Here is a 57,671-nt window from a genome sequence, read left to right on the forward strand (position 1 = left end):
CGACCCCCTTGCCCCTGTTGTGCCCGTCGTGGGGCGGAGGTTGTTGGCTTCGACTCGATGGGATGAGGGGCTGCTCGAGCTACTGCTCTAGCTACTGCTCTAGCTATTGGGGGATGCACTCGACGGGGCCGAAGGGGGCGGCGATGTTGTTGCAGCTCTCGATTTGGGGGTCGCCGACGACGACGACGACGCCGGACTCGGGGTCGACGGCGAGCAGCTCGCCAGTGTTCGTGCACGCGTAGAGGGTGTCGACGCCGGGGTGGTACTCCATGCCGACGGAGGCGAAGTCCCAGGTCAGGGGGGTCTGGGACAGCTCCATGCCGTCGGCGCTGGAGAACTCGAACAGGGCGTCGTGGGTGCCGCTGATGGCCCACAGGGTCTGTTGGCGGTCGCCGGCCCAGGTCAGGCCCGAGGTGCCCCAGTCGTCGCCGAGGATGCTGAGCAGGGTGGTCATGGCGGTCTCGGGGTCGACGGCGAACAGCCAGTCGGGCTGGCTGGCGATGGCGAACATCTGGCCGAGGCCCGTGGAGGTCAGGGCGCCGACGTAGCTCTCGCCCTGGTTGAACTGGCCGACCTCCTGGGCCGAGCAGTCGCAGGGGTTGATCTCGATGATCGTGTCGCCGGGGACGAGCTTTTCGGCGACGGCGTAGAGGGTGTAGTTGTTGAAGGTCAGCGAGGACACGATGTTGCCGGTCTGCGGCAGGGTGTCCGGGAAGCTGATGTCGTCGCACACGACGGTCTTGGTCCCGATGTCGCCGGGCGCGATGCTGATGCGGTTGAGGCGGTGGACGGAGTTGTCCTCGAGGTTCTCGATGTTGACGAGCCAGGGGGCGAGCTCGGTGCCGGTGTCGCCCGAGCCCTCCTCGGTGTCGGGCTCGGTCTCGGTCGACTCGGTGGTCTCGGTCGACTCGGTGGTCTCGGTCGACTCGGTGGTCTCGGTCTCGCTCGAGCTGTCCGCGTCGGTCGACTCGGAGCTCTCGCTCGTGCCGGCGTCGGCGCTCGAGCTCTCGGAGCTCGACTCGGAGCTGGAGCCCTCGGCCTCGTCGGAGCTCGCGTCGCTGCCGAGCTCACCGGCGGCCTCGCCTCGGCCGCCGTCGTCGGAGCACGCGACGGCAGCGAGGCTCAGGGCGAGGATCCACGGGAGCTTGGACGGGTCAACGCAACGCATGGGCGTTGATAGCACGGTGCCCTGGAGGCCCTGGGTGGGGGGCCCTGGAGGCTCAGAGCTCGTCGAGGCGCGGCGGGCCCGTGCGCTCGGGGGGCTCGACGAGCTCGCGCAGCTCCTCGGCGTCGAGGGGTCCCCGAGTGAACCGGACCCAGGCGAGGGTCGCCAGGCCGCCGAGCAGGCAGGCCGCGACGCCGAGCAGCCCGGCCTCGGGACCAAACTCGCCGCCGGTGATCAGCGCGTCGCCGCCTTGCTCGATCGCCACGACGCGCGGGCCGGCGAAGGTCCCGCTGACGGGGAAGCCAAACACGCTGCCCTGGCAAAAATTCCAGGTCAGGTGCAGGCCGATGGCGAAGCCGAGCTCGCCGGTGAGCGCCGGGCCGACGGCGAGCATGCAGCCAGCCAGGGCGATGTTGAGGCTCGAGATCCAGGTCGCCGAGGGGTTGCCGGCGTGCATCAGGCCGAACACCGTCGACGACATCAGGGTCGCGATCACGAGGGCCGCCCCGGGCCCCACGCCGCGTCGGCCCTCTTTGGCCCCGAGCCCGTGCAGGCCCTCGGCGAGGTTGCGCATGTGGTAGCCGCGGCTGAGCAACTCTTCGTAGATCGCGACGCACACGAACACCAAAAAGGGCGCGACCAGGGCCCGGGCGAAGGGCTGGCCCTCGGCGGCGCCGACGAAGGTGCCCTCGACGGTCAGCCAGCCCATGGCCCACTCGAGGCCGAAGATCCCGGCCATGAGCAGCGCGCCGAGCAGGCCGCCCGCGCCCAGGTCCAGCCACCACTGCAGCTCGAAGTTGAAGCCCAGGTCGTCGAAGCGGCGCTTGTCGAACACGTGGGTGCACAGCCAGGTGCTCAGCCCGATCAGCGCCAGGGCGAACACCCCCTCGCCCACGCCCGGGATGCCCTCGGAGCCCGAGCCGGGCAGGCGCGAGAGCAGCGGCCACAGCACGATGCCCATGACGACGGCGAGGATCGCCATGGTCAGGCCGTGCAAGAGCAGCCGCCACAGCGCGCGGACGCGGCGCTCGTCGTCGTTCCAAAACAGCTTGGACAGCCACGCCATGGCGAGCCGACCTCAGCCCGCGAAGCCGATCACTTCGTCGAGGGTCCGGCGCGAGATCGCGTGGTAGCCCGGGCGCGCCTTCTCGTAGATGGCCTTGGCCTGGGCCTTGCCGTCCTCCGTGGCCGCGAGCGCCCGGTAGATCGGCGTGAGGAACTTGCGCCGGCCGACCTCGATCAGGAAGCTCTCCATGCGCGCGTAAGCCGGCTCGTAGCGGGCGGTCGCCGCGAGCACGAGCCACTGGCCGAGGATCTCGTTGTTGGTCGAGGCGGTCAGCGAGTAGGCCTCGTCGAGGCTGGCGAGCTGCTCGGCCGTGAGGCCCTCGGGCAGGCTGCGCAGGAAGTGCAGCCACAGCCACGGGCTCCAGGTCTTGCTCGACAGGGCCTTGGGCGCCATGTCGCCGGCGGCGAAGGCCTTGGCCTCGGACTCGATGGTCGCGAGGACCTCGGCCACGGGCTCGGGCGCGCCCTCGGGCAAGCCGGGGCCGCTGATCCACGCGTCGAGGTCGACGGCCTTGGCTCCTTCGACGGTCTGATGGGCGCCGACGAGCTTCTCGCCCACGAACTTGCGGAACTCCTCGGTGTTGACCGCGCCGAAGGCGTGGGAGTCGAACCAGTCGCGCAGGAAGGTGTCGAAGACCTCGCGGCCGTAGGCGGTCTCGAGGGCGCGCAGGAACAGGTAGCCCTTTTCGTAGGGGACCCCGGAGAAGTAGTCGTCGGGGTCCTCGCCGATCAGGTCGGCGTCGAGCACCTGGTACTGCGGCTTGGCCCCGAGGCCCTCGGCGTCGGCGAGCTCGGCGACCAGCTCGCGCTTGCCGATGACGGCCTCGATCTCGGCCTGCTCGGCGCCGTAGATGGCCTCGACGATGCGCCGCTCGAAGTAGACCGTGAAGCCCTCGTTGAGCCACAGGTCGCCCCAGGTGCTGTTGGTGACCAGGTTGCCCGACCACGAGTGCGCGAGCTCGTGGGCGATGAGCGAGACCAGGGAGCGGTCGCCGGCCAAGATGGTGGGCGTGGCGAAGGTCAGCCGCGGGTTCTCCATGCCGCCGAAGGGGAAGGCGGGGGGGAGCACGAGGACGTCGTAGCGGCCCCAGGCGTACTCGCCGTAGAGCTGCTCGGCCGAGCCGAGCATCGCCTCCATGTCGGCGAACTCGTCGGCCGCGGCGGCGACGACCTTGGGGTCGGCCCACACGGCCGTGCGCGCCCCGACCTCGCGGCGCTCGAGCGCGCCCACGCCGATCGCTACGAGGTAGGCCGGCACGCGCTGGGGCATGACGAAGCGGAAGGTCTGGGCCTCGTCGGCCTTGGGCGTGGCCTCGGGGTCGTCGCCCTCGGGGACCACGCGGCCGAGCTGCTCGGCGGCCATCACCGCCGTCAGCCCGCCGTCGACGACGACCTCGGCGTCCCAGGTGGTGCGCACCCCGGGGCTGTCCTGGCAGGGGATCCACGAGCGCCCGTGGATGGCCTGGGACTGGCTGTAGAGGAAGGGGTGGGCCTTGCCGGCGGTCTGGGCGGGCTCGAGCCACTGCAGGCCCGTGGCCCCGGGCCGGGTCGCGTAGGTCAGCTTGACCGCGTTGGCCTCGGCGGGGAGCTGCACGACGACCGCCGAGCCGAGGTCCGGGTCGGTCTGGGCGGCCAGGACCTCGAACTTGGTCTCGGCGAAGGCCTCGCTCGCGCGGACGGCCTTGGGCGAGAGCTCGGGGATGCCGTGCTCGCCCTTGGCGACCATCTCGGCGGGGAGGGTGGCCGCGTAGACCCCCTTGATGTCGAGGTCGCGGCTGTCGAGGATCAGCGGCGCCTTCGGGTCGACGCGGTCGAGGAGCAGCACGGCGTCGCCGGTCAGGGTCTCGGCGTCGAAGTCGACGGTCCACGACAGGCCCATGTGCTCGACGCGGACCTGATCGGGGCGCGAGAAGGAGTGGGGGTCGGGGCGCTCGCGGGCGGCCGCGTCGGCCTGGCTGGAGTCTGCGGGGGCGTTCGAGTCGGCGGGCGCGTTCATGTTTGGGATCGCCTCGATGGCGGTGGGCTCCGTGCCCTCCTTGGTCGGGAGCTCGGGCTTGGAGTTGGAGCAGGCCGTGAGACCCAGGCTCAGACCGACGCAAGCGAGGGCCGGGAGCAGCACGCGGACAGGGCGGGGACGCGGAGACTGGGCAGGGCGCGGCACGAGCCGGAAAGCTACCAGGGCCACCGCGTCCGCGAAAGCGAGCCGCTCCGGGGGAGCTGGCTCAGAACTCCGTTTGAATCGCCTCGATCTGGTTCTCGCCCGCGTAGAAGCCGACGATCCGCAGGGTCGAGTCGGCGAACACCAGGATGTAGTCGTCGCCGGCGCGCAGCGCCTCGAAGTCCGCCGGGCTCACGCCGCCGAGCCACAGCAGGTCGGTGCCCGAGTCGTCGCCGTCGATGGTGTCGCTGCCCTCGCCGAGGGCCCAGATGTAGACGTCGTCGTCGGGCCCCCCGGCCAGGGTGTCGTCGCCGGCTTCGCCGAGCAGGATGTCGGCCCCGAAGCCGCCGAGCAGCGAGTCGTCGCCCTCGCCGCCCCACAGGGTGTCGTTGTCCGCTCCGCCGTCGAGGATGTCGAAGTCGTCGTCGCCGAACAGCCGGTCGTCGCCGCCCTCGCCGTAGAGCATGTCGCCCTGACCCTCGCCGATGAGCACGTCGGCGTCGTCGCCCCCCTCGATGGTGTCGCCCCCGGGCCCGCCGTTGAGCAGGTCGGCGCCCCCCTGGCCGCGCAGGGTGTCGATGCCCCCGCCGCCGTCGAGGTTGTCCAGCCCCGCGCCGCCGTCGAGCACGTCGATGCCGTCGCCGCCGAGCATCACGTCGTCCCCGCCGTTGCCGCTCATGGTGTCGTTGCCGGCGAGGCCGCTCATGGTGTCGTTCATCTCGGTACCTGGGAGGTCCTCACTCGCGTCGGTCCCCGTGATGGGGTTGCCACCGGCGGAGGCCCAGGGGGTGAAGTCGACGGCCGAGCTCGGCACGATGCCCGCGCCCGCGCCCGGGGTGATCGGGATGTCGTCGGTCGCGTCCTCGCAGGGCACGGCGCCGCCGCAGGGATCCTCGGCGGTCTCGCTCTCCCCGGCCTCGCCCGTCGTGCCGCCGGTGCTCCCGGTGCCGCCGGTGCTCCCGTCGCCGCCCATGGTGTCGTCGAAGGTCGCCGCGTCGTCCTCGAAGAAGTTGGTGGTGTCTTCGTCGATGCTGCCCGAAGAGCAGGCCCCGAGGAGGGCGAGGAGACAAGCGCTCACGCTCGGGAGAGCGTTCGAGTCAAAGCGAGCCATGAGCAGGAGGTTGGAAAACCCCGGAGCCGTTGTCGACTGCTAATCTGATCCGGTGAACTCCCTTGCCCATCCGCGCGCGCTCGCAGCCCGGGGTCGTTGCCCTGGCTGCGCCGAGCTCCTGAGCGCGGCCTCGCTGTTCCGGGGCGCGCCTTGTCGTCGCTGTGGCACGAACGTTTCAGAGGTCGTGCAAGGTTCGCAATTGACGGACTCCGTGGAGGCTCGCGGACGCCGCCATTTGCTCTTCATCGCCCTCGCCGTCGGCCTCGCGCACCTGTTCCTGGGCTGGTTGCCGCTGGTCGGCGCGCTCGTGCTGATGCTCGCCGCGGCGTGGATCCGCGTGGGAATCCTGCAGCCCACGAGCGCGCTGCTGAGCCCCCGGCGGCGCACACTCACACGCTGGACGGCGCGGCTGGTCATGGGCGCGGCGCTGGCGCTGACGGTGGTCCTGGTCGAGGCGCTGACCCTTTTGCCAATGCTGGGCCTGCCGGCCAAGGCCCTGGTCGGCGCGGCCGAGGTCGCCCTCGCGGCCTGGGCCGTCACCGCTTACGTCCACTGGCAGCTGCGCCGCGAGGCGCAGGGGCGGGACATCGGGACCTGGGAGGTCGCCCTGCTCGCGGCGGCCTTCGCTGCGCTGATCACGGCCTGCCTCGCCGTGATCGCGGCCTTCGCCGCGCTGGCCTCGGCGTTTGACGTCGCGCTGGGGTGGCTGTCGTGATCCCCGAGGCCCTCGCCCGGCTCCTCGCCGCGAGCTCCCTCGCGGGCACGCGCGCGGGCCTGACCCTGTTTGGCCTCGCCCTCGCCGCGCGCCTGGGCGTGATCTCGGGCCTCGGCGGTGGTTCGGAGTGGATGAGCTCCAACGTCGGCCTGGGCATCCTGCTCGCCCTGGTCGTCGTCGAGGAGCTCGCCGAGCAGGACGAGGATCTCCAGGCCCTCGTCGACCTGTTCGCCTACGCCCTGCGCGGCGGCGCGGGGGCCCTCGCGGCCAGCTCGATCCAGGCCGCGACCGTCGAGGGCGTCGCCGGCTTCGAGCAGGTCGCGGCGCTGCCCGATCTGCCCGACTGGGGCGCCGTGGTCCTCGGCGCCGCCCTGGCCGTCGCCACCCACCACCTGCGCGCGCAGCTGCACGAGCAGCTCTCGGGCCTCGGCGACAGCTTGCTCAGCCCGCGGACGTGGCTGGCCTGGCTCGAGCTCGGCGGCGTGCTCGGCCTGCTCGCCGCGGTGATCTTTGCTCCCGCCCTCGCGCTGGCCTTCGTGGTCCTGGCCGCCGTGCTCGGGCTGGTCGCGGTGTTGGTCAAGCGCGGCGCCGAGGATCGCCTCAACCGGCGCGACTGCGCGAGCCCGGACTGCAAGGCGCGGCCGCGGGTCGAGGCGAGCGTGTGCCCGCGCTGTCGGACGCCGCTGAGGGTCGAGCGGGAGCTGAGCTAGCCCTTGCTGTTGCCCTTGTCGTGGGTCGGATCTTCGCGGCCGACCTTCACGAAGTAGACCACCGCCCCGATCCCCACGGCGATCAAGAACAGCTTGATCACCCCCGGGATCATGCGCCACACGATGAAGGCGAGGACGAGGGCGAGCACGACCATCCACGCGCCGCGGCGCAGCCAGCCCATCATCGCGCTCGCTTCAGACTTGGACTCGTCCCGTTGCTCGTCGGCCATGGCCGCATCCTGCCCGAGGATCGGCCCGCCGTCACTGGCTTTGGCTCAGCCGGTCTCGGTCTCGGTGTCCGTGCCGGTGTCCATGCCGGTGTCGGTGTCCGTACCGGTGTCGGTGTCCATGCCGGTGTCGGTGTCCATGCCGGTGTCGGTGTCCATGCCGGTGTCGGTGTCCTCGCCGGTGTCGGTGTCTTCGCCGCCGCTGTCGTCGATCTGGCAGCAGCGGATGCCGTTGGTCGAGGCCCGGGTCAGGGGCTCGCGGAGGTTGTCCGAGGGGCAGGCGAGGCTGGTCGGCGAGCTCGCGTAGGAGCCCCCGCGGCGCCGGCACTTGTAGGGGAAGCCGTTCTCGTCGTCCTCGAGGTCGACGCCGCACTCGTTGGTCCACTCCCAGACGTTGCCGCTCATGTCGAACAGCCCCGGGTAGCCGCCCTCGCAGCCAGACAGGCTGGCCACGGGCAGGACCTCGTTGTCCTCTGGGTTGCCGTTGAAGTCGGCGCCGTTGCAGGCCATGGGCTCGTACTGGTTGCCGTAGGGATAGGCGATGGTGGAGCCGTCGCCGGTGCAGGCCCGGAACCACTCGTTCAGCGCGGGGTCGGCCGCCTGGGCCAGGAGCGCCGGCTCCCCGCCGACGAGGCCGCACAGGTGCTTGCCAGACCACTCGCAGTAGGCCCACGCGTCGCACCAGTCGACCTTGGTCACGGGCCGCTCGGCGATGTTGTCGGAGGCGAGCTGGTCGAGCCAGTCGTCGGGCTGGAAGTTGCCTCGCTTCCCGTCGCAGGCGGGCGAGGGCAGGGAGGTGGGGTGGTTGTCGGGGTCCGCGAGGAAGTCGAAGTAGTCGGGGATCCGGACCTCGTGGGCGTCGATGAGGAAGTCGCCGCTGCCGACCATGGGGACGCCCTCGTCGCCGCCGGTGTCGGTGTCGGACTCGTCCGCGGTCGCGTCGTCCTCCATCGTGGTCTCGCTCGTCGAGCCGGAGGTCGAGCCCGAGGAATCCGTCGAGCCCGAAGAGCCCGAGGAGTCCGAAGAGGCCTCATCCCCCGCGCTCTCCTCTCCGTCGTCATCTTCGGTGACCGGGAGCGGAGGCAGGCAGGCGGCGAGGCCCATGCACGCGCCGAGGAGGAGCGCCAGCTTGGGACCAGTGCGCATGCGGACATGCTAGCCGGTGACGCTCGGTGGCCAAAACGAGGGCCGAGCGCGGTCCGAGCAAGACCGCGAGCCGACCACGAGGTGGGCCGCGGCGATTGGCACCAGGGGGGCGCTCACGCGCCGAGGAGGCGGCGCTCGACCAGGGCGGCGCGCAAGCTGGGGGCGTCCACAAAGCGGACGCTCGGCATCCCGAGGGCCTCGGCGGCCTCGCAGTTGGTCGCGCTGTCGTCGACGAACAAGCAGCCCCCAGGGGGCTGCGTCAGGGCCCGCGCCGCGCCCAGGTAGGCCTCGGCGTCGGGCTTGCGCACGCCGGTCCGGCACGAGACGAAGCGCCAGCTCATGAAGCGCGAGAGCGTCAGCTTGGCCTCGATCATGCGCCACCACTGCGGGTAGTTGCTCAGCGCGTGGATCTCGAGGCCGGCTTGGTGCAGCTCGGCCAGCAGCGACTCCATGCCCGGGAGGAAGCGGTAGGCCTCGGCCATGCAGGCGCGCAGGCCGGTGAGGTCGAGGGGGCGGTCGCCCTTGAAGTAGCGCGCGGCCAGCTCGGCCTCGTCGATCTCGCCGCGCTCGAAGGCCTCCCACACGCCGCGGGCCTTGGCGGCGAACAGCGCCTCGAGGCTGATGCCGAAAAAATCGGGGACCTCGACGAAGAATGGGTTGTGGACGAGGGTGTCCATGACATCGAGGAACAAAATTGGTCTTTCGATCAAGTCGGACTCCGATCTCGGGTCGTGTGCAAGGTCATTAACGCGCATCGCGGCCTTTTCTGCTCCATCATGAAAACAAACATCGAGCTGAAGCGTCTGGGGTGCCGATGCGCGCTGGAAAGCTGGTCCTCCCGCTCTCGCTCCTCGCCCTGGCGGCCACCTCGATCGGACTGGTCAAGGACGTCGACGCCAAGCAGCCCATCCCCGAGCCGCAGCAGTTCGTCGACGTCGACGAGCCCTTCATCGACGACTTCCATCACTTCGAGATGGGCATGGAGGGCGTCGCGCTGCCGGACTTCCGGCTCAGCGACATGGCCCTCGGCGGCGCGAAGGCCCCGACGGTCGTCCCCCACGTCGGCAGCCACGGCAGCACCGTGGTCGTCGACGATTTTGGCGTCTTGAGCCTCGACCGAGACAGCGGCGCGCTCGTCCGCAGCGACGCCCAGGGCCAGGTGCTCGCGCGCATGGACCTCAACTCGGGCGCCGGAGAGATCGTCCGCGACGGGGGGAGCGGCCGGATCTACGTGACGGATCGCCGCGACGATCGCGTGGTCGTGATCGGCGGCGACTCGGCCACGGAGCTGAAGGTCCTCAATGGCGCCAAGCTCCACGAGCCCCACGGCCTGGCGCTGAGCCCCGACGGCAAGATCCTCTACGTCACCCTCGTCGCCGACAGCCAGCTCGTCGCCCTCGACACCGAGACCATGGCCGAGCGCTGGCGCCTCGAGCTGGCCAACGAGCCCCGCGGCGTGGCCGTGTCGGCCGACGGCTCGACGGCCCTGGTCGGCTTCCTGACCACCGGCGCCCTGGCCAGCGTCGAGCTCGGCGGGTCGAGCCCCAACGTCAGCTACGTGGCCCTCGACGCCGGCCAGCGCGGGAGCAGCGACGGCTTCGGCGGGACCGTGCCCGTCGACCCCACGGTTCAGGGCGACGCCGAGATGCAGCTGGCCGCGGGCAAGCTGCCCTCGGTCAGCGAGGTCGAGGACATCGGCCGTCGCTTCGCTCGCAACGCCTTCGCCGTCGGCTTCATCGGCGACGACCTCGGCGTCGCGCCGCACCAGTTCAGCTCGCCCCACGCGGCCAGCACCGGCTTCGAGAGCGAGGGCACCTACGGCGGCGGCGGGGGCTTCCTCGCCCCCATCACCCACCGCCTGGCGATGATCGACGGCGAGGACGCCTTCGCCCCGCGCCTGGCCTTCGCCGACATCGGGGTGCACCAGCCCCGGGCCATGGCCTACGACGGCGCTGCGGACACGCTCTACGTCGCGGGCTACGGCGACGACAAGGTCCTGGCCATCGCCGAGGTCTCCCGTGGCACCATCCACCTCGCGTGGACGAGCTTCGTCAACACCGCGGGCTCCTGCGGCCCCGACGGCCTGGCCGTCGACGGCGGGGACCTGGTGGTGCACTGCGAGCTGAGCCGCAACCTCCTGCGCATCGACACCACCAAGGTCGACAGCGGCTTCCCGACGCCGACCGCTGGCCCGGAGCTCGCCGCCAGCATCCGCACGCCGGCCGAGGCCCGCGGCGCCGACCTGTTCCGCCGCGGCATGGACCACCGCATGTCGGGCGGGGGCTTCCTCGCCTGCGCCAGCTGCCACCCCGAAGGCCGGACCGACGGCCTGTCCTGGCGCATCGAGGGCCACAACCTGCAGACGCCGCTGCTCGCCGGTCGCCTCGTCGGCAACCACCCCTTCAAGTGGGACGGCAAGGACAAGGACCTGACCACGAGCTTGACCCACACCATCAGCCGGCTCGGCGGGGCGGGGCTCCAGCCCGGGGAGCTCGCCGACCTCCAGGCCTACTGCGAGAGCATGCCGCGGCCCGAGGCGCCCAAGGTCGCCGACGCCGACGCGCTGGCCCGCGGGCGGGCGATCTTCGAGAGCGACGAGGCCGCGTGCAGCGCGTGCCACGAGGGCGAGCTCCTCGCCGACGGCACCCAGCACGGCCTCGAGACCAACATCGGCAAGGTCGACACGCCCTCGCTCATCGGCCTGGCCCACAGCGCGCCCTACTACCACGACGGCAGCGCCCGCACGCTCCGCGCCCTGCTCACCAACAAGGCGAGCATCCACGACATGGGCCAGACCTCGCACCTCTCCGAGGGCGAGATCGCCGACCTGATCGTCTACCTCGAGAGCCTGTGAGGCCGCGCCGGGTCCGGCGCGAACGCACGGGCCGACGTACCCTCGTCCGCTCCACGCACCGACCCTTCGCATGACCTCGCCGCGTCCAGTTCGCCCCCGCTCCTTCGTCGTCCTCGCCTGCCTCGGGTTGGTGGGGACCCTCGCGTGCCACCCCAGCGCGGACACGCGGGCGCCCAAGGAAGACGGCGAGCGCTCGAGTCGGCGGGACAACGCGAGCGAGCTCGGCGAGCCTGGCGAGCTCGTCCGCTTCGCGCCGCACGGCGTCCCGCACACCTCGACGATCTCGGGCATCACCCTCGACCCCACGGGCGAGGCGGCGCTGACCCTCGACGCGGCGGGCGGGCTGCGCTTTTGGTCGGCCCTCGACGGGAGCGCCGAGCCCCTGGTGGTGCCGATCCGCGACCCCCGGGGCATGGCCCTGATCCGCGCGGGCGAGGGCTGGACCCTGGCCCTGCTCGACGCCGCGGGCGGGGTCCGGATCGTGAGCGTGGACGCCGACGGCTCCATGCGCCCGCGCTCGAGCCTCGCGCCCACGGACCCGCTGCGCTCGATCGTGCTCGTCCCGGGCTCGGCCGGCGAAGGCGAGAGCTCGACGCCCGCGCGCCTGGTCGCGATCGGGGCCGACCACGTCCTGCGCGTCCACGACCTCGACGGCCGCGAGCTCGGCCGCGTCGAAGAGGAGGGCCTGCGCCTCGACGACCTGCGCGTGACCGTCGACGCCGAGGGCGTGGCCCGAGTCTTCGCCCTGACCACCGGGGTGTTCAACGCCGCCGAGGGCCGCTTCGGCACGCAGATCATCGCCGTCGACGTGAGCGCCAAGGCGCCCCAGCTGGGCAAGCAGCGGCGCGAGGTCTTCGTCGACTCGCCGCCCGTGCGCGACAACCCGAGCCTGTCCCCCGACGGGCGCACGGCGGTGCTCGTCCAGCGCCAGCGCTCGGGCACGGGGGCGTGGAAGGTGCTCGCCACCCAGCTCGACGACGGCCGCACGCTGGCCCTCGACTCGGGCATGCTCAACGGCGCCCAGCCGCGGGTCACCGTGCTGCCCCGGGGCCGCGTGCTGCTCGACGACGGCACCGGCATGGGCCGCCTCGCCGACCTGGCGAATGAGGTCGTCGAGGCCGTGCCCGTGCGCCCCAGCGGCAACGTCAACCACCTGCTCACGACCTCCGCGGGCAGCACCCGGGCAGGCGCCGTGGGCCCCTGGCTCCTCGTCCAGGGCCTGGGCGAGGCGGCCGGTTCCCGGGGCGCGAAGCTGGGCCGGGGCGACGTCGACGCGGGGATCTACCTGGGCTACGAGCCCATCAACGTGATGACCGCGGGCCTCGACGCCGACGCCAGCCACGTGACCTGGCAGCTCGGCGATCGCGTCGTGGTCGAGGCCGTGGGCACCGGCGAGATCCACGAGGTCCCGGGCACCCGCGGGCGCGCGGCCCAGTTCGTCGACTTCGTCGACCCCGACACCCTCGTGCTGACGGAGTGGAACGGCAAGGTCGAGCTGCTGCGCTGGGCCGACGGCGCGTCCGTGGGCGGTGCCGACATCAACAACAACATCCAGCAGGCCGAGTTCGCCGGCGACGGCCGCGGCTCGGGCGTGCTCGTGCTGCGCACCAACCTGTGGCAGAACCCGACCCTGGTCGAGGTCGACGACGCCCGGCTGAGCTCCGTGCTGATGATGCCCGGGGCGACGAGCATGGCCGGCCCCTGGCTGCCGGCGGCGACGCTGGCGGAGCCGGGGGGTTTTCAGGCCGACTGGGGCGTGTGGAGCCTCGACGATCGCTCGCGCTTCAACCTCGCGACCGCGGCAGAGCTGCGCGGCGCCAACGTGGTCGAGGTCGAGTCGGACTCCGAGGTCCCCATCGGCCCCTACGAGCACATCCGCGCCGACGGGGTCGAGCGCGTGTGGTGGGTGCGGACCACGGGCAACCGCCCGACGCTGCATTGGGCCGAGGCCGACGCGCTGATGAAGCTCGAGGACGCGAGCAAGCTCGAGGACCTGGTGACCAAGCACGAGCTCGGCGTGGGCTTTGTCGTCCAGCTCCGGCCCAGCCCCGACGGTGGGCTGCTCGCGGTGGTCCAGCAGCGCGACCCCGGGGCCGTGATCACGGTCCTCGACGTCGCCGACATGCGCACGCTGTGGGCCCTGCCCATCCCCTCTGCCCTGAATCTCGATTGGGCCGACAACGGCGGGAGTGTGGTCATTGCCAGCGGAGCGGCGGGGGGTGCCGTGTTTGACAGTCGCACGGGCGAAATTCAGAGCGCTCGCTGTGGCATGGCCTTTCAAGCCCTGGAGACTCCTCCAGTCATGATGGGGAGCTCGGGACCCTTCAACGTGTGTGGGCTGTGAGCCTCGCCATTGAGTCTCGAGAGCCTTCCCCCCGAGCCCTGCTGCGTGCACCAATGACCCCGACCAGCGGTGGGGCTGAGGCGCGGCTTCTCCGGCATGGTGAATTGACAATTTAGGTCACAGAACGTAGATCTCGATGAGTTGTAGATGAGTTAGAGAACAGGCAGATATGCCTGGTAGTACCCGACCCATAGGTTGGCCCACCGCGAGGCTGGGATGACGCGGGCGGATTTGAGTGGCACACCAGAGACTGCGGCAAGCAGACGCGCACGCGCCGGCCGGAGTGAGGTTTACGGCAAGATGTGGGTTCGAGCAGCCGCTTTCTCGAGGATGTCCAACGCCCGAAATGCGCCACGGCCGGTTGCCCTGATCGTCGATCATGACGAAGATCAGCGTGAATTGACCATGGAGATCGTCGAGTCTCTCGGTCATGAACTGCAAGTAGTGGATTCACAACGCGAGGCGGAGGCGGCGCTCGCGGATACGCTCTATGACTATGCCCTCGTCGACCTCGAGATCCCCCTGGACCGCGGCCGCGAGCCCCGGGTCGAGCGCGGCCTGAACCTCATCAGCCACGCGGCCAAGCTGCCCGAGGCGCGGCGCCCCGGGGTCATCGCCACGACCCGACTGGGCGTCGACCACGTGCTGTGCCGGCGGGCCTTCCGGGCGGGCGCCGACGACTTCCTCAAGAAGCCCTACGCCCGCGAGTCGGAGTGGCCGGCCCCTCGGGTCCAGCGCTTGCTCCGGACCCTGCGAGGGCGCCGCGAGCGAGACAGCGAGAGCGCCGAGGCGCGGGTCCCCGGCGAGGAGAGCGACGCGGTCGTCGTGCTGCTCGGCCGGGAGCGTCGGCGCCGGAGCTTGCTGGAGATCGACGGCCGGCCCCTGGCCCTGGCGCGCCAGCAGTTTTGGCTGTTCGCGCAGCTGTGCGCCCACGCCCGCCATCACCCCGGCGAGTTCGTGATGCTCCGGCACATCCCGGGCCTCGGCGGCGGCTACCGCCAGGCGCTCAGCCGCATGCACCAGTCCTTCGAGGATCAGCTCCCCGGGGCGTGGTCGCGGCTCATCGAACGAGACGAGCGCGGCGGCGTGCGGCTGTGCGTGGGACCCAACGCGATCCACGTCGCGCCGGGGGACCGCAGCAGCATGGAGCTCGAGCGGTTGCTCGCGACGCCGCGCTAGCAGTCGCCCACCCCGGCCACGCCGGGACCCATGATCCAGGAAAGCGTCGTCCACGGACTCAGCTGGCGTTGAACCCGTGGGCGGCTGCCTTTCTCGGTAGGCTGCTAGCCCAGCAGCGCGAAGGACTGGTCGTTGCGCGCGAGCAGGCTGCCGTCGGCGGCGTAGAGGGCCCGGCGCTCGTTGACGAAGCCGCCCCCGGCGTGCTCGGTGAAGGCCTCGAAGTACAGCGGCTCGGCCGCGGGCAGCGGCGCCGTCGGCAGGGGCGGGAAGTAGCAGCGAAAGTCGACGGTGGCCGAGGGGCGGATGCGCGTGGCGGCGGTCATGTGCGCCGGCCAGTAGGCGTCGATGAGCGCGATGAGCTCGGGCAGGCCCAGGGGCGCGCTCGCGTCGGTGGCGTTGCGAAAGCGGATCCAGCCCGTGGTCTCGAAGCGCTGGGGGGCCTCGGCGGTCGCTCGGCCCGGGGCGCTGCTCGTGACCCGGTACTCCATGTGGCTCGAGAAGGGCACGAACAGGCGCTGCTGGGGGATCGGCGGGACGTCGGGCCAGGCCGGGGCGGTGCGCCGAGGGGGCGGCGCGGCCAGCTGAATGTCGTGGGTCTCCGGGCGGCCGTGGGCGGCGATGCCGGTGGCCTGAGCGACGACCCGACCCTTTTGGGTCAAGGCGACGCCGAGGCTGCTGAGGCTGCGACCGCGGCGGAGCACGGCGGCCTCGAGCTGCGCGGGGCCGACGAGCAGCGGCGCGGGCAGCTGGGCCATGATCGAGCGCAGCGGCCGAGGCTGCTCGTCGTCGTGGACGGCGTCGCGGACCTGCTCCATGGCGCGGACCATCAGGCCGATCGCCAACCCTCCAAAGGCGCCCCGCCCCTGCTGCCAGCCGTCGTGGATGTCCGTGCGCAGGGCGAGGGTCTCAACCCCGTCCTCGGGCTCGGCTGCGGCCTCGAGTCGCGTCATGGCCGCGAAGGCGGGCAGTCCGAGGCGCGCGGGATCGGAGTTGGGATCGTCGGCCATGAGCGCGCGGATGATTGGCGAGGGCGACCTCGCGGTCAAGCTGACCTACCCGAGTGAGCGGCCGAGTGAGCGGCCGAGTGAGCGGCCGAGTGAGCGGCCGAGTGAGCGGTCGGCCCACGGTTGGCCGCGCTGCAGCAGCTCGGTCCACAGCCGCGTCCACGTGTCCCAGTCGTGGCCGCCGGGCACGCGCGCGACCCGGTGCTGGGGGAGCGCGCGGGCGAGCAAGCCGTGCCCCGCCGCGCCGAAGTCGGCCTCGCCGTAGAGCAGGTGCAGGTCGTGGGCGCTGCCCCGTCCGTTGCGGAGCTCGCGGGCGAGCTCGGCCCACAGCGAGACGTCCCAGCGCGCCGTCGCTTCGCTCGCGCGCGGGCGCCACGCGAGCAGCCCGCCGGCCTCGTCGATCTCTCGGATCAGCCGCCGTCGACCCAGGTAGGGCGCCAGCGCGATCACCCCGTGGACCGCCCGGGGTCGGGCCTGGGCGGTCAACAGCGCTCCCAGACCGCCCAGGGAGATGCCCATGAGCCAGACCTGCTCGTAGCGCGGCCCGTACTCGGCGAGCACGTCCTCGAGCATGCGCGGCACGAGGGTGCGGTGGCGGTAGTAGCCAAAGTGGGCGTCGACCTCGAGGACGTCGGGGGCGCCCGAGGGGCCAGCCTGGGCCAGGTCGACGAAGCCGTGCTCGGCGAAGGTGCCGATGCGCTCGCCAGCGCCGGGCAGCATCACGAGCAAGCGCGTGGTCCCGGGCTCGCCGGGGTGCAAGCGCGCGCTCAGTGCCGCCTCGGGGTCGATGGCGCTGGCGCCCAGGCAGTTGGCGACGGTCGAGAGCAGCGCGCGGGTCGGCTCGATGAGGCCCACCCAGGGCTCCTAGCAGCTGGAGGGTCGCCTTCAAGGAAGGGGTCGCCTGGGTCCGGGATCGAGGCGTTTCGTGACCGGGCCGCGGGGGGTCGGGCGAGGCGGCGCTTCGCTCGGCGGCGCTCGGTGGCATCAGCGGTAGATCAGCACCAGGGAGGCGAGCTCGAGGGTCACGATCCACGCGGTCACGACCATCACCGAGCGGACCATGGCCACGGTCACGTCCTGGGCCGAGTGCTTGTCGCGGGCGCCCTTGGCCACGGCGTCGCTGGCGATGCCGAGGGCGTAGGCGAGGCCCAGGCCGAGGGCGCGCACGCGGAACACCGCGCGCTCGGGCGGGGGGTCGACGATGTCGGCGGTCAGCAGCTCCCAGGCGAGCTGCCAGCGCGTGCTCGGGTCGCCAATTTCGGGGACGGCGAAGACCACGTAGAGCACCCCGCCGCCGAGCATGCCGAGGGTGAACAGGGCCGCGAGGGCGAGGTAGGCCCCGACCAGGCCCAGCCACGCGGGCACCCACAGGTAGCGCGACTCGCCGATGCCCAGGGCGCGCAGGGCCGTGGTCTGCCGGGTCAGGGACATGCCGCCGAGCCAGGCCACGATCGCGTTGGCCGAGGTCGCCGCGAACAAGATCCCCGACAGCGGGGGCGCGAGCGCGATGACGTGCATGGAGCCGATCAGCGAGAACACGCGATCGGGTCGCAGGGGCAGCTCGCCCCCGCCCAGGGAGCGGTGGAGGATGTAGAGGAGGGTGAAGCCGATCAGCGTCGAGACGACCGCGAAGAACGCGGCGGGGCGCCACAGCGCCTGGCGCAGGACCGGGCCGAAGACCTCGGCGAAGTCGCGCGGGCGCAGCAGCGCGCGGCCGAGCTGGGCGAGCACCCGGGGGCCGACCTCGAGGCCGCCCAGGATCGCGTCGAGGGCTCCGCTCGCCTTCGAGGCGAGGCTGCCTGCCGCGCGCGCCAGCAACCCCTTGCTGCGTGCGTCGTCGCTTTTCTCGGGGGTGAGCTCTCGACCCAGGCGCTCGGCCATCTGGTCGCCGACGTGGGCGGCGACGCGTCGGCGCAGGCTCCGGGGGCGCGGCTCGGCGCTGCGCAGCGCGTCGAGATCGGCCTCGGGATCGCTTTGGGGCAGCGCCTCGAGCTCGATCAGGCGCTGGCTGTCGCGGTCCATGAACAAGAAGCGATCGGCGAAGCCGGCCGCGAACTCGAGCTCGTGGGTGATGACCAGGGCCGCGGCGCCGCGGCTGCGGATCTCGGCGCGGAGCAGGTCGGCGAGGCCCTCGACGCGGAGCGGATCGAGGCCCACGGAGGGCTCGTCGAGGAACAGGATCCGCCGCCCGCCCGCGAGGGTGCGCGCCACGGCCAGGCGCTGGGCTTCGCCGCCGGACAGGCGCGCGACCCCGCGGCCCCCACCGCTGCCCCACTCGCGCGGGAGGTCGACGCGCTCGAGGGCGTCTTGGATCGCGCCCGCGTGCACGCCCTCGGTCGGCGGCGGCTCGGCGTTGCGCATGGCCAGGGCGAGGTTGCCGGCGACGTCGAGGTGATCGAAGAGGGCGCCGCGCTGGGGCACGATGCCGACGCTGGCATGGAGCTCGAGGCGCTCGGCCTCGACCCCAAAGCCCGCGCGCTCGAGCCCGGGGCGGTCGTGGAGGGCCGAGACCAGGGTCGACTTGCCCGCGCCGCTGCCCCCGAGCAGGGCGACGATCTCTCCGGGCTTCAGCTCGAGCTCGGCGTCGTCGAGGATCAGCCCGCCGTCCGGTCGGCGCAGGCTCAGGCCCTCGGCGCGCAGCAGCGCCTCGCTGTGCTCGGGCGGGCTCATGGCGTGGGTTCGGGCGCGCGTCGGCGCAGGCGGGCGACGAGCTCGACGTGAGGCGTCTGCGGCAGGGTGTCGTAGGCGCGCAGGGTGTCGAGGACGTAGCCGGGGGCGAGCCGGTCGAGGTCCGCGGCGAGGGTGTCGGGGTTGCAGCTCATGATGTGCAGGCGCGGGGCGTCGAGGCTCAGGAGCTGGGCGCACACGGCCTCACCGAGGCCCGCGCGCGGCGGGTTGGCGATTACCAGGGCTGGCGGGGGGCGATTCCCTTCGAGTCGTGTGGCGAGGAACTGCTCCGCCGTCTGGGCAGGGACGCCGAGGGCGGCGGCGGACTCGGGGTGGGACTCGCACGGCCGGACCTCGGCGAAGCGCCGGCGAAGCAGGCCCGTGGTCACGCCCGCGCCGGCGTAGAGGTCGAGGGCCAGACTTTGGTCGGGCTGGTCCGGCTGGTTCGTCTCGCCGCGCACGAGCTCGACGTAGGCCTTGGCGGCGACCTCGGGGTTGGGCTGCAAAAAGCCCAGCGCGCCCACGCGCAGGGGCACGCCGAGGACCTCGAAGGCGAGCTCGTCGAGGCCGCCCAGGGTCTGCGCCGAGGACCCGCGCAGGGCGTTGCTGCGCTCGCCCTGGACGCTCCAGGCCACGCCCGCGACCGCGCCCTGCTCGAGCAGCGCCGGGCCGAGCTCGCGGGCCGCGCGGCTGTCGTCTGTGCCGGTGACGAGAGTCAAGAGCACGCGCTCGCCGTCGGTCTTGGCCCACAGGTGGCGCAGGTCTCCGGAGCCGCCCTCGTCGTCGTCGCGCCAGGCCTCGATGGCGAGGGCGTTGGCGAGCAGCCGGGTCGCCTCGAAGGCGGCGACGATGCGCGGATGATCGACCAGGCACCCGCGCATGTCCGCGAGCCACAGCCCTTTGGAGGGCTTCTTGGGCTTGCGGCGCGCGCTGGGGCCTCCGACCGGGCTGCCGAACACCAGCGCCCCGCTCCGCCCGGCCACGCTGCGCTTGCTCGACCACCGGTAGCCCAGCTCGGCGCCGCCCTCGAAGGCCTCGACGGGCAGGCCCAGCTCGCTGCGCATGCGCGCGAGCTTGGCCGCGCGCTGGGCCGGGACGGCGGCGATCATCAGCGGGCAGCCCGAGCACTCGGCACGGGGCTCGCCCTCGCTCCGAGCCGCGTTGGCGCGGGCGAGGTGGCGGGGGCAGGGCGGCTCGCGGCGATCGGGGCTGGGCTCGAGGCGCTCGAGGGCGCGGCCGTGGGCCCGGGGGTGGAAGCGGGCGAGGGCCTCGACGAGGACCCGCGCGGTGTCGCCGGGGATCAGCCCGGGGACCAGGAGGGTCCGCTCGCCCACGGCCACGCTGCCCTCTCCGCGGGCCGAGAGCCCGGTGATCGTCGCGCGCAGCTGCGCCCCGACCTTCAGCTCACTCGGTGTCGGCGTCTTCGGTGGGCTCGGCTGCTTCGGCTGCTTCGACATCGGGGGTGGGCTCGGGCTCAGGCTCCGGCTCCGGCAGCATACCCACGCTGTCGAGGACCTCGAAGTAGCGCGGGAAGGTCTTGGCCACGCAGCCCGGGTCGGCGATGGTCACGTCCCCGGCCAGGGCGAAGGCCATGGCCATGCGGTGGTCCTCGTAGGTGTCGATGACCACGCCCGCGTCGAGGCGCTCGCGCAGGGCCTCGGGCGTCGGCGGCTCGATGTCGAGGCCGTCCTCGTGCTCCTCGACCTTGGCCCCGAGCTTGCGCAGCTCCGTGGCTCCCGCGGCGATCCGATCGCTCTCGTGGTGGCGCAAGATCCCGACGCCGCGGATCCGCGTGGGGCCCGTGGCGAACGCAGCCACGACCGCCGCGGTCAGGGTCATGTCGGGCATGTCGGTGAGGTCGAGCTCCTGGCCGCGCAGCTGCCCGGGGGTGTCCGGCCCGCGCATCACCGTGCGGCTCTCGTCTTGCTCCCCGCGGCCGCCGAAGGCCTCGAGCACGCGCCAGAATTGGGCGTCGCCCTGGAGGCTCTCGGAGCCGAGATCGGGGACGGTCACCTCGCCGCCGTAGAGCACGGGGAGGGCGAGGAGGTAGCTCGCAGCGGACGCGTCGGGCTCGACGATGTAGCGCGTGCACGGACGCAGGTTGCGGCTCTCGACCCGGATGATCTCCGTGGTCGAGCTCGCGCCCTCGGGCAGCTCGTCAGTGGGGAGCCACGCCGCGCTGCCCCCAAATGCCCCGAGCACGCGCAGGGTCATGTCGACGTAGGGCCGGGCGGGGGTGCCCTGTTCGAGGACAATGTCGAGTCCAGCGGAACATGCGCACCCCGCAATCACGAGCGCGGAAACGAATTGCGATGACACTGGGCGACTCAAGGTGACCGAGCCCCCAAGGGCGCCGTCCGCAGGCGGTCGAACTGTGAACGGTAGGGCCCCCTCGCCCCCATGGCATTCGAACTGCGCTCCGAGCTCACGCAGTGCTTCCAATAGTGTCGCCATCGGACGCTCCCGCATGCGAGCACTCCCGTCGACCTGGACGGATCCCCACGGTGGCTGTCGTGCAGTGGCGAGCGCCGCTGTGAGAAAGCGTGCAACCGTACCCGCCGTGCCCACCTGCAGGGTTGGGAGCTCGGCCCTGTTTCCAAGCCTTTGCCCCACTCCCGTGACGCGTAAGCCATCGGAGAGCGGATCACCGAGTTGGGTGACGGCGAGGCCGAGCTCCCTCAGGCAGCCCAACATGAGACGGGTGTCGTCGGCGTCGAGGCATCCGAGGATCTCGCTCATCCCGTCGGCCATGGCGGCGAACAAGAGGGCGCGGTTGCTAATGCTCTTCGATCCCGGCGGTCGCAGAACGGCGCGGATCGGCGCCTGGGGTCGTCGCAATTTGAGAGTCGCCTGCACGCCGCGAGAATAGCGGCCCACGGGGCGCCGCGCCCACCCCGAGAGTGACCACCCTGCAACATGACTAACCGTAAAGACTGAACGGAAAATTGCATTGGCAACGGCCAGAAAGCCAGCTAGATCGGCCACGTGCGCTGGCTCGTCCCACCGCTGCTCACCGCCGGGATCACCGTCTCGGTCTTCATGTTTGGTGAGAGCAACGACCCCTACGTCGTGCCCGTGGCACAAGAGGGCAGTGGGGCAAAAGTCACCGTCGTCGAGGGACCGACCGAGGCGACCGAGTGTGGCGAAGGGGCGCTGCGTCTGTCGGCCAACGCCGACGAGTCGATGATGGTCTGCGACGATCTCAGCGACTCGACCTGTGAGCGAGACGCCGAGCAGCTGTGCCCCGCGGGCTGGCAGCTGTGCACCCAGCCTCAGTTCGTCGAGCGCAACGACGGGTGGGGCTTCGGCGCGGGCGCGTCGACGGTGCTCGTCGGTGAGATTCACGACCGCGCCGACGGCAGCGCGGGGCACTTCACCGTCGGCATGTCCAGCCAGCGCGCGCGCCTGTCCAGGGACGTCACCTCGAACTGCGGCTACGGGACCGAGCGCGTCGTGCTGGGCTCCGAGGCGGCGCCCGAGTCTGAGTCGGTGGGCTGCAACGAGCGGCACGTCAAGGCGCTGTGCTGCGCCCCGACCTCGACCTGCGGCAACGGGGTGGTCGACTCCCCCGAAGAGCAGTGCGACGACGGCAACGACGACGAGACCGACGAGTGCCTGTCGAGCTGCAGCTGGCGTGAGCCGAGCGCTCACGTGAGCTCGAGCTGCTGACGCGCGCCTGCGCTCGACTGGGCGTTCCAGACTTGGGCTAGCGACGCTTCGGAGCGGGCGGGCGATACCATGGCTGCGCCATGCATCGCTTTCTTGGATCGACGACCTTGCTGCCCACCTGCCTGAGCCTGGCGCTGGCGCCCCTGCTCGGCCTCGGATGCTCGACGGGAGGGGCCTCGGACGGCGACGACGACTTCGGGGGCTTCACGACCGTCGACGACGACGTCGGCGAGGACACGGCCGAAGACGGCACGGCCGAGGGCGAGACCACGGGGGGAGGGACCTGTGGCGACGGCGTCGTCGAGGGGGCCGAGGAGTGCGACATGGGCCCCGACAACGGCGAGGACGCCCAGTGCACGCCGGACTGCACCATCGCCGAGTGCGGCGACGGCTACGTCTACAGCGCCTACGAAGAGTGCGACGACGGGAACGCGGACGACACCGACGCCTGCGTCGGGGAGTGCAAGCTCGCCGTGTGCGGCGACGGCTTCGTCCAAGCTGGGGTCGAAGAGTGCGACGACGGCAACGAAGACGACACCGACGGCTGCAACTCGATGTGCCTGCCCGGGACCTGCGGCGACGGCGTGGTCCAAGACGGCGAGCAGTGCGACGACGGCAACCGCGACCAGAGCGACGAGTGCCCCGCGTGCCAGCTCGCTTTTTGCGGCGACGGCTACGTCCAAGACGGCGTCGAGGAGTGCGACGACGGCAACGACGTCAACGAGGACGGCTGCCTCGCGCTGTGCACCCTCAACGTGTGCGGCGACGGCTACGTCGACCCCGAGGCCGAGACCTGCGACGACGGCAACCTCGACGACACCGACGCGTGCCCGAGCTCGTGCGAGGCGGCCAGCTGCGGCGACGGCTTCGTCTACGCCGGGATGGAAGAGTGCGACGACGGCAACGAGGTCGACGACGACGCGTGCGACAACGAGTGCGCGTTCAACATCCTGAGCTGCCAGGGCGTCGGCGAGAACCTCGGCCAGAGCCCCAACAACGACATGGTCGTGTGCGACGACCCGAACGACCAGACCTGCGAGCAGGACATGGCCCAGCTGTGCCCCGCGGGCTGGGGGCTGTGCTCGCGCCCGCAGTACGTCGCGCGCAACGACGGCTGGACCTACTCGCTGACCGCCAAGATCGTGGTCGGCGACGCCTACTGCCGCGGCGGCGGCGGTGCCGGGCACTTCACCATCGGGACCTACGAGGATCCGCCGGACCTCGGCACGGACATCTCGATGAACTGCCACTACGGGAGCTCGCGGCCCAGCTGCCAGGCGAGCTACGGCTGCAACGAGCAGAACGTCGAGGCGCTGTGCTGCGCGCCCACGCCGACTTGCGGCAACGGCATGGTCGACTCGCCCGAGGAGCAGTGCGACGACGGCAACGCCGACGACGCCGACGATTGTCTCAGCAACTGCTCGTGGCGCGTGCCCTCCCAACAGGGCGCGGGCGGCAGCGGTTGCTGAGCTCCCCGAGTGTCGACAAAGGCCGACGCGGCTGCCTCGGAGCGGGCGCGTTGGCCTTTGTCCGTCTCGGTCACTGAGCAAACTCGGTGAGCCGACCGGGCAAGTGTGGGAGCACACCGGAGCGCGCGCAGGCTCTTGGCGAAAACGCCGAAAAACCGTGTGTGGCCGCACGAATTCGGCGTTTTGCCGTGCGGCGACACACGTGGGTCCAGAGCCCAGAATCGGCCCGCGACCGCTATATTTACGCCCACATGGTGGAACCCGTCGCATCGCAGCATGAGCCCGTGAACTTCGAGACTCACCCCTCGAAGTACAAGCATTGGAAGGTGAGCTTCGACGGCGCCATCGCCAACTTGGTGATGGACGTCGACCCCGAGGGCGGGCTCCGCCCGGGCTACGAGCTCAAGCTCAACAGCTACGACCTCGGCGTCGACATCGAGCTCGCCGACGCGGTCCGCCGCATGCGCTTTGCCCACCCCGAGGTCCGCACCGTGCTCGTCTCGTCCGGCAACGACCGGGCCTTTTGCGCCGGGGCGAACATCACCATGCTCGGCCAGAGCTCGCACGCGTGGAAGGTGAACTTTTGCAAGTTCACCAACGAGACCCGCTGCGAGATCGAGGACGCGACGGACAACAGCGCGCAGGTCTACATCGCCGCGTGCAACGGGACCACGGCGGGCGGCGGCTACGAGCTCGCCCTGGCTTGCAAGGAGATCTACCTGCAAGAGGACGGCAGCTCGGCCGTGAGCCTGCCCGAGGTGCCGCTGCTCGGCGTGCTGCCCGGGACCGGCGGCCTGACCCGCCTGGTCGACAAGCGCAAGGTCCGGCGCGATCTCGCCGACGTGTTCTCGACCACCGCCGAGGGCGTGCGCGGCAAGAAGGCCGTGAAGTGGAACCTCGTCGACGGCAGCTACCCGCGCTCGAAGTTCCAGGCCAAGCTGCGCGAGCGCGCCGAGGCCGTCGCGGCGCAGGCCGCCGAGGGCCTGAGCGGCGCCGCCGAGCGCAAGGGCGTCGAGCTCGGGCCGCTGAGCGTCGAGCAGATCGAGGGCGGCTCGCGCCACTACACCTGCGTGAAGTTCGACGTCGACGCCGACAAGCGCATGGCCACGCTGACCGTCCAGGGCCCCAGCGCCGAGGACCTCGAGCTGGCCCAAAAGGGCGCCACGGCGCTGCACGCCGCGGGCGACTCGTCCTGGGCCCTGCGGGCCTACCGCGAGCTCGACGACGCGCTGTTGCAGCTGCGGGTCAACCACCTCGACGTCGGCCTGGTGCTGGTCAAGGCCGAGTGCGACGTCGCGCGCACCGTGGCCTACGACCAGGCCCTGCTCGACGCGGGCGGCAGCGACGACGCCAACGCCTGGTTCGTGCGCGAGATCGTCGGGCTCATGGCCCGCACCCTGCGGCGCATGGACCTGACGAGCCGCTCCTTCTTCGCCATGGGCGACGTCGGGACCAACTGGGGCGGCAACCTGCTGGAGCTGGCCCTGGCCAGCGACCGCTTCTATCTGCTCGAGGATCCCGACAACCTCGTGCAGGTCGGCCTGTCCCCCCTGAACTGGGGACCCCTGCCCATGAGCCACGGCGCGCACCGCCTGGCCGTGCGCTTTTACGGCGAGCCCGAGCGCCTCGAGGCCCTGGTCGACAACCGCGAGGTCATGGATCCGAGCGACGCCGACGAGGCCGGGCTGTGCACCGTGCTGCTCGACGACATCGACTGGGAGGACGACACCCGCGTCGCCATCGAAGAGCGCGCGAGCTTGTCGCCCGACGCGCTGACCGGGATGGAGGCCAACCTGCGCTTCCCCGGCGTCGAGAACTGCGACTCGAAGATCTTCGCCCGCCTGACCGCGTGGCAAAACTGGATCTTCATTCGGCCCAATGCGACCGGTCCCGAGGGTGCGCTCACCCTCTATGGACGACCGGAGCGTCCGCGCTTCAATTGGCAGCGCGTGTGAGCCGGGCACCGCTTTGTAGCTCACGCCAGAAAAGTCGGGCTGAGCGTGCACGGCCTGCGTGGCCGTCTACGCTCGCTACGTACCTTCGGAAACGTTTTCTTCACCCCCCTCGCCCACCGTCCCGCCAAGGAGAGCAATCATGACGGCCAGCACCTCAATCGACCTCAACGCCAAGATCCCCAACAACGTCGGCCTCGCCCACGACACCAAGCTTCGGCGTGCGCTCGAAAAATGGCTGCCCAACTACCTCGAGTGGTGGAACGACATGGGCCCGACGGACTTCGCCGACAAGCCGGTCTACCTGCGCACGGCGATCAGCGTGAGCAACGAGGGCTGGGCGCACTACGACCACGTGAAGATGCCGGACTACCGCTGGGGCATCTTCCTCAACCCCCGCAACCCCGACGAGTCGACGATTCGTTGTGGCGACGACGCCGGCAGGAAGGCCTGGTTCGAGGTCCCCGGTGAGCACCGCAACGCCCTGCGTCGGATCATCGTGACCCAGGCCGACACCGAGCCCGCCTCCGTCGAGCAGCAGCGCCTGCTCGGGCACACCGCGCCGAGCCTCTACGACATGCGCAACCTGTTCCAGGTCAACGTCGAAGAGGGTCGCCACCTGTGGGCGATGGTCTACCTGCTGCACAAGTACTTCGGCCGCGACGGCCGCGACGAGGCCGACGAGCTGCTCAACCGCCGCAGCGGCGACGAGGACAAGCCCCGCATCCTCGGCGCCTTCAACCAGCCCTGCGACCACTGGCTGAGCTTCTTCGCGTTCACCATGTTCACGGACCGCGACGGCAAGTTCCAGCTCGCGGCCCTGGCCGAGTCGGGCTTCGACCCGCTCGCGCGCAGCACCGAGTTCATGCTCACCGAGGAGGCCCACCACCTCTTCGTCGGCCAGACCGGCCTGCAGCGCATCATCCAGCGCAGCGCCGAGCTCTACAAGCAAGACCCCAACAACGACGTCCGCAACGCCGGCGGCATCGACTTCGACCTCATCCAGCGGACCATCAACTACTGGTTCACCTACAGCCTCGACCTGTTCGGCGGCGAGGTCTCGAACAACGCCGCGGACTTCTTCGGCGCGGGCCTCAAGGGCCGCTTCCGCGAGCGCAAGAAGTACGAGGACCACAAGGTCATCGCGGGCACCTACCGCATGCCGATGGTCGAGGGCGGCTCGCTCGTCGACAAGGACATCCCGATGCGCAACGCGATGAACGCGGTGCTCCGGGACGAGTACATCACCGACTGCGAGCGAGCGCTGCGCAAGTGGAACAAGGTGCTGGAGAAGGAGGAGATCGACATCCGCCTGACCCTGCCCAGCCCCCGCTTCCACCGTCACCAGGGCATCTACGCCGGGCACTTCTTCAACCCCGCCGGCGAGCTGATCACCGAGGCCGAGTACAACGCCAACCGCGACAAGTGGCTGCTCGTCCCCGCGGACAACGAGTACCTGCTGTCGATCATGAAGCCCTGCTACGAGCCCGGGAAGTTCGCCAACTGGATCGCGCCGCCGACCCGCGGCATCGAAGGCCGCCCCCAAGAGTTCGAGTACGTTCGCCTCTAGTTTGCCCCCGCAGGCGCCCTCTCACCGGGGGCGCTTCGTCGCTGTCCGCTCCTCCGCTTTGGCAGGTGGGCAATGGCGCCCCCTGAAGGGGGCGGGCGTTTCCGAGTGAGACCTTCGTTGCGACGCAGCGGGGGTCTTCGTCGTTGGTGTCGTGCGGGGGAGGAGAGACTGTGCGCGCGTGACGCCGATGGGCTCGGGGAGCGCGCTGCTAAAAATATCCACCCGCCCCCGAGCGCGGCGTGCACTTGCCATGTCGGACGTGTTGTCTTCTGCTGAGACCCGGACCCGGGCCGCCCTGTCGCGCCCGACGGAGCGGCCCGGGCGAGGGGCGCCCGGTGCCGTACCGGTGAGCGTCGTGCCGGCGCCGCAGGAGGATGACGCGTCGGCCGGTGAATCGGGAGCGAGCGAGTTGGGCGGACGGCGTCAGCGAGAGCTCGCCCTGATGGCGGAGGTTCGCCACGCCGACCCGGCGGTGAAGCGCCGGGCCCAGGCGCGGCTGGTGGAGCTGGTGCTGCCCTCGGTGCTGGGTCGCGCGCGCTCGATCGCGCGGACGCCGGCCGACGCTGAGGACGCCGCGCAGCAGGCGATGATCGAGATCATCGAGTCGGCCAAGGGCTTCCGCGGGCAGGGCTCGCTGGTCCGCTGGTGCGACCGCATTGCGATCCGCACGACCTTGAGGTTGCTGCGCCGAGAGAGCCGCAAGCTCGCCCTGGTCGAGGGCTCCATCGATCCCGACATGGTCGCCAGCGAGGGCCCCGACAGGAGACTCAGCGAGGCCATCCCCGGCGAGGTCCAGGCCTACCTCGCAGAACTCTCCAAAGACCGCTTCGAGGTCCTGATGCTCCGAGCCCAGGGCTTCACCATCGACGAGATTGCCTCGCGCACCGAGGCTTCCCCCAATACCGTCAAGGACCGGCTACGCATGGCTCGAAAACAAGTGCAGCGCTCCATCCGTCAGCGAGAGGTCGTGGCCGAGCTCGGGACCAAGCGCGACCGAGGCGGAGGTCAGTCATGAGCGCGACCCGCCACGACTATGAAGAGCTCGTCGCTCGAGCGGCGGCGGGCGAGGAGCTCGACGCGAGCGAGCGCGCCTTCGTCGAGGCCCACGAGGCCGAGCACCCCGAGCGGGCGGCCGAGGCCGCGCTGTGGCGGGCGAGCCTGGAGCTGCTGGGCTCCGAGCCGCCGCGGGCCGAGCTCGGCGCGGCGGAGCTGAAGGCGTGGACCGAGCGCGTGCTCGACGGGGGCGAGACCCCGAGCGTGGCAGCCCCCGCGGCTTCGGCGTCGAGCGGCCGCGCGGGCTGGTTGGTCGCCGCGGGTGGCCTGGCCGCGGCCGCAGCCTTCGCGCTGTGGTGGGCGCTGCCGGGCGATCCCGCGGACGCGGACCCCGGCTCGGTTCAGGCGCGGACCGACGAGGGCGAGGACTCGGCGCCTGCCGACGCCGCTGAAGCGGTTGGGGCGGTTGAAGCGACCGAAGCTCGAGCCCAAGAGCCCGCCGCGCGCATGGCCTTGCTCGCCGGCGCGGCGGCCCAGGGCGAAGGCGCCGAGCAACCCGGCGATGTCCTGGGCGCTTCGGAGCGCCTCGCTCTGGCGGGCGGCCGCGCGTGCCTGGTGTGGACCGAGCCCGTGGCCGTGGTCTGTGCCGAGGGTGGCGAGCTGCGCATCGCCGAGGGCGGGCCCGCGAGCGAGCGGCGCGTGATCGTCGAGGGCTCCGTCGCCGTGGCCGCCCTCGACGAGCTCGGGCCGGGGCAGCGCTTCGTCATCGAGACGCCCGTCGCCGAGGTCCGGGCGATCGGCACCATCTTTGCGGTCGACGCTCGAGCCGAGGGGACGCGCGTCGAGGTCTTCGAGGGCGTCGTCGAGCTCCGCGAGGGCGAGGCGCAGGTGGGTCGGCTGGCCCTCGGCGAGGCCGCGCGCGAGCTCGGCCTTGGCGAAGATGCGGACCCGAGCTGGACCGCCCCCGAGCGCGTCGCCGAGCTCCACGCCCTGGCTCGCTCGTGGCGCGAGCGCGGCGAGGTGGGCGAGGCGGGCTTCGTGCTCGAGGGTGGCGACGCTGCGAAGGCGCATCGCCTCGACGGGCTCGTGCTCGGCGCGGCTCCGGTCGCCGCGCGGTGGTCCCCGGGGGCGGTGACGCTTCAGCTCGGCGAGGCGCAGCGCGAGCTCGTGCTCGAGGCCGACGCGATCGCGCGGGTCGATCTCGCGGCGGACCCCGAGGGTGCCGAGCCCACCACGAAGCGGGGTGCGAAGATCCCGAGCGCGGCGAGCCTGGCGGCGGCCGCCCAGCGCAGCCGCATGGCGCGGGACTACGCCGAGACCGCGCGCTTGTATCGATCGATGCTCGAGCACCACCCCGACAGCCCCGAGGCCAAGAACGTGCCCGTGCGCTTGGGTGACGTCCTCATGACCCTCGGCGACCACCGCGGGGCGCTGGCCGCTTACGAGCGCTACTCCGCAGGTGTGCTGGCCCCCGAGGCGCAGCTCGGGCGAATCAAGGCCCTGCGTGCCCTGAAGCGGGACACCGAGGCCGAGGCCGCGATTACGGCGTTTCGCTCGAACTACCCCGAGGACCATCGCGTCGACGGGCTGTGATTCCCTCCAGGACTAACAAGTCTGGCCCTGCCCGCGCAGTTTCCCGTAATCGGCGACCGCGCGCAGCTATGGACCGCGCTTCCCCCTTCGTCCTACTCTGATCGGGCCAGGCCTCGCCCATGCGTCGTGCCTCGATCAGCGCTTGTTTGTTCGCGACCGCGATGAGCGGCGGCTGCCTCATGGAGGTGGTCGACGTCGTGCCGATCGCAGACGCGGGCGAGGACGAAGGGGAGGTTTCGGATGACGAGGCCGGAGACGAGGCTCCCGCCGAGCAGGACGAGGGCGGCTCGGGCCAGGGCGGGGAGGACGGCGCGCCGCTCTTCGACGTCGGCTCGGGCTCGTCGCAGGTCAGCACCTGCGAGTTCGCCGATCAATTCCCCAGCCACATCGGCTGCGAGTTCTTCGCCATCGACCCGGACCTGGCCGGCCTCCACGACGAGGACCCCTACGTGTTCGCGGTCATCAACCCCCTCGACGAGCCCGTCGAGGTCGAGCTGTCCCGGCGCAACGACCAATCCTGGGCCCAGGTCGAGCAAGTGACCATCCCGGCCCAGCAGGTCTACGCCTTCGAGCCCGGCGACAACCACGCTCCAGGCACGGGCGTGTTCTTGTCGGCGGTGTTCCGCCTGACCAGCACCGCGCCGGTGGTCGCCGTGCAGTTCAGCGGCGGCTACAAGTCGAGCGCGACCATGCTCCAGCCCTCGGCCGCGTGGACGCCCACGACCCACGTCGCCGGCTGGCGCACCCACGAGGGCGTGGGCGAGCGCGCGTTCATGGGCATCGTCGCGCGCAGCTCCGGGACCACGGTCAAGCTCGCGTCCAGCTTCGACGTGTTCCCGAACACGCCGACGGCCTGGGACGTGCCCGACCCGCTCCCCGACGACCCCGACTTCAACGCGCTCGAGTTCGAGCTGCAGCCCGGCGCCCTCGCCCGCCTCGACGCCAAGGCGACGGAGGCCGAGGTCGATCACGGGACCAGCGGGACCACCGTGGTCACGGGCCAAGAGCACCTCAACTCCGTGTTCTCCGTGCACACCTGCGCGGCCATCCCGGACTACGACGGCGGCTGCGGGCACATGCAAGAGCAGCTCGTGTCGCGCCTCGAGGGCCAGCACTTCGTCGTCCCGCGCATGGTGCTGTTCAGCGACCCCAACCAGGACCTGGCCGACGTGCACGAGGAGACCATGGTCCAGGTCGTCGCCACGCAGCCCGAGACCACGGTCTACTTCCTGCACGGCGAGGGCGAGGTGCTCGAGAGCGTGGTCATCGACCCGGCCGACCCCTACGCGGTCTACGAGGCGGAGCGCGAGCTGATCGTGATCGCGGACCGGCCGGTGGTCGCCTCGGCCTACATGACCAACCCCAAGCTGACGAGCCTCGGCTCGCCCAGCATGGTCCAGCTCGCCCCCGTCGAGCAGTGGACGGGCATGCACTACGTGTGGGTGCCGGAGGGCTACGAGACCCACCTGCTCATCGCCAGCTTGGCGGGGGCGCAGCTCGAGGTCGAGCAGGTCGCGACCCTCGACGGCCAGCCCCTGCCGGCCGATCCCCACGCCGACCCGGTGGCGGTCCACGGGGTGTTCGCCGACGAGCTCGGGCAGCGCGAGATCACCCGGGTTCCGGTGGCGCCCGGCCTGTTCCGGGTCACCAGCCACAGCCCCTCCTCGGTGGTCGTGGCCGGCTGGCGCAGCGAGGACGGCTTCGCCTACCTCGGCGGCTGGGGCCCCTCGCTGGCGGATCTGGGCCCCGCAGGCTGAACCGGCGAGCGGGCGGGTCCCCCGAGGGTGCTCGCTACGCAAAAGCACCCTACACTGAACCGAGTGAGCGAGCGTGGCGCCAGTGACTTCCGCGCTCGTGCGCGGGTCGAGGCCGATCGCTACGGCCCGGACCCCTGGATCTTCGTCCGCGAGCTGCTTCAAAACGCGCGCGATGCCGGGGCCACGCGCGTCGACTTCACCGTCGAGGAGGGCGAGGATCGCACGCGGGTGCGCTGCCGCGACGACGGCGAGGGCATGAGCGAGGGCCACGCGCGCCGCTACCTGTTCTCGCTCTACGCGTCGAGCAAGGAGAGCAGCAGCAACCAGGTCGGGCGCTTCGGCGTCGGCTTTTGGTCGATCCTCCGCTTCGAGCCCAAGCGCATCGTGATCCGCTCCTGCCCGCGGGCGGGGGGTCCGGGGTGGGAGATCACCCTCGACGGGGACCTGCGCGACGGGGCCCAGGCGCGGGTCGACATGGGGCCGGGGACGGAGATCATCCTCGAGCGCGGGCCGGGGGACGGGGCCGACGAGCGCCGCCTGTTCGAGGCCGCCCACCAAAACGCGCGCTTTTTGTGTCGCCGGGACCAGCCCGACCAGCCCCTGCCGATCACGGTCAACGGCCGGGAGGTCAACGCCCCCTTCGCCCTCGGGGCGCCCTGCTCCGCGTTCCGCCGCGGTCGCGTGCGCGGGGTGGTCAGCCTCGGCAACGCGCCGCGGGTCGAGCTCTTTTCTCGGGGGCTGCGGGTGCGCTCGGCCGCCTGCCTCGACGACCTGCTGGGCAGCGCCAGCCACACCACGCACTCGCGGGTGCGCTTCCCGGAGCTGCCCGGCGGCCTCGCGCCCCAGGCCCTGCTCGAGAGCGACGGCCTGGACCTGCTGCTCTCGCGCAGCGACGCCCGGGATACGCGGACCCTGCGTCGCCTGGTCAAGCTGGCCCAGGACGAGCTGCGCCGCCTCGTCGAGCGTCAGCTCGCGGAGATTCGCCCGCCGGGCCTGGGCGAGCGCCTCGCGGGGCTGGGCCGGCGCTTGCTCGGGGAGTCGACCTGGTGGCGGGCCGTGCTCGCGGCCCTCGCGGGCGGCGTGCTGGCGGTGATCATCGCCCAGATCCTGTGGGCGCCCGTCGAGGGCGTGCCCGGCGGGGTGCTGCTCGACGAGGACGGCCGCACGCCCGGGGGCGGCCGCCGGGTCGTGCTGCTCGGCTCGGGCGGGTCGGGGGAGGCCTCCGGTTCGACCGGGAGCGCCCTCGGGGTCGAGGGCTCGGTGGGCGGCTCGCGGCCTTCGGGGCGCACGCGCTACGGCGACCTGAGCCGGCGCTACAACGGGCCCCAGGTCAGCGAGCTCGACGCGAGCGCGGCGGAGCCGATCGGTCTGCGCTACCGCCCCGCCGACTCTCGGCCCTACTTCGCCGCGCTGATCATCGAGCGCGTCGGCGGCTCGTCGGAGCAGCGCCCCGAGCTGGCCGAGGGCGCCTACGTGGGCGTGCGCTGCGAGGCCGACTGCGTCGAGGTCCACCTGCCCGTCGCCGAGGTCGCCGGCGCCCACCTGCGCGTGCCCGTGCCCACCGGCCACCGCCTCGAGGTCGAGAGCCTCGACTACACCGGGGTCAACCAGCGGGCCTTCCCCGCGCGGGTCAGCCAGAGCGACACCGGCGAGGCCGTGCTCGTGCTCCCGGCCAACGTCAGCGGGATCCTGCGCTACCGCACCGGGCCCAGCGGCGCGCGCACGCAGGACGCGGGCTCGACCCGGGACGCGGGCACGCACCCCTTGCCCGAGAAGCTCGAGCGCCAGGCCACGCGCCTGCGCCAGCTGTCCGTGCGCAAGCGCGTCGAGCGGGCGACCGAGATCGTCGCCAAGCTCGTCCAGTACGACACCGACAGCGAGGTCGGCCGACGCCACGACGCGGCCCGAGCGGCCGGGCAGGACTTCGTGACCCGCACCCTCGACATCGGGGCCGGCGACTGCGACGTGCAAAACGGCCTGCTCGTCGCGGTGCTGCACGCCGCCGAGGTCGACGCGCGCCTGGCCGTGGGCTGGGTCGGGCACGGCGGTGGCGTCTCGGCCTGGCTGCACGCCTGGGTCGAGTACCTCGACGAGGACGGGCAGTGGAAGATCGCCGACGCGACCACGCAGCGCTCGGGCTCGTCGCGGACGCCCGTGCTCGGGCTGCCGGCCAGCGACGCGGTGATCGTGGCCAGCGACATACCCGGGGAGCCCGCCAACCCCGACGAGGCGGGCGAGGACGCGGGCGAGCTCGTCTCGGCCACGGACGAAGGTGGGGTCGAGTCGGACGCGGGCGAGCCCGTCGAGGGGAGCGCTGCCGAGGCCGGCGAGAGCGCCAACACCGACGCCGAGGACGAGGAGCCGGCCGAGCCGGGAGCGATCGCCCAGGCCTTCGACGCCATGCTCGGCGCCGTCCCCCTGGGCCTGCGCCACCGCGCCGCCAAGCTGCTCGGCTCGCCCTGGACGCCCTACCTGTCCCTGGGCCTGGCGCTGTTCGCCCTGCTGGCCCTGGGCTACTCGCTGACCCGCCGCACGGCCCGGCGCGTGCAGCTGGACGGGACCAGCGACCTGGCCAAGCTGCTCCAGGGCGCTCTGGCCCAGCCCGGGGCCTTCCGCCACTTGCCGGCCCTGTTCCACCGTCGGCTCATTCCCCTGCGCGGCGGCTCGGCCCTCTCGCTCCAGCGCGCGCGCAGCCTGGCGGCGGACGGGCAGCTCTACCTCGGCTCGGAGCGGACCGGCCTGTGCGCGGCGGCGCGTCGGCGCGGGGTGACCCTGCTCGACGCCGCGACGCCCGAGGGGCGGACCGTGGGCTCTTCGCTGGGCGCGACCGACCTCGACCGCTGGGGCGACCGCCTCGAGCGTCGCGCGGAGCTGCCGGTGCTGGCGCTGATCACCACCCACCTGCGCGAGCAGGGCGAGCGCTGGTCCCTCGGCGCCGTCGAGGGCCTGGGCGAGCGCGTCGCCGCCCTCGAGCTCGCCGGCCTGCTCGGCCCCTTCGGCCTGGGTCGGCGCCTGGGCCAGCGCCTGGTGTTCATCGACGCCGAAGATCCCTGGCTGCTCGAGGCCGACGCCCTGTTCGCCCAGCGGCCCCAGGCGGCGGCCTTCGCCGTCCTCGACCACATCCTCGAGCACCTCGACGTCGGGGCCGAGCGGCGGGCTCGACTGCTCGCGCCGCTGGCCGCCCGGGCCCTGCTCGAGGCCACGGGCAAGGGGGGCGCCGCGTGACCGGCCAGCGCATCGACGTCGGCGATCTGCTGACCATCGACGTCGAGTCGGAGCTGCGCAAGCTGACCCAGGCCCAGCTCCAGGGCCCCTGGCAGCTGCCGGCCGAGCTCGTGCGCCGAGCCCTGCGCGGCGGGGCGCAGCGCGTCGAGGTCGAGCTCGGGCGCTCGAGCTTGCGGGTCCGCTCCCACGGCGACGCCGTCCCCCTCGAGGTCCTGCGCGAGCTCGCGGCCCTGCTCGACGCGCGCCGGGATCCCGAGCGCCGCCACCGGGCCCTCTCGGCCCTCGAGGGCTGGGGCGCCCTCTCGCTCCTGGGCCTGGCGGGGTCGCAGCCTGCGAGCTTGGAGATCCGCTCTAGGGCCCCGCGCTCCGGGGGCGAGGGCGCGGGCTTGACCTGGAAGCGCAACGCCGGGGTGAGCCTCGAGCGCTACACCCCGCCGGGGCCGAGCCACACCGAGGTCATCGTGCGCGGGGCCAAGATCGATCGCGGGCGGGCGCGGGAGTGGCTGCGCTCCGTGGCCCGCCACGCTCAGGCGGAGATCGAGGTCGACGGGCGCGCGGTCGACACGGGCTTTCACGACGCGATGTTCGTGGCCCGGACCGCCGTGCCCATGCCCGGGGAGATCGCGATCCCCCGCGAGGGCGAGGTCGCCCGGCTGTACTTGCTTCAGGATGGATTGTTGACGGCGCACCTGAGCGCCACGGAGGCGCCCTGCTTCGAGGCCGCGCTCGAGACCCGGGACCTGCCCGGGCTCGCCCCCGGAGCCAGCGCGGCGGCGGTCCGCGACGCCGTCGCGCCCCACGTCGACGCCATCGTCGGGGCCGCGGTCGAGTGCATGATCGCCCTGGCCCGCGGCGGGGCGGCGACGACCGCCGTCGATCGCAGCCGGCTGACCCAGCTGCTCTTGCAGGGCGCCCGCCGCCGCCGGGACTCGGCCAAGACCATCGCCCGCCTGCCCCTGTTTCGCTGCCTCGAGCCCGACGGCCGCGAGCGCTGGGCCGACCTGCTGGGCCTGCGCCAGGCCGTCCGCGACGACCACGGCGAGCGCCACCTCATCGCCCTGTTCCCCGACCAAGATCCGAGCGAGTTCGCGACCGAGGCCCGGGTCTACATCCTCGACGAGGCCGAGCGCGCGCTGCTGGGCGAGCTCCTCGACCTGGGCTTTCGCCAGCCCCGGCGCCGCGTCGAGGCGCGGCGGGGCGCGGCGACCTGGCTGCGCGACGGGCTGCGAGGTCGGCGGGGCTGGCTGGCCGCGCTGCGACCGGGCGGCCGACCGATCCCCGACGCCGAGCTCGACGGGCGCGAGCGGGCCTTCCTCGCCCAGGTCCGCGCCCAGCTCGAGCGCTGCGAGGTCCACATGTGCACCGGCGGCGGCCCGGTGCGGCGCATCGGCCGAGGGCCGGCGAAGCTGCTCTTGCCCCGGCAGTCGGAGCAGGTCCAGGCGGCCGTGTCCGCGGTGGCCCAGGAGCCGGGCTGGGTCTACGCCGCCCTGCTCGCCTTCCTCGACGGCGACGCCTTCCCCGACCGGGCCCGCCGACGCTGGCGCTTCGAGACCTGGGGCAACCCTTGAGCGGGCCCTGAGCTGCTAGTATCGGCGCATGTCCGTCGAGCTGCTGTCCATGCGTCGTCGTCTGCTCCTGAGCCTGGGCCTCGGAGCGGGCGTGGTCACGGGCGCTTCCTGCATCGAGCTCGCGTCGACGGACTCGTGCTTCGAGATGGCCGAGGAGGCGGACGACGACGGGATCGTCGTGCACGCCCAGTACCGGCCCGAGGCGGACGGCGAGTGCTTGCACGAGAACGCCAGCGCGGTGTCGAGCAGCGCCAAGCAAGAGTGGTGCGGGGCGGAGCTCGAGGCCGTGGCCTGCGGCCCCGTGCGCAACGGCGACTGGTGCGAGTACGTGGTCGTGTTCGACGAGCAGCCGAACCCTTGCGCCGTCATCGGTCGGCCCTTCCTGGTCGGCGCAGAGTCGGTCTGCGCGCCCGTTCGCCAGCGCGGCGGTTGGTCGGCGGCGCTCGGGTCGGTCCGTCTGCCCGAGGACCCGCAGCTGCGCGCGGCTTTGAGCGCGCACTGGGCCGAGGTCGCCCAGGCCGAGCACGCCTCGATCGCCGCCTTCGCCCGCTTTGGCCTGCAGCTGCTCCAGCTCGGCGCCCCGCCGCGGCTGCTGACCGCCTGCCGCGAGGCCATGGTCGACGAGACCCGCCACGCCCGCGCGGCCTTCGAGCTGGCGGCGCGCTTTGGCGGTCAGGGCTCGCTGGGCCCGGGTTCGCTGCCGGTCGCGGATGCTTGCGCGGACTCGGACGCGGTCGCGATCCTGCGCGACGTGGTGCTCGAGGGCTGCCTGGGCGAGACCCGAGCGGCCGCCGAGGCCCGCGAGGCCGCCCGGAGCTGCGCCGAGCCGACGCTGCGCCGCGCCCTCGAGGCCATCGCCGTCGACGAGGAGCGCCACGCGGCCCTGGCCTGGTCCTTCGTGGCCTGGCTCCTCGACGCGCGCCCCGAGCTCGCGTCGACCTTCGCCGCGCTCGTCGACTCGGTCCTGGAGCTGCCGCTGGTGGCGCCCAGCGGGTCCGTCGACGCGCCGAGCTGGGGCCTCCTGAGTGCCGAGGCTCGACGCCGGATCGACCGCGAGGTCCGTCGGGAGCTCGTCGCTCCCCTGGCCGCGGCCCTGCTCGCGCGCCACCAACGAGCCGACAACAGCGCGACGCAGGTCCACGTCCGGGTCTGCTAGTTCACAGGTACAGCCGGCCCACGCCGACGATGTTGTCGCCGCCGTAGCCCCCGGCCTGAGCTTCGGCGTAGACGGCTCGGGCGGCGGCGCACAGCGGCACGCGGCTCGGGTCGGCGGCCTCGCCCATGTAGCGCAGGTCCTTCTCGACCAGGTCGATGGGGAACAGCGGGGCGAACTCGCCCGCGAGCATCAGGCTCGCCGTGCCCTTGGCCGCCGGGCTCGTCACGGGCAGCTGGCCGAGGACCTCCAGGGTCGCGCCCGCGTCGAGGCCCATGTTTTGGGCCGCGCCCAGGAGCTCGCCCATGGCGGCCACCTGCAGGGCAAACAGGGCGTTGACCACGAGCTTGAGCTTGGCCCCGGCGCCCGCGGGGCCGAGGTGGTGTACGGCCTTGCCGAGGTGGGCGAGCACGGGCCGGGCTCGCTCGAGGTCCTCCGCGTCGCCGCCGACGAGGTGGACGAGGGCGCCGGCCTCCGCCTGGGGGCGCGTGCCGACCACGGGGGCGTCGAGGAAGGCCCGCGCGGCGCTCGTGAAGGCCTCGGTGAGCTCGGCGACGCAGCCGGGGGTGAGGGTCGAGGACTCGACGGCGAGGGCGTCGGCGCGAAGGGCCGCGAGGGCTCCAGTGTCCGGGGCCAGCCAGATCGCCCGGGCGGCCTCGTCGTCGGTGACCACGGCGATCACCAGCTGCGCTCGCTCGACGGCGGCGCGGGGCGTGTCGAAGTACTGCGCGCCCGCGTCGATCAGCTGTTGGACGGCCGGGCGCTCGCGGCTGCGGTTGTAGACGTGCACGCGGTAGCCCGCGTCGAGCAGGCGCGCGGCCATGCGCGAGCCCATGGCGCCCAGGCCGAGGACGGAGACGGTGAGGGATTCGGCGACGGTCATGGGCGCAGAGTAGATATTCCAGGAGATCGGGTCGATACCATGTTTGGCCTATCAGTCATTCCAAAATAGAATCAATTTCATGGACCGCATGACCGCCATGCACGCCTACGTCCGCCTCGTCGAGCTCGACACCTTCAGCGCCGTGGCCGAGGAGCTGCGCGTGAGCCAGTCGACGGTCAGCAAGTGGCTCGCGGCCCTCGAGGACGAGCTGGGGGTGCAGCTGATGGAACGGACGACGCGCTCGCGCCGGGTCACGGAGGCGGGCGAGCGCTTTTACCAGCGGGCCAGGGACATCCTCGCCGCCTACGCCGACGCGAGCGCCGAGCTGGCGCCGGCGCGCTCGGGTCGTCGGGCGCGGGCTCGGGAGCCCCTGCGCGGGCGCATCCGGGTCAGCGTGCCGGTGGTCTACGGGCGCCTGTTCATCCTGCCCAAGGTCGCGAAGTTCATGCGCCGGCACCCGGCCGTCGAGGTCGAGCTGGTGTTCAACGATCGCTACGTGAACCTCGTCGAGGACAATTTCGACGTGGCGGTGCGCGTCGGCATCCCCGTCGACGTCAGCTTCAAGGCGCGCAAGCTCGGCGAGTCTCGGCGTCACCTGGTGGCCTCGCCGGGCTACCTCGAGCGCGGCCCGGCGCTGACGCGGCCCGAGCACCTGCGCGAGCACTGCTGCCTGGTCCACACCAACTTGCGCGTGGGCGACACCTGGGCGCTGCGCCGGGGCCCAAAGACCTGGCGCGCGCCGGTCCGCGGTCGCTTCGCCGCCAACAACAGCGAGGCGCTGCTGACCCTCGCGCGCCGGGGCATCGGCGTCGCCCTGCTCGCGGACTGGCTCGTCGAGGCGGACTTGCGCGCGGGCCGACTGCGGACCGTGCTGCCCGACTACGAGCTGCCGCCTGCGCCGGTCCAGGCCCTGACCGCGCCGGGTCGTCACCCCCACCCGCGGGTCCGCGCCTTCCTCGACTTCCTGAGTCCGCCTGTTGCCGGTGGCGGGTGAGTCTGGCATCCTCGGCGACCACTCACGGGGAAGTGGCCGAGCGGTTTAAGGCGACGGACTTGAAATCCGTTGTACTCGAAAGGGTACCCAGGGTTCGAATCCCTGCTTCTCCGCATCAACGAGGGAGCGGGCAGCGTGCTGCTCGCTCTCCTCGTTTGACCGGTAAACGCGGGCAGTGGTCGCTCGCCTCGCCCATGGCGGAGGCCCAGATCGGAGCGCGCGATGGTGTAGAACCCGGGCGTGACCACCGGCCACGTGTACATCGCCACGTCCCTCGACGGCTTCGTCGCGCGCTCGGACCACAGCCTCGATTGGTTGACGAAGCAGCCCACCAGCGAGGGGCAGGGCGACATGGGCTACGCCGCGTTCATGGCGAGCGTAGATGGGCTGGTGATGGGGCGGGGGAGCTTCACGAACCTGCTCGGGCTCCTCGACCTCGGGCCCGAGGGGGACGCGGAGGCCTGGCCTTACGAAAAACCCGTCGTGGTCGTGAGCCGAAGCCTGAGCTCGGCGCAGGTGCCAGCGGCCCTGCGCGATCGGGTGCGGATCGTCGACCTCGAGCCGGCGGCGCTCATGGACCACCTCGCCGAGCAGGGCTGGTCGCGGGCCTACGTCGACGGCGGCTTGCTCGTGCAGTCCTTCCTGCGCGCCGGGCTCATCGAGGACATGATCCTGACGACGATCCCGATCCTGATCGGCGCGGGCAAGCGCCTGTTTGGGGAGCTGCCGGGTGACATCGACCTGGAGCTGGTGCGCAGCGAGGTCTTCGAAAACGGCATGGTGCAGTCGCACTATCGTCTGTTGGCGAGCGGTGGCGCGCCTCGCGAGGGCGCTGGCGTCGAGGGCGAGTGACAAGCGCGGATGGAGGGATCATCCTCGGGAGGTGGCGTCTTCCCCGAGCGAGTCCACCCGCCCCGCCGAGCCCTCCCGCCTGCGCCGGGTGGTGCGCGTGTTGGTGCGCGTGTGCGCGGGCCTGGCCGGCGCGCTGCTCTTGTTGATCGTCGTGGTCGTCGCCCAGGGCTGGCGGGCCTTCGGCAAGTCCGCGGACGGGGCCCGGCTCGAGCGCATGGAGGCCTCGCCGCAGTACGGCGAGGGGATCTTCGTCAACCCGCAGGTGGTGCTCAACTACCCCGACGAGATGATGCGCGGGCTGTCTCGCCGCAGCGAGCACCGCGAGCCCGAGGCCGCGCTGCCCGTGGTCACGCCCGCGCCGGGGAGCTACGACGAGCCGCCGAGCTCGGGCTTGCGGGTGACCTGGCTGGGGCACTCGACGATCCTCGTGGAGATCGACGGGCGGCGAGTCCTGACCGACCCCGTGTGGTCCGAGCGGCCCTCGCCCGTGCCCTGGGCCGGGCCCAAGCGCTACTTCGATCCGCCCCTGGCCCTCGACGCCTTGCCCGAGCTCGACGCCGTGGTGATCTCCCACGACCACTACGACCACCTCGACTACCCGACCATCGTCGAGCTCGCGGCGATGGTCGACGAGCGGGGCTGGGATACGAAGTTCCTCGTGCCCTTGGGCGTGGGCGCGCACCTCGAGTATTGGGGCGTGCCCGAGGCGCGGCTCATCGAGCTCGACTGGTGGGAGGTCTTCGCCCTGCCCGGGCGCGAGGGGGAGCTCGGCGACGGCTTCACGATCACCTGCGCGCCCGCCCGGCACGCCTCGGGTCGGCACGTGTTCGACAAGGACGCGACCTTGTGGGCCGGCTACGCGCTCACCGGGCCCGAGCACCGCGTGTTCTTCTCTGGCGACACCGGCCTGTTCCCAGCGATGGCGACGATCGGTGAGACGCTCGGGCCCTTCGACCTGACGATGATCGAGGTTGGAGCCTACGACCGCGCCTGGCCCGACTGGCACCTGGGTCCCGAGCAGGCCGTGCGCGCGCACCAGCTGGTCCAGGGGAGGGCGCTCTTGCCCGTGCACTGGGGGCTGTGGGACCTCGCCTATCACGGTTGGACCGAGCCCATGGAGCGCACGCTGGCGGCTGCGGAGGCCGTCGAGGCCGCCGTTTACAGTCCGCGTCCAGGGGAGGCCTTCGAGGTCGACGGCCAGGCCCCGGAGCCGACGCGCTGGTGGCCCGAGGTGCCCTGGGTTTCTGGCGAGGACGACCCCATCGAGGCGTCGGGGATGTGAACTGGGCCACGCTCGGAGCTCTCTCGGGGCTCTGGTCTGGAGCAAGGATCGCTCGGGGGATGCCAAGGGCGTGCGGATTTGCTACCGAGATCCACGCGATGCATCGCGTTTCTCTGCGCCCCCTTCGAGCCGCCGCCGTGGCGCTCCCCTGTGTCTTTCTCGCGCTCCTGGCTGCCCCCAGCGAGGCCCAGGCCGCCGGGCAGACCACGCTGGCCAACCCGCCCAAGGAGCTCGCCCCGGGTAAGACCCGGACGAACCACGAGATCGGCGCGAGCACCAACGCCTCGGCCGCGGGACCCAGCGCCTTCATCCCGGCCTTCGACTGGCGCGTGCACTTTCCCCAGACCGGACGCATCGGTCCGCTCAGCGGGCTGTTCCTCGGCGTCAACGTGGGCCCGGCCATTGGCTTTGGCGGCGGCGTGTCGGGCATGTCCGGCCTGTCCCTGGGCTACGAGATCGACCCGTGGTCGAACCTCGCGCTGACCTTCTCGCCGGTGCTGCACAACGACTTTTACTTCAACGAGAACTACTTCGAGTTCGCCCAGACCTTCGGTCCGGCGGTGCGCCTGTACGTCAACCAGAACTGGGTGGTGTACTTCGAGCCGGGCAGCTTTGGGTGGAACTTGTGGACCAACGGGGACGACGTGGCGGGGGGCTTCACCTACCGCGGTGGAGCCGGCTTCGCCTACAAGTTCTGAGGCGGGGGCGGGCTGCTCGCCTATCCGTCCTGGAACACCTCTTCGAGCGAGGTCGCGGTCACGAGCCGTAGGCCCCAGCGCGTGAGTTGGAGGTCGTCGGCCTGGTCGAGGCGCTCGCGCAGCCGCATGGGTAGCGTGCTGAACTTCGCGTGGAGCTGAGCTTCGAGGAGCTCGAGGCGGCCTTTGATGCGGCCTTCTTCGAGTCCTCGTTTGTGGCCCCGGTTGATGGCTTGTTGTTCGAAGGTCAGTGACATCTCGGCGCTCGGTGGGTGAAAGGCGGCCAGCTTGCGATGGAACTCGGAATCTTCGCCCTCCCCCATGACGGCGTAGGCGTAGCGAAGCAGCTGCTCGATGTCTCCACCGTCCTGTTCGTGCTGGGACTCGCCCCGGAGGCGATGGATCCACGTGTTCCACTCGTCCACGCTCTCGAGCACGCGCCCCGGATCCCGGGCGTCGCGGAGCAGCCACAGCGCGAGGGTTTGGAACAGCGGGAGGCTGCGTCCGCGCAGGGACGCATCGTCGACTTGGGTGAGGTCATCGATGAGCAGCTGGAAGTTCGGGACGAAGGGCGCGAGCCCAGGTATGCAGTCGGGTGAGGGGCTGAACTGTTCCCAAAAGCTCCGTGGGGCTCGCCAGCCGTGCTCGGCATGGCTGACCACGATGGGGATGATCGGCGGGAGCGGGCCATGGCGGTCGCCGCGACGGTGGCCGGCCCAGATGCGGGCGAGGTAGCCCTCGATGCGCAGCGGCATGTCGCGCTCGCGCGTGCTCTGGTGCTCGAGCAGCACGTAGATCGGCCCACCATCGACAAAGCGCGTCCGCCACAGGACGTCGCAGCGCCGCTCGCTCAGGCGAAGGTCGAGGACCGCGGTCGGCTCGCTCGTGGACGCGCGCCAGTCGAGGACGGCCACGAGCGCTGGCGGCAGCAAGGCTCGACACAGCCGCGCGGCGTGGGCGGGCGCGCCGAAGGCTGCCTTGAACAGGGCATCGTGGGCGTGGAGCACGGGCATCTTCCATGCCACGGTTCGGCGAGGACCCACGGCACGCTCGAGGCGACCCATCACGCCAAGAGCCGCTCAGCCACCGATCCACGTCGAGACCGGCCGGCAGCTGGGACGGTTGCCCAGGGACTGCGAAGTTTTCACAGTCCCTGTCTACTTTAGCCGTCGTGGACGACGCCACGCCCGCCCTGCCCCACGTCCACGACTCAACCCAGGAACACCCGCAGCAACTCGCTGACGCCGTGGTCCGGCGTCAAGCTGCCCGCCCGGACCCGAGCCTCGATGGCCCCGATCGCCCCCCGCACGCCCGCGTGCTCCCGAAAGCGCTCGACCACGCCCCACTCGATGCTCCGCCACATCGCCTGCACGCGCTGCTCCGCGCGGCGAGGCTCCCACTCCCCCGCGGCGCTCAAGGCCTCGCGGAAGCCCTCGACCTGCGCCCACAGCTCGGCCACGCCGACCCCCTCGAGCCCCGAGCAGGTGTGTACCGGGACGGTCCAGTGCGGGCTCTTTTGGGGCATGAGGTGGAGGGCGCGGGCGTACTCCACCCGGGCGCGCCGGGCCTTTTGTTCGTTGTCGCCGTCGGCCTTGTTGACGGCGACCATGTCCGCGAGCTCGAGGATGCCGCGCTTGATGCCCTGGAGCTCGTCGCCAGCCCCCGCGAGCATGAGCACGAGGAAGAAGTCGACCATGCCCGCGACCATGGTCTCGCTCTGGCCCACGCCCACGGTCTCGACGAGCACGACCTCGTAGCCGGCCGCTTCGCACAGCAGCATGACCTCGCGGGTGCGCCGGGCGACGCCGCCGAGGGAGCCGCGGCTGGGCGAGGGGCGCACGAAGGCGAGGGGGTCCCGGGCGAGCTCTTGCATGCGCGTCTTGTCGCCGAGGATCGACCCGCCGCTGCGCGTGCTCGAAGGATCGACGGCGAGCACGGCCACGCGCGTGCCGGCGCCGGTGAGCTGCCGCCCCAGGGTCTCGATGAAGGTGCTCTTGCCGACTCCCGGGACGCCGGTGATGCCCACGCGCAGGGCAGCGCCGGTGTGCGGGAGCAGGCGCTCGAGCAACGCACGGGCGCTGTGTTGATCGTCGGCGCGGCGGCTCTCGATCAAGGTGATGGCTCGGCCGAGGGCCGCGCGGGAGCCCGCGCGCACGCCCTCGGCGAGCTCGTCGACGCTGGGGCGCCTGCGCATTCAGGCGTCTCCGGGCAGCGTGAGCTCCAGGCTCTTGGCGAGCTGGCTGAGGACCTCGTTGGCGGCCTCGGCCAGGACCGTGCCCGGGCCGAAGATCGCCGCCACGCCCATGGCCTTCAGCGCCGCGTGATCCTGCGGCGGCACGACCCCGCCGACGACGACCATGATGTCGGCGCGGTCGAGCTCGGCCAGGGCGCCCTGGAGCGCGGGCACGAGGGTCAGGTGACCGGCGGCCAGGGAGCTGACGCCGATGACGTGCACGTCGTTCTCGACGGCCTGGCGCGCGGTCTCGGCCGGGGTCTGGAACAGCGGCCCCACGTCCACGTCGAAGCCCATGTCGGCGAAGCCGGTGGCGATGACCTTGGCCCCGCGGTCGTGGCCGTCCTGACCCATCTTGGCCACGAGCAGCCGGGGGCGACGGCCCTCTTGCTCCTCGAAGGCGGCCGTGCGCGCGAGCACCGAGGCGACGGTCTGCCCGCCCTGGCCGCGCGCTTTGATCTCGCTCGAGTACACCCCGGACAGGATACGCGTCTGGGCCTGGTGCCGTCCCCAGCCCTTGGCGCGCTCGAGGGCGAGGCTGATCTCGCCGACGGTGGCCTTGGCCCGGGCGGCGTCCACGGCCAGGGCCAGCAGGTTGTCGCGCTCGCTCGCGGCCCGGGTGTCCTCGGCGCAGCGGGTCAGGGCCTCGAGGCAAGAGCGCACCTGGGCCTCGTCGCGCTCGGCTCGGAGCTGCTTTAGGCGGCTCAGCTGGGCCTCGCGCACGGCCGAGTTGTCGACCTGGAGGACCTCGATGGCGGGCTCGTGCTCGAGGGCGCTGCGGTTGACCCCGACCACGACCTGGTCGCCGCTGTCGATGCGCGCCTGGGTGCGCGCGGCGGCCTCTTCGATGCGCAGCTTGGGCACGCCGGCCTCGATGGCCTTGGCCATCCCGCCCATGGCCTCGACCTCGGCCATCAGCGCCCGCGCCTTGTCGGCGAGCTCGTGGGTCAGGCGCTCGACGTAGTAGCTCCCGCCCCAGGGGTCGACGGTGTCGCAGATGCCGGTCTCTTGCTGGAGCTGGATCTGTGTGTTGCGAGCGATGCGGGCCGAGAACTCGCTGGGCAGGGCGAGGGCCTCGTCGAAGGCGTTGGTGTGCAGGCTCTGGGTGTGGCCCAAGGTCGCGGCCATGGCCTCGACGCAGGTCCGCGCGACATTGTTGAAAGGATCGCGAGCGGTCAGCGACCACCCCGAGGTCTGCGAGTGGGTGCGCAGGGCCAGGGACTTGGGGTTTTGGGGCTCGAACTGGCTGACGATCTCGGCCCACAGCATGCGCGCGGCGCGGAGCTTGGCGACCTCCATGAAGTAGTTCATGCCGATCGCCCAGAAGAAGGAGATGCGCGGCACGAAGGCGTCGACGTCGAGGCCCGCGGCCAGGCCCGTGCGGATGTACTCGAGGCCGTCGGCGAGGGTGTAGGCGAGCTCGATGTCCGCCGTCGCCCCGGCCTCTTGCATGTGGTAGCCGGACACCGAGATCGAGTTGAACTTGGGCATGTTCGCCGCCGTGTAGGCGAAGATGTCCCCGATGATCCGCATCGACGGGCCGGGCCCGTAGATGTAGGTGTTGCGGACCATGAACTCCTTGAGGATGTCGTTTTGGATGGTCCCGGCGAGCTTCTGTGTGGCCACGCCCTGCTCTTGGGCGGCGACGATGTAGAGCGCCATGACCGGCAGCACGGCGCCGTTCATGGTCATCGACACGCTCATGCGATCGAGGGGGATGCGGTCGAACAGGATCCGCATGTCGAGGATCGAGTCGATGGCCACGCCGGCCATGCCGACGTCGCCGGTGACCCGGGGGTGATCGCTGTCGTAGCCGCGGTGGGTGGCGAGGTCGAAGGCGATCGACAGGCCCTTTTGCCCGGCCGCGAGGTTGCGCCGGTAAAAGGCGTTGCTCTGCTCGGCGGTGCTAAAGCCCGCGTACTGGCGGATGGTCCACGGACGCACGGCGTACATGGTCGAGTAGGGCCCGCGCAGGTAGGGGGCGATGCCGGGGGCGGTGTCGAGCTGGCCGCGGGCGGCGGGGCTGTCCTCGCCGCGCAGATCGTCGGCGGTGTAGAGCGGCGCGACGGCGATGCCCTCGGGGGTCGACCAGGCCGGGCGCTCGCCCAGGGCCTCGCGCCAGCGCGCGGCGTCGGGGGCCGGGCCGGTGATCGCGTCGAAGTCGAGGGAGGACCAGTCGGGAAGCTTGCTGTCGCTCATGTCAGGACGCCTCTCCAGCGGTGGGGGTGATGGGCGACTCGAGCCGGGTCAGGGCGTCGTCGAGGACCGAGAGGGCGTCGCAGCCCCGGTGGACGAAGTCGAGGTCGTCGCCCGAGAGGCCGTCGAGGCCCCACGCGCCGAGGTCGTCCTTGGGCGGGCGGCCGGCGATCCACACCTTGGCGGCGCCGGCCGAGCGCAGGGCGTCGATCAGATCCGCGCCGTGCTCGGCGTAGTCCTCGTCTCGCCCGCACACGACGGCCAGGGAGGCTCCGGTCGCGGCGAAGGCCTCGCCCGCCGCGGCGACCTCGGTCTGGCCAGGGAGGGCCTCGACGGCGATGCCCCCGGCGGCGAACAAGTTGGCGGCGAAGTCCGTGCGCGCCTGGTGGCTGGCGAGGCTGCCCCAGTTGACGGCGACGAGGCGCGGCGCGGGCTCGAGGGTGGCCGCGCGGGCGCGCAGGGCCTCGTAGGGCGCGGCGGCGCGGAGCCGGGGCAGGGGCTCGGGGAGCTCGGCGGGCTCGAGCACGGGGGCGGTGCGGTGCGGCGCCTCGAAGTCCTCGGGGGGCGCGTCGGCGCTCTGCTCGGGCGGCGGGTGGCCGTCGAGGACGGGGAAGGTCGAGACCCCGGTGATCGGTCGGCGGCGCCGGGCGATCTGGCGGCCGAGGGCGTCGGCCTGCTCGCGGATGTGGGCCTGGACGCGGCCGCTGACGAGGCCGGCGACCAGCCCGCCCTCGCCCTCGATGGCCTGGAAGCGGGTCCAGGCCGCGCGCGCGATGGCGTCGGTGAGCGCCTCGACGGCCCAGCTGCCGCCGGCCGGATCGATGACTCGGTCGAGCCCGCACTCGTCGCGCAGGATCGCCTGGGTGTTCACGGCCAGGCGTCGGCCCAGCTCGCTGCCCCGGCCGAGCCCGCCGACGGCGTCGCCCTCGGGGCCGCACAGGCCGTCGAAGCTCGCGGTCGCGATGGAGTCCGCCCCGCCGACGGCGGCGGCGAAGGTGCCCACGGTCCCGCGCAGGAGGTTGACCCAGGGCCCCACGCGGGTCCACTCGCGGCGTGAGCTGGTCGCGTGGATCCACAGCGGGGCGCGCTCGAGGCTCAGCCCGCACGCGGTCGTCAGCTTGGCCCACAGCGTCCGCGCGGCGCGGAGCTTGGCGATGGCCTCGAAGGGCCGGCCGGCGATGGGCAGGGTGAGGACGACGGTGGGCAGCAGGTCCGCCGCCTCGAGGCCCAGGGGCTCCCCGCGGCGCAGGAGCTCGGCGAGGCTGGCGAGGGCCAGGGCGAGCTCCTCGGCGTCGCCGGCCCCGGCGTCGTGGTAGGCCTCCGTCGACACGCCCACGAGCCCGAGGGGGCTGCCGAGCACGGCGTCGACGCCCTCACCCAGGGCGGCCTCGAAGCTGCGCTCGAGGCTCCCGGTGCGCAGCAGGGGCGTGAAGGGGTCGTAGATCACGCCGCCGCGCAGGGGCGGGGCGAGCACGCCGCCGCTGAGCTGGGGCGCCTCGTCCTCGTCGAGCCCCGCGTCGGCGAGGTAGTCCTCGATGCCGTCGAGGACCGGTCGGGCGAGGAGCCCGGCGTGGATCAGCAGGGTCGTCTCGGCGACGTCGAGGCCGTCGAGCAGAGCCGGCACGTCCTGGCTGGGGTCGAGCAATAGCCCCGTCGACTCGCCGTCCGGAGCCCGCCCCGCCTGGAGCTGATCGTCGAGGACGACCGCAAAGCCATGGGCGCCAAACTGGGCGTCGTGGCGCGCGGCTGCGTTGGCGGCCCGCACGTCGGCGTGGCGCAGCTCCTGGACCGCCAACCACCCGCTTCCTGCGGCGGCTCCACCCGCCGTGCGCCCGCGCGTACCCGGAAACTGCCCTGGGAGCGAGTTTGCGTGCGAGTTTGAGTCCTCGCTGTTCCCATCCCCCGTGTCCCCCATGTAGAGGGGCTCGACGGGGACGCCGTCCGCCGTCGCGCGCTGGAGGGAACTCAGCGGTCGACCTTTGAGATCCTTCTCGGCCTTGGCCTGCCACTGTTCGCGGGTTACCGGCGGGAATTTTGCTGCGCTCATCAGCCTCCTACGCGTGCAGCTATATCGCACGCCCACCCCCGACACGAGACGGGGGCGATCGAGCGCACCCACCCGGCATCGAATCGCGCACACGGCCCGCCCGAGCAGCCGTGAGCTGGCTCGCGCCCCGTTGACGGCCTCAGGGTCCTCGGTTAGGAAGCCAGCCATGGCCATCGTCATTCACGGAGCCCAAGACATCGAGAAGATGCGCGTCGCGGGCAAGGTCGCCGCCGGGACCCTCGCCTACGTGGCGAGCAAGCTGCGCGCGGGCGTGACGACCGGCCAGATCGACGAGTGGGTCCGCGAGGACACGGCCCGCCGGGGCGCCCAGCCCAGCCAGCTCGGCTACAAGGGCTTCCCCGCCGCCGTCTGCACCTCGCGCAACGAGGTCATCTGCCACGGCATCCCCAACCCCGCCCACGTGCTGAAGCCGGGCGACATCGTCAACGTCGACGTCACCTCCAACATCGACGGCTTCCACGGCGACACCTCCGCGACCTTCGAGATCGGGGAGATCAGCGACGACGCCCGCCACGTCACCGAGGTCTGCAAGCGCTGCCTGCAAGCCGGCATCGACGTCGTGCGCCACGGCGCGCGCCTGGGCGACATCGGGGCCGCGATCCTCGAGATCGCCACCGCCGAGGGCTGCGGCGTCGTCGAGGAGTTCGGCGGCCACGGCATCGGCCGCAAGATGCACATGGCTCCCCACGTGCCCCACCGCGGCAAGGCCGGCCGAGGCGTGCGCCTGCGCGCCGGGATGACCTTCACCATCGAGCCGATGATCACCATCGGCCACCCGCGGGTCGTTCACCTCGACGACGGCTGGACCGTCGTCACCCACGACGGCACCCCGACGGCGCAGTTCGAGCACACGATCTTGGTGACCAAAGAGGGCTACGAGATCCTGACGGCTCAGCCCGAGCCGCTGCCGCTCAAGCGTCCGGCGGCTTGAGCCCCAGCAGCCCAAGCGTGACCGCCCACGCGCGAATTACCGTGGGCTAAAAAACGCGTCCAAGCCGCTGATCGATCCGGGGCGCTGGAGGTACACCCCGCTCGATGCGCCTCTTCCCCCGGTTCACCTTCGCCCTGACCTCCGTAGGCATCGCCCTGGCTGCCTCCCTCAGCCTGGCGCCGTCGACGGCAGAGGCCGCCGAGGTCATGTGCTCCAACGACTACGGCTCGTGCTCCGTGTCCAACGACGGCTTCGACTCGATCTTCTGCGAGTGCGAGGGCGGCGCGGGCGGGGGCTCGACGGGCGGGGACGACCTCGCGGGGCTGAGCGAGGCGGAGCTCATGGAGGTCTGCGAGGGCTGGCTGATGGACTGCGAGGAGTTCGGCTCGGAGTCGGGCTCTGGCGAGGGCGAGACGGGGGTCTTCGACGAGGGCTTCGAGACGACCTTCGGGACCGTCGACGAGGGCGTCGACACGGACTGGGGCGAGTCGACGACTGGGGGCCTCGACGAGGGCTTCGAGACGACCTTCGGGACCTTCGACGAGGGCCTCGACACGGAGGACTGGGGGGAGACGACCTTCGGCGACGAGGGCTTCGAGACCTTCGGTGAAGAGGGCAACGAGAGCACGACCGGCGGGCTCGACTCGGACACGGGCGAGGGCGACGGGACCACGGGCACTAGCGACGGCGGCACGGCCGACTCGGGCGGAGGCGACGACGCGGCCGACTCCGGGGGCACGACGACGGGCGCGGGCGAGACCAGCGACGGCGGCGAGTCCAGCGACGGCGAAGAGGGCGGCGAGACCGGGACCGACGGCGAGTCCGAGGGCAACGCCAACACCGACGAAGCCGCGGACGATGGGGAGACCGCGGGCGGAGAGACCGGCGGCGGCCAGGACCTCGACGAGGCCGGCTGCAGCTGCTCGGCCGAAGACGCCGGGACCCTGCGCAACATGGGCCTGGCGGTGGTGCTGCTCGTCGGCGCCTTCGGCCTGCGCCGCCGGGAAGACTGAGCCGCGGACTTCACAGCCCCTGAACCGCGGCTCACTCGCCGAGGAAGGGCTCGACGTCCGTCCACTGGCAGCCCTCGTTGAGGGCGGCGTAGCTGACGACCATGTTGCTCATCAGCCCGGGCGCGGGTCCTTGGAGCTCGAACTGGGTCTCGAGGACGCCTGCCGAGCAGGTGCAGGCGAAGGTCGCGGTCCCGGGCTCTCGCTGGCAGGACACGCTGCGCTCTTCGGGCCCTCGGGTGCACTCGGAGAAGCGGTAGTCGAGGTTGTCGGTCGAGAGGTCTTCCTCGAGCCCGACGCACTTGCCCTTGCACCCCGACAGGCCCGCGCTGACGGCCGCCGCGAGCAAGAGCGCGGTCAGGGCCCTGGGGATCGCGGCGCTGGCTTTCACGGGAGCGATTGTACGCGAACTCGGTCCGCGCAGATGCGCCTGCCCAAGCTCAGCGCAGGCGGACGGGCAGCGCTCGATAGCGGCGCATCAGCGCCGTCGGCTGGACCTCGAGCTGCTCCGGGGGCACGGCGAGCTGCAGCTTCGGCGCGCGCTCGAACAGGCGCTCGAGGGCGATGCGGGTCTCCATGCGCGCGAGCGGGGCCCCGATGCAGTAGTGCACGCCCTGGCCAAAGCCCAGGTGCTTGTTGGGCGTGCGCGTGATGTCGAAGACGGTCGGCCTGTCGAAGGCCCGGGGGTCGCGGTTGGCCGCGCCGAGCACGGCAAACATCGCGCTGCCCCGGGGGACGACGACGCCCGAGAGCTCGATGTCCTCGGCGGCGTACATGGCCTCGCCGCCCTGGACCGAGCCGTGGAAGCGGTTGACCTCCTCGATCGCCGCGTCGAGCTTGGCCCGCTCCGAGAGGGCGAGCTCGCGCTGCTCGGGGTACAGCAGCAGCATGAGCACGGCGTTGGTGATGAGATAGACCGTGGTCTCGTAGCCGGCGAAGGTCAGCAAAAAGGCCATGGCCACGATCTCGTCGTCGCTGAGCCGGTCGCCGTCGACCTCGGCGGTGACGAGGTTGCTGAGGATGTCCTCGCCCGGGTTGGCGCGCTTGGCCACGACGAGCTGGCGGACGAAGCGGTCGAGGCGGGGCGCCTCCCAAAACAGGAGCTTGAGCAGGCTCGCTACCCCAAAGCGCCGGGACATGAAGGACACGCCGTCGATGAAGATATTGATCTCCTCGTCGGACACGCCCATCATTTCGCTGATCACCGTGACGGGGATCGGCAGGCTGTAGGCTTGGATGAGGTCGATGGTCCCGCCGCGCTTCAGCGCGTCGTCGAGGAGCTCGTCGACGAGGGCCTCGATGCGATTCTCGATGCCCTTGATGGCCCGGGGCGTGAACGCCTGGTGGACGAGGTTGCGCAGGCGCCGGTGCTCGGGATCGTCGGTGTTGATCATCGAGCTGACGAGGTGCCGGACCGAGCGGGGGACGGGGTAGCCGCCCTCGCCCGACTTGCCCTTGGCCTTGGCGCGGTTTCGGGTGACGCGCTGCTTGTCCTTGAGGATGGTCAGGCAGTCGTCGTAGCGGCTCACGAGGTGGGCGCGCATCATGCCGAAGCGCCCGGGGGTCACGGGCGCGTGCTCGAGCAGCCAGTCGAAGGTCGGGTAGGGGTTGGCGATGAACTCGGGATCGGCGATGTTCAGCGGCAGCTTCGGCGCGAAGTCGGCGCGGGCGGGGGTGAGGAACGCGGGCAGGGTGGTCGTGTTCATGGCGCTTGCTCCCAGAGTTGGTTCAAACAGTTGGGTCAGACAGCTGGTTCAGTCCGCGGGCGCCCCGAGCAGGGCGTAGGCGATGGCTGCGAGGTAGGCGTGGATGTCGAAGTTGGGGATCACGGCGAGCTGCAACATGCCGCCGAGGAGGCCGCCCTGGACCCGCTGAGCGAGGACCGGGGCCGGGTTGGGGTCGCGGATGCGGCCGCTTTGTTGGAGCGCGCTGATCGCCTCGGTCAGCGTGGCCGTGAGCGGCTCGACCTGCGAGATCATGAGCTCGGCGATGCGCGGGTTGGTCAGGGCCTCGGCCCACAGGCTGAGCTCGACGCGGATCTCTCGGTCGAGGTCTGGGCGATCGAAGGAGCCGAGGATGATCGCGCGGATCCGGTCCTCGGGCTCGAGCGCCTGGATCTCCGCCATCATCGGCTCGACCTCGGCGATGACCATGCCGGCGATCAGCGCTTCCTTGCTGGCGAAGTAGCGGTAGACCGCGCCGGCGCTGAGCTTGGCCTCGCGGCAGATGTCGCGCATGGAGGTCGCGTGGAAGCCGCGCTCGGCGAAGCAGGCCAGGGCGGCTTCGAGAATTTGCCGTCTGCGCGCCTCGAGGTGCGCTTCGCTGACCTTTGGCATGTAAAACGAATGACCGTTCTTTTTCTTTCGCGCAACAAAAAAATCGCAACCCGGCCGCGAGAGCGACCAGTCGGTGTTCGAGGAGCGTTCAGCGACGCGCGCCCAGGGGGAGGACGAGCATGGCGAGGGCCGGCAGGGTCACCAGGGTGAGCACCGTCGACGCGAGCAGGCCGCTGATGATCGTCAGCGCCAGGGGCGGCCACAAGCTGGTGTTCGAGACCAGCAGGGGGACCAGCCCGACCACGGTGGTCGCGGTGGTCAGCAAGATCGGCCGGACCCGGCGCAAGGTCGCGGTGCGCACGGCCTCGCGGGTCGACCAGCCCTCGGCGCGCAGCTGCTGGGTCAGGTCGAGGAGCACGATCGCGTTGTTGACCACGACGCCGATGAGCGCGACCACGCCGAGCGCCGACATGAAGCCGAAGGGTTGGCCGCCGACGGCCAGGGCTGGGATCACGCCGACCGCGGCGAGGGGCACGGTGACCAGGACCAGGCCCACGCAGCGCAGCGAGTCGAACTCCCACACGAGCACGAGCACGAGGATCACCAGGCCCACGGGGAGGGCGCGGAGCAGGGAGTCGTTGGCTTCCTCGGCGCTCTCGGCCTCGCCGGCGAAGGCCACGGCCACGCCCGCGTCGTCGAGCGCGAGGGCGGCGACCCGGGCCTCGATGGCCCCGCGCACGGCGTCGAGCTCCACGCCGGGCTCGAGCTCGGCGGTGACCCGGGCGAAGCGCTTGCTGGTCTTGCGGGTGATCGCGGCGGGGGCCCACTCGAGGGCGCGATCGCTGACCTCGGCGACGCGCAGCCGCCCGCGGCTCCCGGCGACGGCCAGGTCGCCGGGGAGGTCCATGGCCGAAGGTGCGAGCTCGCGGCGGTCATCGTGGCGGGGGGCGGCGCGCACGACCACGGGCTCGTGGCGCTGCCCGTGGAGGACCGTGCCTGCGGGCAGCCCCGCCGTGTGGGGCAGCAAGCTCGCGCGCAGGGCCGCCTCGTCCACGCCCCAGGGCTGGCTGCGGGCGCGGTCCAGATCGAAGCGCAGGCTCGGCGCGCCGGCGTCGATGGAGTCGCGGACGGCGGTCAGCCCCTCGACCTCGGCGAGGGCTTCGGCCACGGCGCGGGCCGATGTCCGGAGCTCGTCGAGGCGCGGCGAGTAGAGCAGCAGCTCCACGGGCGCGACCACGGGCGGCCCCTGCTTGAGCCTCGCCACGCGCAGCTTGGTCCCGGGCGGCAGCTGGGCGCGCAGGGCCTCGACGCGCGCCTCGACGGCCTCGACCTCCTCGGGCGCGCGCAGCTGGACCAGCATCTGGGCGAAGTTGGACTGGGCCTTGGTCTCGGGCAGGTTGTAATAAAAGTGCGGCAAGCCCCGGCCCACGGTCGCGGTGAGCTGCTCGACGGCGTCCAGGTCCTGAAGCTCGCCCTCGACGGTCCCGCTCACGGCCGCCACGGCGTCGACGTGGGTGCCCTCGCGCAGCTGCAGCTCGACCACGGCCTGGTGGCGCTTGGTCGGCGGGAAAAAGCGCACGCGCAGGGAGGGCAGCGCGGTCGCGGCCATGACGATCATCGCCAGGCCGGGGAGCAGGGCCAGGGCGGGGCGACGCAAGAGGCGATCGACGACGCGCACGCCGAGGGAGCGGGCGGGCTTGCCCTCGCGCTCGCTCTCGCCCTCACTCTCACTCTGGTCGTTCTCGGGTCGACGGCGAGGCCGCAGGACCAAGCTGGCGACCGGCGGGAGCACGAACAGCGAAAACGCGAAGCTGGTCAGCAGGGCGAGGATCACCATCACGGGGATGGCCCGGGTGAAGTCCGCGGCCGCGCCGGAGTTGAGCAGCATGGGCAAGAAGGCGGCGACGGTCGTGGCCGTCGACGCGCCGAGGGGCTCGAGCAGGGCGCGGGCCGAGGCGCGGGCGGCCTCGGGGGGCGCCTCGCCCTCGTCGAGGCGCCGCTGGATCTCCTCGACGACGACGATCGCGTTGTCGACGACCATGCCGATGGCGATCACGCCGCCGGCCAGGGAGATCTGGTGGAGCACGCCGCCGCCGATGCCGAACACCGCGACCGCCGAGAGGATGGCGAGGGGGACCATGGCCGCGCACACCACGGCCATGCGCGGGCCCATGGTGACCAGCAGGACCAGGGCGACGATCAAGGTGCTGAGCAGCAGCGAGCGCTGGAGATCGAGGAGCCGGGCGGCGACGTAGCGGGGCTGGTCGACGACGAGGGTCAGGGACACGCTGGGGTCGCCGAGCTCGGCCTGCAGCTGGGCCTCGAGGGCGTCGAGCTCGCCCCGCAGCTCGTCGCCAAAGCGGACCAGGTCCACGCCGGGCTCGGCGACCACGCCCAGCAGCACGGCGGGCCGGCCGTCGACGCGCACGCGCTCGAGGGGCCGGGGCGGGGCGCGGCGCTCGATCTGCGCGAGGGCGCCGAGGCGCACCAGGGAGCCGTCGTCGCCGACGAGCTCGAGGGCGGCGATGGCCTCGGCGTCCTCGGCCCGCTCGAGCCCGCGCACGCCCACGCGGAAGTCTCCGGCGTGCACGCTGCCCAGGCCCTGGGCGCCCGTGCGCGCGGCGATGGCCTGGGCGACGTCGAGGGTGTCGAGGCCGGCGGCCCAGGCCTTCGCCTCGTCGACGATCACGCTCAGCTCGGGGTCGACGGCCCCGGCGACGGTGACCTCGCGGACCCGGGCGCGCCGCAGGACCCGGCGCCGGAGGGCCCGCGCGGCATCGGACAAGACCACGAGATCGGGCTCGGCGGCGTCGCGTGTGACGGCGAGCAGCATGGACTCTTGCCGGGTCAGGCGGGTGTCGAGGGGCTCGAGGCTCGCGCCCGGGGGCAAGGGCACGGTGGCGATGGCGTCGCGGACCCGCTGCCAGTGCTGCTCGACGTCGTAGACCCCGTCGTCGAGCTCGACGGTCAGCACGAGCACGTCGGCCCGGGAGGTGCTCTCGACGTCGCGGATGTGATCGACGCTCTGCAGGGCCTGCTCGATGGGCACGGCCAGGGCCGACTCGACCTCCTCCGGCGTGGCCCCGGGGTAGATGGCGACCTGGGCCGCCCAGCGGTCGGGCAGGCTCGGGTCCTCCTGGCGCGGCATGGTCGTCCACATCAGCAGCCCGAGCAGGACCATGAGCAGGCTGGTCAGCAGGGGCAGCCGGGCGCTGCGACGGCGGCGGGGGCTGGAGTTGGTGTTGGTGTTGGCGTCGCTCATGACGCGGGCCCTTCGACGACGGCGACGCGCGAGCCCTCGCGCAGGCTGTCGAGGCCCTGGGCGACCACGCGCTCTCCGGGCTCGAGGCCGGCGCGGGCGATGACGTGGCGCCCGTCGGAGGCTCCGAGCTCGAGCTCGCGGAAGTGGACGGTGCCCTCGGAGCCGAGCACGAAGGCGCCGGTGCGCCCCGGGGCGGCGTAGCTGATCGCGCCCAGGGGCACGCACAGGCCCTCGTTGGGGCTGTCGGGGCTGTCGGGGCCGTCGTCGCCCTTGGCCGGCGGGACCTCGAGCTCCACGCTCACGCCGAGGGGGAAGGCGCCCACGCCCTCGGGGCTCGGCTCGAGGTCGGCGACGAGCTCTTGCACGTAGCCCGGCCCGCGCCGCACCGCGCCCACGCGGCGGACCACGGCGACGAAGGGGCGGTCCGTGCCGAGGCTTCGCCCGTGCACCCGGGCCCCGACCTCGAAGCGGCCGAGCAGGTGCTCGGGGACGCGGGCGCGGACGGTCCGACGCGGCTCGCTGGGCTCGATGCGCAGGATCGGCTGGCCCGCGCCCACGACCTCGCCGCGGCGGGTGTGGAGCTCGGCGACGACGCCCGCGACGGGGGCCTCGAGGCGGCCGTGGCGGAGCATGGACCGGGCCGCGCGGGCCTCGGAGCGGGCGAGCTCGACCTGGGCCTCGGCCTGGCGCAGGCTCGATGCCGTGCGCTCGGCCGTGGCCGCGCCGAGGCTGCGCCGGCTGGCCAACAGCTCGCTGCGCTCGAGCTCGCGGGCGGCCTGCTCCCGGCCCTCCTCGGCGAGCTCGCGCCCCGAGCTCGCCGCGGCCGCCCGGGCGCGCAGATCTTGATCGTCGAGGCGCGCGAGCAGCTGCCCCGCCTCGACCGTCGCGCCGACCTCGACCTCGAGGCTGCGCACCCGACCCGGGAGCGCGAAGGCCAGGGACAGCTCGCTGCGATCTTCGATCTGCCCGTGGATGCGTGCGCTGGCGTCGACGCGGCAGCGCTCGACTGGCGCGACGCGGACCCGCGCGACGCCGAGGGGAGCGTCGTCGCGCTCGGGCTCGGGCGTCGGCGCCTGGTCGTCGGTCGTGGAGCAGGCGCAGGCGAGCGCGACGGCGAGCAGGGCGACGAGCGTGGACCGGGATCGACGGTGCATCGGATGCGCGCTTTCGGGCATGGCGGGCGGACGATAGGGAACAGGCGCGCGGGCTTGCAAGGGCATGGAGCACGGTTCAGCCCGGCCGCCGGGCCCGACCCGACCCGACCCGACCCGACCCGACCGGCATCGCGGATGGGTCGAGTCGGGGCTTGGCTTTGGGTTGGGGCTGGGGCTGGATCAGGCCTTGACCAGGCGCTCGGGATCGACGGTGTCTCGGCCAACCACGTTGCGCGTGTCGACGATCAGCGGCGCGTGCTCGAGCACGGGGCCGTAGTCGACGCGGCGGTGGTGGGCGGTCAAGAGCACGGCGTCGAAGCCGGCGAGGGCGTCCGCGTCGAGCTCGGCGAGGGCCGGCACGGCCTCACCCTCGACGCTCAGAGACTCGACGTGCGGGTCGTGGTAGCGGACCTCGGCCCCGCCCTCGCGCAGCAGCCGGATGATCTTGAGCGCCGGGCTCTCGCGCACGTCGTCGATGTCGTCCTTGTAGGCGACCCCGACCACGAGCAGGCGGCTGCCGTGGAGGGCTTTTTGCTGGCGC

At 72.1% G+C, this 57,671-nt stretch carries 44 protein-coding genes and 1 tRNA gene (1 of these 45 running past the window's edge); 22 read left to right on the plus strand and 23 right to left on the minus strand.

The features are described 5' to 3' along the window. Window positions 1–103: 103 nt before the first annotated feature. From PPSIR1_RS08100 to PPSIR1_RS08115, 4 genes are all read right to left on the minus strand, one after another. Window positions 104–1,168 carry a hypothetical protein gene (locus tag PPSIR1_RS08100; protein ID WP_006970535.1) on the minus strand — a complete coding sequence of 355 codons (1,065 nt, stop codon included), beginning with the start codon at window positions 1,166–1,168 and terminating at the stop codon, window positions 104–106. 52 nt (window positions 1,169–1,220) lie between these two features. Then, entirely contained in the window at window positions 1,221–2,231 is a 1,011-nt protein-coding gene (locus PPSIR1_RS08105) for a CPBP family intramembrane glutamic endopeptidase (RefSeq protein WP_006970536.1), read from the minus strand. A 12-nt stretch (window positions 2,232–2,243) separates the two neighbouring features. Beyond that, complete coding sequence (locus PPSIR1_RS08110) at window positions 2,244–4,391, minus strand: M1 family metallopeptidase (RefSeq protein ID WP_198154479.1); 2,148 nt, start codon at window positions 4,389–4,391, stop codon at window positions 2,244–2,246. A 61-nt stretch (window positions 4,392–4,452) separates the two neighbouring features. Continuing rightward, entirely contained in the window at window positions 4,453–5,466 is a 1,014-nt protein-coding gene (locus PPSIR1_RS08115) for a calcium-binding protein (protein ID WP_157595318.1), read from the minus strand. Between the two features lie 232 nt (window positions 5,467–5,698). Between PPSIR1_RS08115 and PPSIR1_RS08120 the strand changes: the two genes are divergently transcribed. Both PPSIR1_RS08120 and PPSIR1_RS08125 read left to right on the plus strand, forming a co-directional pair. After that, on the plus strand, window positions 5,699–6,214 hold the full coding sequence (locus tag PPSIR1_RS08120; RefSeq protein WP_157595319.1) for a hypothetical protein: 516 nt from the start codon (window positions 5,699–5,701) through the stop codon (window positions 6,212–6,214). After that, on the plus strand, window positions 6,202–6,924 hold the full coding sequence (locus PPSIR1_RS08125; RefSeq protein WP_086001129.1) for a DUF4126 domain-containing protein: 723 nt from the start codon (window positions 6,202–6,204) through the stop codon (window positions 6,922–6,924). The genes PPSIR1_RS08120 and PPSIR1_RS08125 overlap by 13 nt, the downstream gene beginning before the upstream one ends. Here the strand turns inward: PPSIR1_RS08125 and PPSIR1_RS08130 are convergent. From PPSIR1_RS08130 to PPSIR1_RS42155, 3 genes are all read right to left on the minus strand, one after another. Further along, window positions 6,921–7,154, minus strand: a complete 234-nt coding sequence (locus PPSIR1_RS08130; RefSeq protein WP_006970541.1) for a hypothetical protein — start codon at window positions 7,152–7,154, stop codon at window positions 6,921–6,923. The two genes, PPSIR1_RS08125 and PPSIR1_RS08130, sit on opposite strands and share 4 nt — an antisense overlap. 45 nt (window positions 7,155–7,199) lie before the next feature. Next, the gene (locus PPSIR1_RS42150) at window positions 7,200–8,297 is read right to left on the minus strand and encodes a formylglycine-generating enzyme family protein (RefSeq protein WP_006970542.1); all 1,098 of its coding nucleotides are present in this window, start codon (window positions 8,295–8,297) and stop codon (window positions 7,200–7,202) included. Window positions 8,298–8,410: 113 nt separating this feature from the next. Further along, the gene (locus PPSIR1_RS42155; protein WP_006970543.1) at window positions 8,411–8,974 is read right to left on the minus strand and encodes an HAD-IA family hydrolase; all 564 of its coding nucleotides are present in this window, start codon (window positions 8,972–8,974) and stop codon (window positions 8,411–8,413) included. Between the two features lie 137 nt (window positions 8,975–9,111). Here PPSIR1_RS42155 and PPSIR1_RS08145 point away from each other — a divergent pair, with 137 nt between their 5' ends. From PPSIR1_RS08145 to PPSIR1_RS08155, 3 genes are all read left to right on the plus strand, one after another. Then, the gene (locus PPSIR1_RS08145; protein WP_006970544.1) at window positions 9,112–11,151 is read left to right on the plus strand and encodes a c-type cytochrome; all 2,040 of its coding nucleotides are present in this window, start codon (window positions 9,112–9,114) and stop codon (window positions 11,149–11,151) included. Window positions 11,152–11,221: 70 nt separating this feature from the next. Further along, the gene (locus tag PPSIR1_RS08150; protein WP_157595320.1) at window positions 11,222–13,495 is read left to right on the plus strand and encodes a hypothetical protein; all 2,274 of its coding nucleotides are present in this window, start codon (window positions 11,222–11,224) and stop codon (window positions 13,493–13,495) included. 330 nt (window positions 13,496–13,825) lie between these two features. Beyond that, window positions 13,826–14,674 (plus strand): response regulator, encoded by an 849-nt coding sequence (locus PPSIR1_RS08155; RefSeq protein ID WP_269744691.1) that lies wholly within the window; start codon window positions 13,826–13,828, stop codon window positions 14,672–14,674. Between the two features lie 104 nt (window positions 14,675–14,778). Here PPSIR1_RS08155 and PPSIR1_RS08160 read toward each other — a convergent pair whose 3' ends face one another. From PPSIR1_RS08160 to aroA, 5 genes are all read right to left on the minus strand, one after another. Continuing rightward, on the minus strand, window positions 14,779–15,681 hold the full coding sequence (locus PPSIR1_RS08160) for a thioesterase family protein (protein ID WP_006970547.1): 903 nt from the start codon (window positions 15,679–15,681) through the stop codon (window positions 14,779–14,781). Between the two features lie 45 nt (window positions 15,682–15,726). Further along, a complete protein-coding gene (locus tag PPSIR1_RS08165; RefSeq protein ID WP_006970548.1) occupies window positions 15,727–16,533 on the minus strand; it encodes an alpha/beta hydrolase-fold protein in 807 nt (268 codons plus the stop codon). A gap of 129 nt (window positions 16,534–16,662) precedes the next feature. After that, a complete protein-coding gene (locus PPSIR1_RS42160; protein ID WP_006970549.1) occupies window positions 16,663–18,348 on the minus strand; it encodes an ATP-binding cassette domain-containing protein in 1,686 nt (561 codons plus the stop codon). Then, on the minus strand, window positions 18,345–19,802 hold the full coding sequence (locus PPSIR1_RS08175; RefSeq protein WP_006970550.1) for a class I SAM-dependent RNA methyltransferase: 1,458 nt from the start codon (window positions 19,800–19,802) through the stop codon (window positions 18,345–18,347). The genes PPSIR1_RS42160 and PPSIR1_RS08175 overlap by 4 nt, the downstream gene beginning before the upstream one ends. Beyond that, window positions 19,750–21,330, minus strand: coding sequence for a 3-phosphoshikimate 1-carboxyvinyltransferase (gene aroA, locus PPSIR1_RS47540; RefSeq protein ID WP_338047279.1), 1,581 nt, complete (start codon window positions 21,328–21,330; stop codon window positions 19,750–19,752). The genes PPSIR1_RS08175 and aroA overlap by 53 nt, the downstream gene beginning before the upstream one ends. Here aroA and PPSIR1_RS47545 point away from each other — a divergent pair, their 5' ends adjacent. From PPSIR1_RS47545 to PPSIR1_RS42175, 10 genes are all read left to right on the plus strand, one after another. Beyond that, window positions 21,331–22,014 (plus strand): DUF4215 domain-containing protein, encoded by a 684-nt coding sequence (locus tag PPSIR1_RS47545; RefSeq protein WP_006970552.1) that lies wholly within the window; start codon window positions 21,331–21,333, stop codon window positions 22,012–22,014. It begins immediately after the preceding gene. 80 nt (window positions 22,015–22,094) lie between these two features. Then, complete coding sequence (locus PPSIR1_RS08190) at window positions 22,095–23,483, plus strand: DUF4215 domain-containing protein (RefSeq protein WP_157595322.1); 1,389 nt, start codon at window positions 22,095–22,097, stop codon at window positions 23,481–23,483. A 251-nt stretch (window positions 23,484–23,734) separates the two neighbouring features. Then, window positions 23,735–25,438, plus strand: coding sequence for a 2,3-epoxybenzoyl-CoA dihydrolase (boxC, locus tag PPSIR1_RS08195; protein WP_045115630.1), 1,704 nt, complete (start codon window positions 23,735–23,737; stop codon window positions 25,436–25,438). Between the two features lie 139 nt (window positions 25,439–25,577). Next, complete coding sequence (boxB, locus tag PPSIR1_RS08200; RefSeq protein WP_006970555.1) at window positions 25,578–27,005, plus strand: benzoyl-CoA 2,3-epoxidase subunit BoxB; 1,428 nt, start codon at window positions 25,578–25,580, stop codon at window positions 27,003–27,005. A 442-nt stretch (window positions 27,006–27,447) separates the two neighbouring features. Continuing rightward, window positions 27,448–28,020 (plus strand): RNA polymerase sigma factor, encoded by a 573-nt coding sequence (locus tag PPSIR1_RS08205; RefSeq protein ID WP_006970556.1) that lies wholly within the window; start codon window positions 27,448–27,450, stop codon window positions 28,018–28,020. Further along, window positions 28,017–29,591, plus strand: coding sequence for a FecR domain-containing protein (locus tag PPSIR1_RS42170; RefSeq protein ID WP_006970557.1), 1,575 nt, complete (start codon window positions 28,017–28,019; stop codon window positions 29,589–29,591). Before PPSIR1_RS08205 ends, PPSIR1_RS42170 begins: the two co-directional genes overlap by 4 nt. 119 nt (window positions 29,592–29,710) lie before the next feature. Then, window positions 29,711–31,348 (plus strand): IgGFc-binding protein, encoded by a 1,638-nt coding sequence (locus PPSIR1_RS08215; protein ID WP_157595323.1) that lies wholly within the window; start codon window positions 29,711–29,713, stop codon window positions 31,346–31,348. 63 nt (window positions 31,349–31,411) lie between these two features. Next, complete coding sequence (locus PPSIR1_RS08220; RefSeq protein WP_006970559.1) at window positions 31,412–34,573, plus strand: sacsin N-terminal ATP-binding-like domain-containing protein; 3,162 nt, start codon at window positions 31,412–31,414, stop codon at window positions 34,571–34,573. Further along, window positions 34,570–36,141, plus strand: coding sequence for a hypothetical protein (locus PPSIR1_RS08225; RefSeq protein WP_006970560.1), 1,572 nt, complete (start codon window positions 34,570–34,572; stop codon window positions 36,139–36,141). Before PPSIR1_RS08220 ends, PPSIR1_RS08225 begins: the two co-directional genes overlap by 4 nt. Window positions 36,142–36,169: 28 nt before the next feature. Beyond that, the gene (locus PPSIR1_RS42175) at window positions 36,170–37,297 is read left to right on the plus strand and encodes a ferritin-like domain-containing protein (RefSeq protein ID WP_006970561.1); all 1,128 of its coding nucleotides are present in this window, start codon (window positions 36,170–36,172) and stop codon (window positions 37,295–37,297) included. A 1-nt stretch (window position 37,298) separates the two neighbouring features. On the opposite strand, the gene PPSIR1_RS08235 is transcribed toward PPSIR1_RS42175, so the two are convergent. Then, window positions 37,299–38,177: an NAD(P)-dependent oxidoreductase gene (locus tag PPSIR1_RS08235; protein WP_006970562.1), complete on the minus strand. Its 879-nt coding sequence runs from the start codon at window positions 38,175–38,177 to the stop codon at window positions 37,299–37,301. Window positions 38,178–38,256: 79 nt separating this feature from the next. Between PPSIR1_RS08235 and PPSIR1_RS08240 the strand changes: the two genes are divergently transcribed. The 5 genes from PPSIR1_RS08240 to PPSIR1_RS08260 all read left to right on the plus strand — a co-directional run bounded on the left by PPSIR1_RS08240 (window position 38,257) and on the right by PPSIR1_RS08260 (window position 42,003). Then, a complete protein-coding gene (locus PPSIR1_RS08240) occupies window positions 38,257–39,171 on the plus strand; it encodes a LysR family transcriptional regulator (protein ID WP_006970563.1) in 915 nt (304 codons plus the stop codon). Between the two features lie 26 nt (window positions 39,172–39,197). Further along, window positions 39,198–39,284, plus strand: a tRNA-Ser gene (locus PPSIR1_RS08245). A 127-nt stretch (window positions 39,285–39,411) separates the two neighbouring features. Further along, entirely contained in the window at window positions 39,412–40,023 is a 612-nt protein-coding gene (locus PPSIR1_RS08250) for a dihydrofolate reductase family protein (RefSeq protein WP_006970564.1), read from the plus strand. A 31-nt stretch (window positions 40,024–40,054) separates the two neighbouring features. Further along, window positions 40,055–41,305 carry an MBL fold metallo-hydrolase gene (locus PPSIR1_RS08255; protein WP_006970565.1) on the plus strand — a complete coding sequence of 417 codons (1,251 nt, stop codon included), beginning with the start codon at window positions 40,055–40,057 and terminating at the stop codon, window positions 41,303–41,305. 98 nt (window positions 41,306–41,403) lie between these two features. Further along, the gene (locus PPSIR1_RS08260) at window positions 41,404–42,003 is read left to right on the plus strand and encodes a hypothetical protein (protein ID WP_157595324.1); all 600 of its coding nucleotides are present in this window, start codon (window positions 41,404–41,406) and stop codon (window positions 42,001–42,003) included. A gap of 20 nt (window positions 42,004–42,023) precedes the next feature. On the opposite strand, the gene PPSIR1_RS08265 is transcribed toward PPSIR1_RS08260, so the two are convergent. From PPSIR1_RS08265 to PPSIR1_RS08280, 4 genes are all read right to left on the minus strand, one after another. Beyond that, window positions 42,024–43,013, minus strand: a complete 990-nt coding sequence (locus tag PPSIR1_RS08265; protein ID WP_006970567.1) for an Rpn family recombination-promoting nuclease/putative transposase — start codon at window positions 43,011–43,013, stop codon at window positions 42,024–42,026. A 197-nt stretch (window positions 43,014–43,210) separates the two neighbouring features. Continuing rightward, window positions 43,211–44,194: a methylmalonyl Co-A mutase-associated GTPase MeaB gene (gene meaB / locus PPSIR1_RS08270; protein ID WP_006970568.1), complete on the minus strand. Its 984-nt coding sequence runs from the start codon at window positions 44,192–44,194 to the stop codon at window positions 43,211–43,213. Next, window positions 44,195–46,432 (minus strand): methylmalonyl-CoA mutase, encoded by a 2,238-nt coding sequence (gene scpA / locus PPSIR1_RS08275; protein WP_006970569.1) that lies wholly within the window; start codon window positions 46,430–46,432, stop codon window positions 44,195–44,197. Window position 46,433: 1 nt separating this feature from the next. Continuing rightward, window positions 46,434–48,656, minus strand: a complete 2,223-nt coding sequence (locus tag PPSIR1_RS08280) for a methylmalonyl-CoA mutase family protein (protein WP_086001136.1) — start codon at window positions 48,654–48,656, stop codon at window positions 46,434–46,436. On the opposite strand from PPSIR1_RS08280, the gene map reads away from it, so the two are divergent. Both map and PPSIR1_RS42180 read left to right on the plus strand, forming a co-directional pair. Continuing rightward, window positions 48,643–49,428, plus strand: coding sequence for a type I methionyl aminopeptidase (gene map, locus PPSIR1_RS08285; RefSeq protein ID WP_006970571.1), 786 nt, complete (start codon window positions 48,643–48,645; stop codon window positions 49,426–49,428). The genes PPSIR1_RS08280 and map overlap by 14 nt on opposite strands. Window positions 49,429–49,532: 104 nt before the next feature. Then, window positions 49,533–50,441 (plus strand): MYXO-CTERM sorting domain-containing protein, encoded by a 909-nt coding sequence (locus PPSIR1_RS42180; RefSeq protein WP_006970572.1) that lies wholly within the window; start codon window positions 49,533–49,535, stop codon window positions 50,439–50,441. Between the two features lie 31 nt (window positions 50,442–50,472). Here the strand turns inward: PPSIR1_RS42180 and PPSIR1_RS08295 are convergent, their stop codons facing one another. The 6 genes from PPSIR1_RS08295 to PPSIR1_RS08320 form a co-directional block, all read right to left on the minus strand. After that, the gene (locus PPSIR1_RS08295) at window positions 50,473–50,829 is read right to left on the minus strand and encodes a hypothetical protein (protein ID WP_006970573.1); all 357 of its coding nucleotides are present in this window, start codon (window positions 50,827–50,829) and stop codon (window positions 50,473–50,475) included. A gap of 49 nt (window positions 50,830–50,878) precedes the next feature. Then, the gene (locus PPSIR1_RS08300; RefSeq protein ID WP_006970574.1) at window positions 50,879–52,144 is read right to left on the minus strand and encodes a cytochrome P450 family protein; all 1,266 of its coding nucleotides are present in this window, start codon (window positions 52,142–52,144) and stop codon (window positions 50,879–50,881) included. A 48-nt stretch (window positions 52,145–52,192) separates the two neighbouring features. Continuing rightward, a complete protein-coding gene (locus tag PPSIR1_RS42185; RefSeq protein ID WP_006970575.1) occupies window positions 52,193–52,774 on the minus strand; it encodes a TetR/AcrR family transcriptional regulator in 582 nt (193 codons plus the stop codon). An 88-nt stretch (window positions 52,775–52,862) separates the two neighbouring features. Next, window positions 52,863–55,976: an efflux RND transporter permease subunit gene (locus PPSIR1_RS08310; RefSeq protein WP_006970576.1), complete on the minus strand. Its 3,114-nt coding sequence runs from the start codon at window positions 55,974–55,976 to the stop codon at window positions 52,863–52,865. Further along, entirely contained in the window at window positions 55,973–57,151 is a 1,179-nt protein-coding gene (locus PPSIR1_RS08315) for an efflux RND transporter periplasmic adaptor subunit (protein WP_157595326.1), read from the minus strand. The genes PPSIR1_RS08310 and PPSIR1_RS08315 overlap by 4 nt, the downstream gene beginning before the upstream one ends. Window positions 57,152–57,310: 159 nt before the next feature. Further along, a protein-coding gene (locus tag PPSIR1_RS08320; protein ID WP_006970578.1) for a nucleotide sugar dehydrogenase crosses the window boundary here: on the minus strand, window positions 57,311–57,671 show its final stretch. Its footprint extends 992 nt past the window's final position; 361 of the gene's 1,353 nt are visible here — the last part of the coding sequence; its start codon lies beyond the right edge, outside the window; the stop codon is at window positions 57,311–57,313.

The organism is Plesiocystis pacifica SIR-1 (assembly GCF_000170895.1).
Classification (GTDB): Bacteria; Myxococcota_A; Polyangia; order Nannocystales; family Nannocystaceae; genus Plesiocystis; species Plesiocystis pacifica.

Coding starts and splice junctions, on each gene's coding strand:
- PPSIR1_RS08155 (WP_269744691.1), top strand. CDS start 13,826: ATGTCCAACGCCCGAAATGCGCCACGGCCGGTTGCCCTGATCGTCGAT.
- PPSIR1_RS08310 (WP_006970576.1), bottom strand. CDS start 55,976: ATGAGCGACGCCAACACCAACACCAACTCCAGCCCCCGCCGCCGTCGC.
- boxB (WP_006970555.1), top strand. CDS start 25,578: ATGACGGCCAGCACCTCAATCGACCTCAACGCCAAGATCCCCAACAAC.
- PPSIR1_RS08205 (WP_006970556.1), top strand. CDS start 27,448: ATGGCGGAGGTTCGCCACGCCGACCCGGCGGTGAAGCGCCGGGCCCAG.
- PPSIR1_RS08130 (WP_006970541.1), bottom strand. CDS start 7,154: ATGGCCGACGAGCAACGGGACGAGTCCAAGTCTGAAGCGAGCGCGATG.
- map (WP_006970571.1), top strand. CDS start 48,643: ATGGCCATCGTCATTCACGGAGCCCAAGACATCGAGAAGATGCGCGTC.
- PPSIR1_RS08280 (WP_086001136.1), bottom strand. CDS start 48,656: ATGACGATGGCCATGGCTGGCTTCCTAACCGAGGACCCTGAGGCCGTC.
- PPSIR1_RS08160 (WP_006970547.1), bottom strand. CDS start 15,681: ATGGCCGACGATCCCAACTCCGATCCCGCGCGCCTCGGACTGCCCGCC.
- PPSIR1_RS42185 (WP_006970575.1), bottom strand. CDS start 52,774: ATGCCAAAGGTCAGCGAAGCGCACCTCGAGGCGCGCAGACGGCAAATT.
- PPSIR1_RS08100 (WP_006970535.1), bottom strand. CDS start 1,168: ATGCGTTGCGTTGACCCGTCCAAGCTCCCGTGGATCCTCGCCCTGAGC.
- scpA (WP_006970569.1), bottom strand. CDS start 46,432: ATGAGCGACAGCAAGCTTCCCGACTGGTCCTCCCTCGACTTCGACGCG.
- boxC (WP_045115630.1), top strand. CDS start 23,735: ATGGTGGAACCCGTCGCATCGCAGCATGAGCCCGTGAACTTCGAGACT.
- PPSIR1_RS08260 (WP_157595324.1), top strand. CDS start 41,404: ATGCATCGCGTTTCTCTGCGCCCCCTTCGAGCCGCCGCCGTGGCGCTC.
- PPSIR1_RS42155 (WP_006970543.1), bottom strand. CDS start 8,974: ATGGACACCCTCGTCCACAACCCATTCTTCGTCGAGGTCCCCGATTTT.
- PPSIR1_RS42175 (WP_006970561.1), top strand. CDS start 36,170: ATGTCCGTCGAGCTGCTGTCCATGCGTCGTCGTCTGCTCCTGAGCCTG.
- PPSIR1_RS08105 (WP_006970536.1), bottom strand. CDS start 2,231: ATGGCGTGGCTGTCCAAGCTGTTTTGGAACGACGACGAGCGCCGCGTC.
- PPSIR1_RS08240 (WP_006970563.1), top strand. CDS start 38,257: ATGGACCGCATGACCGCCATGCACGCCTACGTCCGCCTCGTCGAGCTC.
- PPSIR1_RS08145 (WP_006970544.1), top strand. CDS start 9,112: ATGCGCGCTGGAAAGCTGGTCCTCCCGCTCTCGCTCCTCGCCCTGGCG.
- PPSIR1_RS08235 (WP_006970562.1), bottom strand. CDS start 38,177: ATGACCGTCGCCGAATCCCTCACCGTCTCCGTCCTCGGCCTGGGCGCC.
- PPSIR1_RS42150 (WP_006970542.1), bottom strand. CDS start 8,297: ATGCGCACTGGTCCCAAGCTGGCGCTCCTCCTCGGCGCGTGCATGGGC.
- PPSIR1_RS42160 (WP_006970549.1), bottom strand. CDS start 18,348: ATGAGCCCGCCCGAGCACAGCGAGGCGCTGCTGCGCGCCGAGGGCCTG.
- PPSIR1_RS08175 (WP_006970550.1), bottom strand. CDS start 19,802: ATGTCGAAGCAGCCGAAGCAGCCGAGCCCACCGAAGACGCCGACACCG.
- PPSIR1_RS08215 (WP_157595323.1), top strand. CDS start 29,711: ATGCGTCGTGCCTCGATCAGCGCTTGTTTGTTCGCGACCGCGATGAGC.
- PPSIR1_RS42170 (WP_006970557.1), top strand. CDS start 28,017: ATGAGCGCGACCCGCCACGACTATGAAGAGCTCGTCGCTCGAGCGGCG.
- PPSIR1_RS08190 (WP_157595322.1), top strand. CDS start 22,095: ATGCATCGCTTTCTTGGATCGACGACCTTGCTGCCCACCTGCCTGAGC.
- PPSIR1_RS08300 (WP_006970574.1), bottom strand. CDS start 52,144: ATGAACACGACCACCCTGCCCGCGTTCCTCACCCCCGCCCGCGCCGAC.
- PPSIR1_RS08150 (WP_157595320.1), top strand. CDS start 11,222: ATGACCTCGCCGCGTCCAGTTCGCCCCCGCTCCTTCGTCGTCCTCGCC.
- PPSIR1_RS08265 (WP_006970567.1), bottom strand. CDS start 43,013: ATGCCCGTGCTCCACGCCCACGATGCCCTGTTCAAGGCAGCCTTCGGC.
- PPSIR1_RS42180 (WP_006970572.1), top strand. CDS start 49,533: ATGCGCCTCTTCCCCCGGTTCACCTTCGCCCTGACCTCCGTAGGCATC.
- PPSIR1_RS08315 (WP_157595326.1), bottom strand. CDS start 57,151: ATGCCCGAAAGCGCGCATCCGATGCACCGTCGATCCCGGTCCACGCTC.
- meaB (WP_006970568.1), bottom strand. CDS start 44,194: ATGCGCAGGCGCCCCAGCGTCGACGAGCTCGCCGAGGGCGTGCGCGCG.